Origin of the sequence: Pusillimonas sp. SM2304 (assembly GCF_031628915.1) — a bacterium.
In the GTDB taxonomy this organism is placed as follows: domain Bacteria; phylum Pseudomonadota; class Gammaproteobacteria; order Burkholderiales; family Burkholderiaceae_B; genus Pusillimonas_C.
This window is the reverse complement of sequence record NZ_JAVLUJ010000001.1, coordinates 1,776,412-1,832,448: the sequence shown is the minus strand read 5'-3', so window position 1 is coordinate 1,832,448 and position 56,037 is coordinate 1,776,412. Positions and strand designations below refer to the sequence as shown.

Below are 56,037 nucleotides of genomic sequence, written 5' to 3'. Positions count from 1 at the left end.
CGGCGCGATGGCGGCATCGCTGCTGATTGGGGTCGTGACCTCCATCGCGGTCGGCATCGATGCAACACTGGCCGACTTTTTTTCGCTCTTCGGCGCACGCGCCTGGGCCGAGCAGACAGGAGGCGTCTTCATGCTGAAGATCTCCAGCCTGTCCTCGACCATCCCCTTCGCGTTGATGCTGCTTGTGCTACTTGTGCGTCCGAATGGACTGATGGGCGGCAAGGGATAGACTCATGAAGATTCAATATCTGCTTGTTGGCGCCGGCATCGTATTGCTGGCAGCCGCCCCCTTTGTGCTGTCGCAGGGTCTGATCAATGCGGCCATACCCATGCTGATCGCCGCGCTGTTCGCATGCGCCTACAACCTGCTGTGCGGCCAGGCGGGCATGCTGTCGTTCGGGCACTGCGCCTATTTCGGCATCGGCGCATTTTCAACCATCCATGCGATGAACGCGCTGGACGGAACTGGCTTGCTGCCAACGCCGCTGATGCCGCTGGCGGGCGCGGCTGGGGGCCTGATTTTCGGCGCAATTGCGGGCTGGTTCGCCACACAGCGCACCGGCACCTATTTCGCCATGATCACCCTGGCCATTGCGGAACTGTTGCACGCCCTGTCGCCGCACCTGAAAGAAATCTTCGGCGGCGAAGCGGGGGTATCGGCCATGCGCATGCCGGCTTGGGGCTTTACGTTCGGGACCACGAATGAGGTCTACTATTTGACCCTCGCATGGGTGGTGCTTTGCCTGGGGCTGCTGTACCTGATCACGCTGACCCCGCTGGGACGCCTTGCCCTGGGCCTGCGTGAAAACGCCCACCGGCTGCGTTTCCTGGGCTATAACGTTCACCGCCTGAGCGTACTGATCTTTGCCATTTCGGGCATGTTCTCCGGTATTGCCGGCGGGTTGCAGATCGTCAGCAACGAAGCGGCCAACTATGTCCTCTTCGACCCCACCCTGTCCGCCGCGGTCGTGCTCAACACCTATATCGGCGGCGTCAATGTGTTCCTGGGGCCAGCCCTGGGCGCGGCGGCGATGACATTCTTCGGCTACGTGGTGTCCGATATGACGCAGTCCTGGCTGCTGTACCAAGGGCTGCTGTTCGTCCTGGTCATGATGTTCATGCCCACAGGCATGAGCGGGCTTGCCGTCCTGGCCTATGCGTTTGTAAAGCGACTTGGGATCAAGGCCGCTGCACCCGCCGTTCTTCTTTATCTGACCGCCTCCTCGTGCTTCATCGGGGCCTGCGTTTTCCTCGTCGAGCTTCTGCGGCGCGTCTTTTCGCATGACTATATCGCACTCGCCCGAGCGGCCGATGCCACCGGCCTTCCAGCCATCGTCCTGTTTGGCTGGAGCTGGTCGCCATCGAGCGTCCCGACATGGCTGCTACCGCTGGGGCTGACGGCCCTGGGCATCGCCTGCTGGAAACTCGCGAAGATCAGCATTGCCGCACAGGAAAGCCGCGCGGCGCATCCGCAACACACCACGATTCCGTCCCCGACCGAGCAGAGGTCCGCATGACACAACCCATACTGATGCTTCACGACCTGCGCAAATCGTTCGGCGCAAGCGAAATCATTCGCGGCGTGAGCCTGGCCGTTCTACCCAACGAGCGCCACGCCATCATCGGTCCCAATGGCGCCGGGAAATCAACGCTATTTCATCTGATCTCGGGCAATGTTCGCCCCGACTCGGGCGACATTATTCTGGATGGTCGGTCCATTACGGGGAAGGCGCCGCAATCGATCAACCGTCTTGGGCTTTCCCGGTCTTTCCAGATCACCAATATTTTCCCGCGGCTGACTGTGTACGAAAACATCAGGCTCGCCGTCATGCGCGCCCATGGCTTGCAGTACTGCTTCTGGCGTTTCGTCAACGTCAACAAACAGATTCGGCAACAATGCGACCAACTGCTCGAACGGGTGCGCCTGTCTGCCCGCGCGTCCACCATCGCGGGGGAAATGGCCTACTCGGAACAGCGCTCGCTGGAAATCGCCATGACCCTGGCCTCGGATCCGACCGTGATCCTGCTGGACGAACCCATGGCCGGCATGTCGAAAGACGAGACCAGCTATACGGTCGCGCTGATCAAAGAGGTCACCGCGGGCAGAGCGCTGCTGATCGTCGAGCATGATATGGAAGTGGTTTTTTCCCTGAGCGACAGGATCAGCGTGCTGGTCTACGGCGAACTGATCGCCACCGGCACGCCCGACGAGGTCCGGCACAATGCGAAAGTGAAGGAAGCCTATCTGGGCGAGGAGGTCGCGGCATGACGCCCGAAGAACCCTTGCTGTGCATCGACAACCTGCACGCGCATTATGGGAAGAGCCATGTGCTGCACGGCGTATCGTTCGACGTACACAACAACGAAGTGGTCAGTCTGATTGGCCGCAACGGCTCGGGACGATCCACCACGCTGAAGGCGATCATGGGTCTGCTTCCTCCTTCGTCGGGCAACATCACGCTGCAGGGGAAGCGCATCTCCGGACTGCGGTCCTACGAAATTTGCCGCGCGGGCGTTGCATACGTACCTGAAGAGCGCGACGTGTTCCCCAATCTGACGGTGGATGAAAACCTGCGGATGGGCGAGCAGCCCCCGGCAACGGATACCTGCCGCTGGACCATGGAGCAAATGTTCGATTACTTCCCCAGGCTGAAAGAAAGAAGGAATACGCTGGCGGGCAGTCTATCCGGGGGTGAACAGCAAATGCTCACGATTTGCCGGTCGCTGCTTGGTCACCCCCAAGTCATTCTGATCGATGAACCCACGGAAGGACTGGCCCCGAAAATCGTGGCTGCCGTCGGAGACTGCATTCGAGACATACACCGGAAAGGCGTGTCGGTCGTGCTGGTCGAACAGAAACTGGCCATTGCCCTGAAGGTGTCCACGCGCATGTGCGTCATGGGACATGGCCGCATCGTGTATGAAGGGACGCCGCAAGAGGTCACGGGCAATGACCAGCTTCTTGCGGACTGGCTTGCGGTTTAAGCGGCGCCGCATATCGCCACTACTGGATATCAAACCAACATGAAACACGCAAAAGACAAAGTCATTATCACCTGCGCAGTAACAGGGGGTGTACATACCCCGTCCATGTCTCCCTATCTTCCATTGACGCCCGAGCAGATTGCCGCCGACGCGATCGCCGCCAGCGAGGCAGGCGCGGCCATACTGCATCTGCACGCACGCGATCCGATAGATGGCAGCCCGACCCCGGACCCGAACGTTTTCCGGCAGTTCGTCCCGCAGATCAAGGCGGCCACCGATGCGGTGATCAACATCACGACCGGCGGCAGCACCCGGATGAGCCTGGAAGAACGTCTTGCCTATCCGCTTATGGCGCAGCCCGAGATGTGCTCATTGAACATGGGATCGATGAATTTTTCCATCCATCCGGCGGCGGAGAAAATCCAGCAATGGAAGCACGGCTGGGAAAAGCCCTATATTGAAGGCATGGAAGACCTGATCTTCCGCAACACCTTCAAAGACATCAAGCATATTCTGCGCGTGCTGGGCGACGAACACGGAACGCGCTTCGAGTTCGAGTGCTACGACCTGGGCCACCTGTACAACCTTGCCCACTTCGTCAATGAAGGACTGATCAAGGGCCCTTTGTTCATCCAGTGCATCTTCGGCATTCTTGGCGGCATGGGCCCGGACCCCGAAAATCTGGTGCATATGCGCACCACGGCCGACCGCTTGTTCGGCAGGGAAAACTATCGCTTTTCAGTATTGGGGGCCGGTAGGCATCAGATGCCGCTTTCAACGATGTCCGCCTTGCTGGGCGGCAATATACGGGTTGGGCTGGAAGACAGCCTCTTCCTGGGCAAAGGCCAGTTGGCAAGCTCAAGCGCCGATCAGGTGCTGAAGATGCGGCGCATACTGGAGGAGCTTTCGTTTGACATCGCCACGCCCGACGAGGCCCGGGCCATGCTGGGACTGAAAGGGCGTCACGCCGTCGGTTTCTGACAAACCAGGCATCGGGCGGCTCGCCGCCCTGCCCACCCTTCAAAGATACTCAACGTTGCCGTCGACGCTGATGGCCTGTCCGGTAATGTTGACGGCAGCCGGCGACGAAAGGAACAAAGTCATGGCCGCGATGTCCTCCATGGTGACCATGCGGCGCAGCGATATCTTGTCCATATACTGTTCATGCATGGCCTCTTCACTGATGCCCAGCGCTTCTGCCCGGGCAGACATGACACGGCTCATGCGTTCGCCGGCCACCACACCAGGCAATACCGCGTTTACCCGCACGTTATCGGGACCCAGCTCGCTGGCCAGGGATTTCATGAGCCCGACTATGGCCCATTTGGTCGCCGCATAAGGCGTGCGATAAGGATAGCCCAGGCGGCCCGCCACCGACGACATGACAACGATATGGGGGTTGTGTTCAGACTGCCTCAGGAATGGGACCGCCTTCCTCAGGAAATAGAACTGGCTGTTCAGATTGGTGGAAATCGTCTGCTGCCACGCCGCCACATCCAGTTGGTCGATGCCACCCGTGGGACCGGCAATGCCCGCATTGTTGATCAGGACGTCCAGTCCGCCCAGCGCAAGAATCGCCTCGTCCATGATGCGGTCAACGTCGGACTGAACGCCGACATCGACCACAGCGCCTTGCATGCCGGGATATTTTTCCTTCATGCGCTGGACGGCATGTGCGTCGATGTCGCAAATATAGACCTGCGCCCCCGCCTCGTGAAACGCCTGGGCCGCCGTGCCGCCTATTCCCGCAGCACCCCCGGTAATCAATACTTTCAGGCCCGTAGGGGGCAACAATCGATCAGCAATACTCATCATTCTCTCTGCTAAAAAAACGGCGGCGCCCGCCCCACGTGGGGCTACAGGGTCAAGCCGCCCGTGGCTTCGATCACCGCGCCATTGACGTAGCTTGCGTCGTCACTGGCCAGAAAAGCGTAAATACTGGCGATCTCCTCGGGCCTGCCCAGCCGCTTCAGCGGTACCTGTTCGCACATCTTGGTCAGCACGTTGTCAGGGACGCTGGAAAGCATGGATGTTTCTATAAAGCCGGGGGCCACGGCATTGACCCGGATACCCTTCGGGCCCAGCTCGCGCGCCCAGGTTTTGGTAAACCCGATCACGCCAAATTTGGCGGCTGCATAGTTCGTCTGCCCAAAGTTTCCGTAGATGCCCACCACAGAACTTGCATTCAGGATCACGCCGCTGCCTTGTGCGACCATGGTGTGAATGACCGACTGTGCAACGTTGAAGACGCCTTTCAAGTTGACGTCTATCACCGAATCGAACTCGTCTGCGCTCATCTTCTCGAGCCGGGCATCGCGGGTAATGCCCGCGTTGTTCACCAGAACGTCTATTCCCCCAAAACGCGCCACGGCGCCTGCGACCATCTGGTCCAGGGCTGCCCGGTCTGTCACGTTAAGCGAAAACCCAAGCGCTTCCACACCCGTTTCCTCGCATGCGGCCACCGTTTGCTGTACTGCGTCGTCATTCAGGTCGCACACGACGATGGCCGCTCCCTCTTGGGCAAATTTGAGTGCTGTCGCTTTTCCGATGCCCTGGCCTGCGCCAGTAACCATTGCGACTTTTCCTTTTAGCTTCATATACACGCCACTATTAAAATAATCATCCACAATTAATGAATGCGCCGAAACCGGCAAGGCCGCGGCACCCGGGTCATAGCAAGAGATTAACGATATTTCAAACTGGTGGTAAGATCAATAACGGACACAAGGGTGTCTTTATCGGCGCTATCGGGATCCACTATGCGAAATAGAGCACCACTGTTTAATGAGCGCATCTATGCGCCCTATAAAATCGCCGCGCTGGTCGAGGTTTTAAACGAACAAGGCATTACACCCGCCCAAAGCCTGAAGGACACCGGGGTCGATGAGCAGCGCATCTACGACGCTTCGGCACTCACGTCCGTTCGGCAATACGTGGCCGTGTGCGGCAATGCCATCGCGCTGTCCGCCAACGCTGAAACCCCCTTCAAGACAGGCTCCCGCCTGCACCTGTCGGCTTACGGGATGTATGGCTATGCGCTCATGTCCTGCCTGGAAATGCGGGATTACTTCCGCCTGGGGGTAAAGTATCATTCGCTGGCCACCCCCACCTTGGTCATTGAATGGTCGGAACGCGATGGCAAGGCAATCTGGACATTTCCCGACGCCCTGCTTTTTAACGAATCGCGGCAGATCAGGCAGTTCCTGATCGAACAGCAGTTCACCCAGCATGTGACGCAGCTTCAGGACGTGTTCGGCGGGCCATGCCCTCCGCTGAAAGCCTATTTTTCCTATTCCGCCCCCCCGCATGTCCATCTTTATTCCAAATACCTGGGCTGCCCCTGCGTCTTCGATCACGACCAGTGCGAGCTGCACTACGATAGCGCCATCCTGGACATCACCCCGCCGCTGGGCCACAAGCTCACCGCCACCGTGATGCAGCAGACATGCGAGCGGCTCATTGGCCAGGCCAAGGTCAGCTCCGGAATATCGGGCGAGGTGTACCAGCGATTATTAAGACGGCCCGGCGAGTTTCCCAGCATGCAGCTTATCGCCGAACAACTGGACATGACGCCCAGAAACCTCAGGCGGCTGCTTCAGGCGGAGAACACCTCGTTTACTGAAATTCTTGACGACGTGCGCTGCTCACTGGCGACCGAATACCTTAAAACGACCAAAATGAGCACGGATGACATCGCGCTTCTCTTAGGCTTTTCCGAGCCCACCAACTTCCGGCGTGCCTTCAAGCGATGGACAGGAAAGACCACCGGGGAATACCGCGGGGATTGACAAGGGCGCCGAATAAATATATCTTACGATCTATCTTTAGATAGGTTCTGCAGCCTATAAACGATATATTTCATTCACATGCCGAGGTCAATGGTGGACCATGATGAAAGAGATGCCGTGCGCCAGCGCGGCAGCCGCTTGACCAGAGGACGCAAGTTCAATGCCGAAGAGCTGCAGCTTATGCTGCTGTCATTCCTGAACACAGCGCCCGCTCACGGCTATGAGCTGATCAAGCGTTTCAACGATATATCGCATGGCTATTACAGCCCCAGTCCCGGCGTGCTGTACCCTGCGCTCGGCCAACTAGAGACCCTGGGCCTTGCACAGGTTGAACTCAGCGGGAAACGGAAAAACTACCAGATCACGCCCGTCGGGCGTGAGTATCTACAGAGGCATGCGGAACAAGCGCAGCCGCTATTTGCCATTCTGAAGCATGCGGCGAAGAAAATGCTGTGGATAAGCCAAGCCGGCGAAAGCGAGGCCGCCGCGGCGGATGCCACAGGCTGGCTGCCTGAATTCGTCCGGGCGCGCAAAGCATTCCAGGCCGCCTTGCTGGCGCAAAGCGAATCGGACCATGGCGCGCAACGCCGCATCATTGCGGTATTGCAGCGCGCCACCCAAGAGCTTCTGCGCCTGCAAAAAAAACAGTAACAGCGCTTCACCATTTTTTGAGAACAGCGATGACAACCGATTTGCTTACCGTACAGAAAGTGCAGCACCCCATCAAAACACGCATGCTGACCGTCAAGCGCGTGACCGAGCTTAGCCCGTCGATGCGGCGCATCACGTTGACGGGCGACGACTTGGCCGGGTTTATCTCGGCCTCGTTCGACGACCATGTCAAGTTGATGGTGCCCGAAGCCGTAGGCGGCAAGCCCAACGTGCCTGCGGTGGGGCCGAAAGGCCTGCTCTTCGACGAGGGCAGGCCCAGGCCTGCCATGCGCGATTACACTCCGCGCCGGTACGACCCGGCCGCCAACGAACTGGACATCGATTTCGTACTGCATCACGAAGGGCCGGCGACCGATTGGGCCAATCATGCCGAACCCGGGCATTTTGTGGGCATAGCCGGGCCGCGGGGCTCATTCGTCATCCCGACGGCTTTCGACTGGCACCTGTTGATCGGCGACGAGACCGCCATACCGGCCATTGGCCGCCGCCTGGAAGAACTGTCGGCCACCGCCAAAGCCATCGTCGTGATCAACATCACGGCGGATGACGCCAAAGTGGCATTGACCGGCCAATGCCCGCTTGATATCCATTGGGTCGGCGCCCCGGGAACCGCCTTCCCCGGCCTGGGCGCGCTTGAATTCGCCCTTCGCAGCATCACGCTGCCGGAAGGCGAGGGCTACGTCTGGGCGGCGGGTGAATACAGCGATATCAAAGCGGTGCGCCAGTACCTGGTGGATGAGCTGGGCATCGATAAAAGCCGTATCCGCGCCGCCAGCTACTGGCGCAAATCCGCGCCCGCCACGCACGAGCACTTCGACTAGCCCGCAGCAAGTTCCGCATCCTGCCGCCATGGACGCCCTGATCACCGCCGCTGCACGCGCGCTTGCCGTCGGCGACGCGCTGGGCGCGCTCAACCGGGTCGCCCTGCGCGACGATCCGCCCGCGCTGGCCTTGCGCGGCATCGCCCTGGCCCAATTGGGCGAGTACCCGCGCGCCCGTGAGTTGCTTGTACGCGCCGGCAAGGGCTTCGGCGCCCACGAGGCGCTGGCGCGTGCCCGCTGTGTCGTGGCCGAGGCCGAAGTCGCCCTGGCTGCACGCGACTTTCGCAGTTCGCCGCGTGCTTTGGCGGCGGCCTTGAAGACGCTTGAAGCGCATGCGGATCATGCCAACGCATTGCAGGCGCGGCTCACCGCCATGCGCAGGCTATTGCTGCTTGGCCGCATTGACGACGCCCAGGCAATGCAAATGCAGCTCGACACGCGCGGCATGCCCGCTACGCTGACGGCGGTGGCCGAGCTGACCATCGCTGAAGTGGCCCTGCGCTCGCTACGCGTTGAGCCGGCACGGGTGGCGCTCCTTCGCGCACATGAAGCGGCGCAGCGCGCACGCGTGCCCGCCCTGCTGGCCGAGGTGGCGCATGCACGCGCCGCGCTTGACCAGACCGCCGCAAGGCGCCTTTTCCCCGGTGGCGCCCAGGCCCTGCGCCTTGACGAAGTCGCCACGCTATTGGCTTCGGACGCGCTGGTGGTCGACGCCTGCCGCCACGTCCTGGGGGTCGGCCCCATGCGCCAGTCGCTGGCGCGCCGGCCGGTGCTGTTCGGGCTGGCCCGTCTCTTGGCCGAGGCGTGGCCAGGCGACATCGATCGGGAAACCTTAATCGCGTCCGTGTTCCGCACCCGCCATCCGAACGAGTCGCACAGGGCAAGACTCAGGGTCGAGATCAGCCGCCTGCGCGGGCTCGTCGGGGCGCTGGCGCACATTACCGCCACGGCGCAAGGCTTTGCCCTGAAGCCGCTCGGCGGCCGCCCTGTTGTGGTGCTGGCGCCGCCCGTTGATGATGTCGAGACATCGCTGACGGCGCTGCTTGCCGATGGCGCTGCGTGGTCGACCTCTGCCCTTGCGCTGGCCCTGGGCGCCAGTCAGCGCACCGTCCAGCGCGCGCTCGCCGAACTTGAGTCGGCCGGGCGCGTCCGTTCGATCGGGCACGCCCGGGCGCGCCGCTGGCTATCGCCGCCGCTGACGAATTTCACGACAATTTTGTTACTCCCTGCTGCGCCCCCCATGGAATAAAGTTGTCTTACGGCGCCTATCCAGGGCGCGTCACAAGGAGCCAGCGATGACACGGAAGACAAACCAAGACACCCCCCAGGCCATAAGGGGCACGGCGCAGATCGTCAGGGAATACGGCCCATTCCCTGATGCCGACTGCGTACATGGCGTGACCTGCGATGGCCGGCACGTATGGGCGGCCACGGGTGCGCGGCTGATCGCGTTCGAGCCCGAAAGCGGCGCGGTCACAGGCACGCTCGACCGGGCTTGCGATGCCGGGACCGCCTTCGACGGCACCTATCTATACCAGATCGCCGAAGAACGCATCGACAAGATCGATCCCGCCACCAACAAGGTGGTGGGATCGGTTCCCGCCCCCGGCCAGGGGTCCGATTCAGGGCTTGCGTGGGCCGAGGGAAGTTTGTGGGTGGGCCAGTACCGCAACCGGAAAATCCACCAGATCAATCCGGATACCGGCGCCATCCTGCGCAGCATCGAATCCAATCGCTTCGTCACCGGCGTGACGTGGGTCGACGGTGAACTATGGCACGGGACATGGGAAGGCGACGAGAGCGAACTTCGCCGAATCGATCCAGACACCGGCGCCCTGCTCGAACGACTGGACATGCCGGCCGGCATAGGCGTCAGCGGACTGGAGTCCGACGGGGCCGACCTCTTTTACTGCGGCGGTGGCGAAAGCGGAAAGGTCCGCGCCGTGCGGCGTCCCAAAACAGACACGCCGTGACCAGGCGCGCGGCCAAAGGACCCTGCACGCAATAACCGCACAGCGCCGGAGGACGGCGGGCTTACTTGCCGCGTGCCGTTTTCCTGCCCCGCCCTGCCTTGGGGGTCTCGGCCCCCCTGTTCGGGCTCAGGTCATGGGTGTCAATCTGTTCCATCCAGGACACCGCATCGACATACGACAGGAAGTGCTGCAGATAGCCGGGTGACACTTCACGCATCAAAGACAAGGAACGATGAACGAGACTGCTAGAGTTGATCGGACCCGCATTGTCAGGCACCTGCTCCTGCGACGCCCGCAATTGCCGTCTTGTACGCAGGCGCGCCCAGGTCCCTTGGAAATATTCGACCGCCGGCAGCTCTGGATAAGTGTCCGCCGGCAATACGGCGCCCTGCCGCAAAACATCTTGCTCGGCAGCGCGCTTCTGGCTAGTGATGTAGCGCGCCAATTCGGCAAGCGGGCCCGGGACGGATGGGCGCGCGCCATCCGCGACCGCGGCTTCCCGCGCCTGGCCGGCTGGCGCAGCCGTCTTGTCAATCTTCATGGCTGGCCTGCATGGAAGGCCTGGGCACGGGCGCGATCTCGACACGCCGGTTCCTGGCCCGTCCCGCCTCGTCCGCATTCGACGAGACCGGCTGCTCGGCGCCGAAGGCCGCCGCAAACACCCGGGAAGACGGCACGCCCTCGTCAATCAGCGCCCGCGTCACCGTCAACGCGCGCTGGGCCGAAAGCTCCCAGTTGTCGGCAAAACGAAGATTCCCCTCGTGCACCTGCTGATCGTCGGTAAAACCGCTGACCATCAGCGCCTGGTCCTGCGCCTGCAAATAGTCCTTGAGCGGGCCGACCAGGCTGTTCAGCACCTCGCGGCCCTCGGCCTGCAGTTCGGCCGAATTCAGGGCAAACAATACGCTGCCGCTGATCCCTATGCGTCCGTTGACCAGCGTTACGCTTCCTTCGGCCAGCGGCCGGGCCAGTGCCTCTTCCAGAGACTTGCGGCGCTGCGTTTCTTCCTGCCGATGCCGGATTTCGTCTTCGAGCCGGACCGAGAGCTCCAGCTGCACGCCGATCACGCCCACCAGCACCAGCACGAAAGCGCCCAGCAACACAGACATCAGGTCGCCAAAAACAGCCCAGACCGACCCGAAGGACTCTACGTCCGTACCCAGGTCCTCTTTCATGCGGCGTCGGCCCCGGTAGGCGCGCCCCGATCGGCCAGTTGCTGGAGTTCTTCGATGATCTGTTTTTGAGACAGTATGCTCAAGTCGACGACTTCCCTGGCCTGCGCGACGTAATAGGCCAGTTGCTCATCGCTGCGCGTCATGGATTTGTCGAAGGCGGCCTCGATGCGTTCCAGCCGCTCTTGCAAGGACACGCTCGATTGACTGAACTGCTGAACCGCCACGCCGAAGGCATCGCCCAGGCGCGCGACATCGGCGGCGCCGTTTGCAACCTGCGCGGCCACCTGAGTCAGCTTGCCGGTTTCGGCTTCGATGTGGCCGGTGAACTGCGTGCTGACCCGATTCAGCACATCGGCCGATGTGTTCACCAGCCCGTCGACGGCGGCACGCTGCTCGGACGAGGCGTGATTGATCGTGTCCAGCAGCGTGCCCACGGTTTCCAGCAGGCGGCTGCGTTCTTCCAGCATGCTGTTGTCGCGCGCCAGGCTGTCGGACAGTTTCTGGCGCAATTCGCCGATCACTTCGGCAGCCGCCTTGGGCGCCTCGGAAGCCGTCTGCAGCAACTTCGCGATCTCGGCGATCGTCGCCTTGGCATTGGCCTGGGTTTCAGATGAAATATCCCGCGCGGTCTGCGCCAGCGCGTCGCAGATCTCTTGCTGACGGCTTGCCGCATGGGCGCCGGCCTGCTCCCAGTCGCTGCGCTGGGCGGCCGCCATGCCGGACAACGTATCGGTCCAGGCGGCCAGCCGCTGCGCGTCCTGCGAGGCCAGCCGGGCCTGCAGGTCGTCCTGCGAGCGCCCCACGGCTTGCACGAGCGACACCGCATGCTGTTCCATGGCGGCCACGGCGGCCGTCAATGCCTGCTGGTTGTCATCGGCCAGTTTCTGGCTGCTGCGCTCATGCTGCGCCAGGCCTGCTTGCCACGCTTGCGCCAGGGCATCGGCCACCGCGGCCGCCGCGCTTTGGGCATGGCTGGACACCCCATCCAATTGCTGCTGCACGGCATCCCTGACCGTGTCATGCAGGGCCGCGCTCTCGCGGGCAAGACGGCTCATCGTCGCTTCAGCGACAGGTTGAATGGCCGTGCCGGCCGCGCGCGCGCCCTCGGCAATGCCTTCTTTCAACGACTGCTCCACCGACGCGGCCAAGCGCGTGTAGGCGGCTTCGGTCCTGGCCTGGAAGGACTCCTGGCCAGCCGCCAGCCGCTCATTCATGGCCTGGTGGTGCCGGTCCATGGCCGCCATGAGCGCTGCCAGCTTGTCAACCACGGCCGGCAGGACTTCCGTCTGGCGCTGCAATAGCCTAAGGCGCTCTTCACGCTGATGCGCCAGCGAATAAGACCGCAGCGTTGTCGCGATTTTTGTGTCTAGCCATTGGGCCGCCCCGATACGTTCACGGCGGCACAAGGCGGAAAGCAGCCCCAGCATCGCGGAAGTGGCCACACCGGCCACCGACGTGCCGAACGCAAACCCCAGGCCTTTGACCGGCTCGGCCATCGATGCGCGAATGGCATGCAGGTCGGTCGCGCTTTCCAGGGCAAGCCCGGTCCCGCGCAAGGTAGCCACCATGCCCAGGAAAGTGCCCAGCATCCCGAGCAGCACCAGCAACCCCACCAGATACGGCGTCAGCGCCGGCCCGGGCAGGCTTGCGCGCTCGCCCTCGATACGCAGGCGCACCGCATTGCGCAAACCGGGCGCAAGCCGCCGCAGCCATTCGTCCAGGTCGGACAGCGGTTCGGACAGGCCGTCCAGTGCTCGCGTCAAGGTGCTGGTTGCCTGCTGGTAACGGTAAAGCTCGAACGCGCCCACCAGATACACGGCGACAATCAGCACCGTCACCGCCAACGCCAGCGGATTCGTCGTGACATAGCGGGCGCCTATCCAGCACGCCACAGCCAGTCCCAGGATGAAAATAAAAAGATGAAGGAATCGGTTCATTATGTTCATGTGTTAACCGCCACGCAGGGCGGCCAGCAGCCCTTGCACCGGTTGTAAACGAAAATCCAGTTCGGCCAGCAATACGCGCTGCATGTCTTGGCGAAATACCGGCAGCCATGCAGCCGGCCCCTGCAGGGCGGCCGGCTCGTCGGCTTCCCCGGCTTTGCGCAGCCGCTCGAAATGCCCCTCAAGCAGGCCAGGCACACGCATGAGCAGGCTCAACTCTTGCTCGGCCAGTGCCTGCTCCATGGCGGCATCGACCGCCGCAAGGCGCGCGCCCTCCGGCGACCTGGAGACCAGCATGGCGCGCAAACCGCCGCGCAAAGCGCCAATGCTGCTTTCCATAGACTGCTGCAGCCCGACATAGCGCCGTCGATAGCTGTCGTACTCGACAAGCGGCGGCGGCGCGTTGGGCGCGCGCGGGGCTTTAGGCCGCATCCGGTTGCGCTGACGGGCAGCCGGCGCAAGGTCATCGCCCGCAATGGCGCTCTCGAGCGCGGCACGCACCCGGGCATATTCGCGCTCCCCCGCCTCGCCCGGCGCCGGCGCGCCCGCCGGTACCGATGGCGGGCTTCCTTTCAGGGCTGCGGACAAGGCAATGGCATCGGCCCACCCCAACCGCTGGCTGAGCCAAGCGGGAGCAGCCAGCAAAGGTTCCGAAAAACGGGCGTCTGTCAGGCGAGCAAGCAGGCGGACCAGCGTCGGGCCGCTGATCCCTGTGCGCCGTGGCGGATCTTGCACCATACCGTCAAGGTCAAAAACCTATGAGTTTACACGGCAGCCGCTTGTTACGGACGCCGGGACAGCCTAACGGCCCGGGAAGCGGCTCTCGAGCGCCCCCACTCTTTCATTATGCGACCAGGCTGCGGCGATGGCCCTTGGGTTGCGCCGCCGCAGCGACCTGTCCAGCCAGCGCAGCAAGCCCGTGATGCCGGCCAATATCCAGGCCAAGGGGACCAGCACCAGGCGCAACAGCAGCAAAAGGGGAAGCAGCACGAGCGTCCAGCCCACCACCTGCGTCAGACCGACCGGCAGGCCGAGTTTTTCCGCTACGGACCCGAGCATGGAGTTGATGACGCTGGGGTGCCGGATGGCGACATAGGCCAGCACCGCCGGCGCCCCGTACTTCACCAATCTGGCGCCGATCACGCTTGTGCGCCACAAACCGGACCCCAGTGCCGCCGAGCGTTCGGAAAACGTCAGGGAGCGGCCGCCCACGGCGCCCGCCCTGCCCATACGCAATAGCTTGAATGCGCTGACGCCGACGGCGACATCCACCGCCGCCCAGCCCACATCAGCCAGAGCGACCGCCTCGTCCCGGCGCAGTTTAGTTTCCAATCCCTTTATGCCGGCCGCAAAAAAGCTGTTGATACCCTCAAGCACGCGTTCGGTCTGGACCCAGCCTACTTGCCCGTCCGGGCTCAACACGAACTGCCCAAGGAAATCGTAGCCTTCCGCCTTGATGAACTGGATCGCATACCTGCCTCGTTCTTCTCCGGAGAGCGCGCCATGGGCGGCCTCGTGAACAGGTGCGCCCTCGTTCCACAGCTGCCGAATCGCGCTCAGCGCCGACCGGGCTGTTTCGCTTACGCCCCGCATGAATTCCAGGGTAAAGATTTCGTGCTTGATGAAATAATCGATAGGCAGGATGACATCTTCGCCGTAGCGGCGCAGCACATCCTGAAATTCCTGGCCTTCTCCGAACATCAGGAAGACGGGCCTTGCCATATCGGGATAGCGCAGCAGCGCCAGCCTTGCTTTGGCAAGCAGCACCGGATCGTCCGCATAGGCCAGAAAAAGCGCCTGAAGCTCGGCAGGCTCGGCCGCCAGCTCATCCGCCAGCGCCGGCATGGCCTGCTCGACCTGCAAATGCACCAACTGCGTCTCTAGCGGCACAGGCTCATACAGGCGGGCGATCAGCAGCGCGCTCAGGAAGGCAAGCAGGATGGCCGCAAACAGCGTTTTCATAAGCCATGCCCGATGGCCGGCGCGCGGAAACGTTCGCGGCGGCAGTTGAAACGGCCCGGCCCAGGCGCTCGCATCACGAGCCCGCCTGGCCGTGCCTGCGCCATTGGGCCAGCGGCTTCAGGACTTGGGGCTCCCTGGGGCGCTGCAACAAGGCTTCAAGCCGGGACTCGTAAGCGACCCGATAAGGCTTCATCTGATTCTTCAAGAAGGCCTCGACGCTGGGTTCGGCCCACCGCTCATAGAGCGTGAACAGGTGCGCGTCGTGGGCATCCTGGTGCAGGTCGCATGAAATGAAAGCGTCCTCTTTGGACATCGCTTCAATCACCGCATGCACGGCCTCCTTCCATTCGTCGACACGGTCGGGCCGAACGTAGAGCTTGACGTAGAAAACCAGATCCTCGTTTGGCATGGGGGCTTCTCCTTTCATGCGCTGGCGCCGTCGAAATGCTGAAGCTCCAGCGAATCCAGGTCTATCGAGGGGACACAGCGCAGATTGACCGCACAAACGGCTGAGCCATCCGGGTTCGCCCCCAGGGCAAAGGGTTCGGTGCCGCACTGCCGGCAAAAACGGTGGTCGATCTTGTGCGTGTTGAATTTATACGAGCCAAGCGCTTCCTGGCCCTGCTTCAAGGCGAACTGCCCTGCCGGAAAAAAGGACAGTAAAAAACCCTTGCTTCTGCAGTGCGAACAGTTACAGCTGATCGCCGCGGTGGGGGGTTGGGCATCGATCTCAAACTTGACGGTACCGCAGTGGCAGCTTCCTTCAAATGACATAGCAGCTCCTGATCCTGGCACGAAAACACCTTATAGAACGCGGCAACCCTTCTTTCGCGTTCCAAGGCAGGAATCAATTAGTTTACTGTCATTTCGGCGGTGTAACGGCCGTGGTCCTTAATCGGGACCGGATGCCGGACGCTTCCAGGTGAATTTCAGCTCCGTCGCCTTACCCGGCGTGATCGTCACGTCGCTTGACTGTGTTTCGCCCGCATACGTCACGGCAAGCTTATAGCTTCCCGGATCCGGATTCGCCAGAAAATAAGGACCTGTCGACGTTGCATCCAGAACGGTTTCTCCTTGTGCGCCGCGTAGCTGCACGTGTACGTTGCCGGCGTAGGGCGAGGAAGCGCTTCCCGGAGCAGAAACCGCAAATGTAAGCGCCAGTGCGTAGTGTGATCGTGCTTGCTTGAGCGCCGTGGATTCTTCCTGCCCGAAGCCGCCTGTTACATACGGGATGCCGTTGGCGGTCTGGGTTGGCGGAAGCTGCGCTTGCGCGGCACCCCCCAGGACGGCGCCACCCAGTATGAGTGGCGCCAAGGCTGGCGACAAGCGCCTGATCATCATATTGTGCTTAGCCACCATTGCGCTCCGGATCGGGGGGAGTATAGGCAAGCCCGGCTTCGCTTTCGGACACAACCCTGTCGGGCTCCACATCGTCCTCTAACGGTGCTTCGCCCGTATTTTCAACCTGCGGCCGCTCTCCGGTGTTATGCCGATCGCTGTCCGTGTCGGGCTGATTGGCCGGTAAATCGTTACCCGAATCGGACGAGTCGCTAGGGCCCAGCGCGGGCTCCGTCAGTCCGGTCTTCAACACATTGGCCTCTTCTTCATCCTTGTCTTGCCGTGCCAGTTCCAAATCTTTATCTGTCACCATGATGATCTCCGTTTATGGCGTATCCAGCCCCAGCCGCTCGTGCCACTGGGCAATGGACTCTTCCGGGTAAGCCTTGAACAATTTGTCTGCGGGATGCGCTTCGATCTCAGCCCATGATGCCTTGTCATCCAGAAACAGGTGGGTGTGTTCGGGCGGCACCGGCAGGGCGGTGTCTATGGCCGAGGCGAAGGGATGGATGAGGTCGGGCCATTCCGGACTGAACAGCCACAGCGCGCTGCCGCAGCGGCTGCAGAAGTGGCGCTCGGCGCTGCTTTCCTGCCGCTCGTCGCTGCCGGGCTGCGCAAGCAGCGCATGATAAACAGAAATGTGCTGGGCGCCGGTCAACTTCATCGTGCGCGCATCGGCGCTGAGATTGATGGCGTACCCGCCCCCGCCCTGCGTTTTGCGGCAAATGGAGCAATAGCAGCGCTGATAAGGATAGGGATTGATGCTTTGGACCGCGAACTTTACAGCGGCACAATGACATGATCCTTCCAATTGCATGATGTCCTCCTTCAAGCTGGTTCTTCCTGCCTGGAACGGCTTGCTTTTCAGGCCGCCGCCCTGACTTCCGGCAACAGTCCCGATTGGAGGCTTGCCAGCAAAAGCCGTACCCGCCTATCCGGCCGGCGCCCGGATCCCGACCTGCGCAGGCCGTATGCCGTAGCGGCGCCGGAAGGCGGTGGAGAAATTGGCCGGGTTGGAATAGCCTGCCAGCCAAGCGGCATACGCCACGCTGACGCCATCCCGTTCAAGCGCCTGGCGGGCGCGGGCCAGGCGCGATTCACGCAGATAAGCAACCACCGTCGTGCCCCACACTGCGCTGAAGTGGCGTTGCAGCGTATTGACGCTGACGCACACATGCCTGGCGATCTCCTCCAGGCTGAGCGCATCGGCCTGCCCGCTGTCCAGCAGATCGCGCAATTGTTCCATTCGCTCCCGGTCGCGCTTGCGCAAGCCCGGCGCGGCGGGCTCGGGTGCAGCGCCCGCCAGGTTGGCGAGGGCTTCAACCGCCAAACCGAGCGCGCGCGATTCCTGATACAAACGCCACAAGGACGGAGCCAAGACGGGCGGACGCAGCATTTCCTCGACGACAGCCACGGCATTCGCTGAGATATTCCATGGCCGCACCGACAAATGGCGCTGCGCGAACGCCATGCAGGCTGCCGATTCCGCGCCCAGGCGGGCCTGCAACCAGCCCGCGTCCATGGTCAGGCTGACGGTGCGCTCGACATCGCCGCGGCTTGAACGCCGCAAGAAGGTGGCGGGCTCGGTCACAGACATCAGGGCGCCGCGCAAACCGCCGGCGGCTTGCGGCCCCATCAGCAATCGGCGCCCTCCGATGACGACCTCGACCTTGCCGCCCACCACCAAGGCAATCCGCAGGCCCGGTTTCACAACACCCTGAATCACCGCCCCTTGCAGGTCTCGTGCATCGACACGATGCAGGATAAGGCCCTGGGCGAGCTCCACCGTCTCGACCATGCCATCGAACATGGCGCAACCTGCCGCCGGAGGCGGATAGTATTGGGGCGCGGCGGGGCGCGCCTGCCCGTGCGCCCCAAGGGGGGCGTCAGCATTCTGGCGGAAAGTCGAAGCGAACGTCGGCACGGCGGGCGTCAAGAGAGAAATGGGGATTTAGCAAAGGTTTTCGATGATGTGGCAATACATGCGCCTAGAAGGACCTGAGATAATTCCGTGGCTTTAATGCTATTAGAAATCATTCTCAATAAACTGGCAAATACGCTCCGGAAGTCATCCTATGTCCCACACTCCTTTTTTCCCCTTGCAGTACGCCGCCGTCGCGGTCGCCTTGGCCCTGTCCGGCACCGCCCTGGCCCAAACCGGCACACAAGCGCAAAACGCGTCCCAGGTTCAGGAAATGGAAGCGGTTCAAGTGCTTGGCACGGCAGAACAGGAAATCAAGGAATCGCTGGGGGTCTCGGTCATTACCGCCGAAGAAATCATGCGCCGCCCGGCCACCAATGATCTTGCAGACATCATTCGCCGCGAGCCGGGTGTGAACCTGACCGGCAACAGCGCCAGCGGCGCGCGCGGCAACAGCCGCCAGATCGACATACGCGGCATGGGGCCGGAAAACACCTTGATCCTTATCGACGGCAAGCCCACGACATCGCGCAATGCGGTGCGCTATGGATGGAACGGCGACCGCGATACCCGCGGCGACTCCAACTGGGTGCCGGCCGAAGAAGTCGAACGCATTGAAGTCATACGAGGCCCCGCGGCCGCCCGCTATGGGTCGGGCGCAATGGGCGGCGTGGTCAATATCATTACCAAGCGCCCTGGCGACAAGGCAAGCGGGTCCGTGACCTACTATCACAATCAGCCGGAAGACAGCAAAGAAGGCCATACCAACCGCGTCAACTTCCATGTGTCCAGTCCCATTACGGATACCCTCAGCATGCGGGTATACGGCAACTACAACAAGACACAACCCGACGCGCGCGATATCAACGCCGGCCGGGCGACCACCGACGACACGGGCATTCCCGACACGGCAGGCCGCGAGGGCGTCGTCAACAAGGATATGAACGCGCTCTTTTCGTGGCGGCCCGACCGCAGCAATACCGTGGACCTGGATCTCGGTTTCAGCCGCCAGGGCAATCTGTTTGCAGGCGACACGATGAACAATGTCAATAGCGAGTTCTCCGACAGCCTGTACGGAAGCGAAACCAATGCCATGTACCGCGAGAATTACGCGCTGACGCACCGGGGCGACTATGATTGGGGCACATCGCGCGCATCGATCGGCTACGACTACACGCGCAATGCACGGCAGGCGGAAGGCCTGGCGGGCGGTCCCGAAGGCGCGCCGGTCGACCAGGGATGGAGCACAGCCAGGCTAAGAAACCTGCGTGCGAGCGGGGAAGTCAACGTCCCCTTCAATCTGGGCTTCGAACAGGTCGCCACCGTGGGGGTGGAATGGCTGCGCGAATCCCTGGACGACCCTTCGGGCACGCGGCAAACCTATTCCAGCGGCAGCATCGGCAACATAGGCTACGAAAACCGCGACTCTAAAAGCAAACAGAGCAGCTATGCGATCTTCCTGGAAGACAATATCGAAGTCAATGACCGCACAATTTTGACGCCCGGCGTGCGGATGGACCACAGCAACGAATTCGGCAGCAACTGGAGCCCCAGCCTGAACGCCTCGTACGACGTCACGGACGCCCTGCGGCTCAAGGGCGGCATTGCGCGCGCCTACAAAGCACCCAATCTGTATCAGTCCAACCCCAACTACCTGCTCTACAGCAGGGGCAATGGCTGCCTGGCTTCCGAGACCAACTCCGGGGGCTGCTATCTGGTCGGCAACGAAAACCTGTCGCCCGAGACCAGCGTCAACAAGGAAATCGGGTTTGAGTACGACCCCGGAACCTGGCGCGTCAGCGCGGCCTATTTCCGCAATGACTACAAGAACAAGATCGTGGCCGACACCACCATGCTGTACCGCCTGCCCAATGGCGCGCGCGTGCTGCAATGGAGCAACAGCGGCAAAGCCGTGGTCGAAGGCCTGGAAGGCAATCTGTTCGTTCCGCTGACGCCCGACCTGGACTGGAATACCAATTTCACCTACATGATCCAATCCAAGAACAAGACCACGGGCGAGCCGCTCAGCATCATCCCTGAATACACGATCAACAGCACGCTGGACTGGTTCTATAACGAGCAACTGTCATTCCAGGCCAATGTCACGTACTACGGCAAGCAGACGGGCCCGTCATTCAATGCCCGGACAGGCGAAGCATTGAGCGGCGACGGCCTGAACACCGTCAGCCCCTATGCGCTTGTCGGCCTGAGCGCAGGCTATGAAGTCAGCAAGAACCTGCGCTTCCGCATCGGCGTGGCCAACCTGTTCGACAAGAGACTGTACCGGGAAGGCAACGCCACCTCGGCAGGGGCGTACACCTATAACGAACCCGGACGCGCCTACTACGCCACCATGACGGCTTCGTTCTAGCTGGATAAAAAGCAAGCTGGTAAAGTGCTGGACACCACCCACGTCCACAGCCGAAAACCGCCGCCATGACATCAGCCGCCTCCGCCGGGGCCGAAACGCCCCGCAGCCCGTGCATATTCTGCGCCATTGCGAACAAGGAAATCCCTGCGCGCATCATTCACGAAGACGATGACTTCGTGGCCTTCCTGGATATCAATCCCATACGGCCCGGGCATGTGCTGATCGTCTCGCGCGCGCATCATGCCTATTTCGACGACCTGCCCTCTGACGTGGCCGCCCGCATGGTGCAACTGGGCCAACGGCTTTCCAAAGCCATGAAGCGCATCCATGGCGTGGAACGCGTCGGTTTCCTGTTCACCGGCACCGATATCGCCCATGTGCATGCGCATGTGGTGCCTTTATGGGGCCCCACCGATATCACTTCCTCGGCTTATATCGAGCAGCAAGACCTCAGCTTCCGGCCCGCGCCGCGCGCATCCGATGAGGAATTGGCGAAGCAATCGCAACGGTTGCGGCAGGCGCTGGACGGCGCCCATTCGATACCCGAGTAACAATCAGCTTCCGTAGCGCCCACCCTCTGCCCGTAGGGACCCGCGGGCTATCTGTCGTGTTTTTCCGGCACAGTTTCGCAGCGTCCAACCATGTAGCCCAACCCTGTAGTATTGCGACAATGAATGAAAACAATTACCATTACGCGCTGAACTTAATTGTTATTAATTGCAAGGTTGGATAATGAATATGACCGGGCCGCACACGCCACACTCCATCGATGCCTTTAAACCCGGCATGCCCAAGCGGCTTTCAAGCCGCGCCGTCGTTGCTGCGCTCGGTACTGCTTCGCTGATCGGATTTCCGCTGGCTGTACACGCCCAGCAGAGCGGCACCGTCGAGTTGGCGCCCATCACGGTGACGGGTGCGGCCGAGGGCGACCTTCCGGCGCCCTACGCCGGCGGCCAGGTCGCACGTGGCGGCGGGCTGGGCGTGCTGGGGTCGGCGGACGTCATGGACACCCCCTTCAGCACCACCAACTATACGTCGCAGATGCTCGAGGACCAGCAAGCCCGCAGCCTGGCCGATGTGGTCGTCAACGAGTCGTCGGTACGCATCATGACCTCCACCGGCAGCTTCAGCGAAGACTTTCAGATCCGGGGCTTTAATGTCAACAGCGGGGATGTTGGCCTGAACGGCCTGTATGGCCTGACCTCGTCCAACCGCATGCCGGCCGCCCTTATGGAGCGCGTTGAGGTCCTCAAGGGCCCCGGCACGCTGATGTACGGCATCAGCCCCAGCGGCGCGGTCGGCGGCAACATCAATGTCATCACCAAACGTGCCGGCGATGTCCCCCTGACCCGCCTGACCACGACTTACGAAAGCAAGTCGGTCCTGGGCACGCACCTGGACATGGGCCGCCGCTTCGGCGACGACAACCAATGGGGCATACGCGTCAACGGCGTCTATAAAAATGGCAAAACCAGCCTGGACGATGGCCGGCAAAAGTTCGGCCTGGGCGCGCTGGCGCTGGACTACCGCTCGCCTGACCTGCGGTGGTCGCTGGATGCCTACTCGCAGCGCGAGAACATCGACAACTTCCGCTCGCAGAACGGATTCCGGCCGGGCATCACGCGCATTCCCTCGGCGCCTTCGGGACACCGCGCCATCTATCATGGCGCCGACTTGACGGTTTTTGATTCGACCATCGCCTCGCGCCTTGAGTACGACATCTCCGATAATCTTATGGTGTACGCGGCGGGCGGCTATCGATACGGCGGCAGCGACCAGGATTTTCCCTCTGCGCGCACCATCAACGGCGTCGATGAGCAGGGCAACTTCCATGTGATCAATTCCTGGTACGACGCCTATTCGCGCAACAAAACCGGCGAGATCGGCGCGCGCGCGAACTTCGACACGTTCGGGGTCAAACACCTGCTTACTCTGTCCGGCTCGATGCTCAGGTCGGAAGCGGGCAGCTTTTACCTGTCGGCGCCTGCGGGTCAGTCGATCGACTCCAATATCTACGATCCGGTACCGATCATCCCCATGACGGGCGACCGCCATGCGCCGGCGAAAGCCTCGGAAACCACCCTGTCCAGCCTGTCACTGACCGATACGCTGTCGTTCGCCAACGACAGGGTCCTGATCACCGGCGGTTTGCGCCATCAGCAAGTCAAGTCGGATAACTTCGGCGCCACAGGCCAGGTCACCTCATCGTATGACGAAAGCGCTGTCTCGCCGCTTGTCGGTATCGTCGTGCGCCCCCTGGAAAACGTCTCGGTGTACGGCAACTTCACATCGGGCCTGACCCAAGGCAGCACGGCCCCCATCGGCACCGCCAATGCCGGTGAAGTCTTCGCCCCGTACAAGTCCAAGCAGTACGAAGCAGGCGTGAAAGTGGATTGGGATCGCGTCATCACCACGATTTCGGTCTTCCAGATCGACCGCCCGAACGCCATTACCGACCCGATCACCAACGTCTATAGCTTCAACGGCGAGCAACGCAACCGCGGTCTGGAACTGTCGGCGGTCGGCGAAGTCGTGCCCGGCCTGCGCCTGATGGCCAGCGCCACCTTCTACGATGCCAAGCTGCAGCGCACCGCGGGTGGGGTGAACCAGGGCAACAAGGCCAGCGGCGTGCCCAAGCACACGTTCAACCTGGGCGCCGATTGGGATGTGCCGGGGGTTGCGGGCTTGAGCCTGAACGCGCGCGCCATCCACACTGCGGCAACGCCCTATGACGCGGAAAATACCCTGACGCTGCCGTCGTGGACCCGTTACGACCTGGGCGCACGCTACCGCACCAAGGTCATGGGCAAACCGGTGACGTTCCGCGCCAACATCGAAAACCTGCTGAACGAGAAATACTGGCTGTCCAGCAGTTCGCGGCTCACCGTGGCGACGGTCGCCGCGCCGCGCACCGTCCTGCTTTCGGCCGAAATCGAGTTCTAAGTTCCAGACGCTTCACCGAAGGGTTTCGTCCATGCCCATGCCGCAGCCACAGGTGGCGGCATGGGTTTTTCAATGATGGGCGGCAAGTTCACAGGGCCAAGTCGACAATGACCCGCCCCTTGACCTGCCCGCTGAGCAGCTGATGGGCGACATCGATGCTGTCTTCCAGGCCGATGGTATCCGCGATTTCATCCAGCAGATTCCTGTCGGTTTCTTGAGCCAGGCAGCTCCATGCCTTGTTTCGCGCCTCTTCATTCGCGTAGACGCTGTCAATCCCGGCCAGCGTGATACCGCGCAAGATGAAGGGAGCCACGGTTGCAGAAAAATCCATCCCTTGCGCCAAGCCGCAGGCCGTCACAACCCCGCCATAGCGGGTTTGAGCGCATACGTTGGCAAGCGTATGGCTGCCGACACAATCCACCGCCCCGCCCCACCGCTCTTTCTGCAAGGGCTTCCCGGCCTCGGACAGTTCGGCCCGGTCGATAACGGCTGCCGCGCCAAGCGCCTGCAAGCGCTCCGCCTCGGCGGGCCGTCCCGTTGATGCGTGCACCTCGTAGCCGCGCCTGGCAAGCAGGGCAACGGCAAAGCTGCCCACCCCGCCGTTAGCGCCCGTCACCAGAATCGGGCCATCGCCGGCCTTGACGCCATGGCGCTCCAGTGCCAGCACGCTCAGCATTGCCGTGTATCCGGCGGTGCCTATGCTCATGGCGTCTTTGGCGCTCAAGGAAGCCGGCTTGTGGGTCAACCACTCGGCAGGGACCCGCGCGACCTGCGCCAAGCCGCCCCAGTGCACCTCTCCCATGCCATGCCCGTTCACGATGACTTCACTGCCCTCGGAGAAATCGGCACGGCTGCTTCGGGTCACGATGCCGGCCAGATCAATGCCGGGCACCATGGGCCACTTTCTGACGACCGGGCCGCGCCCCGTTATTGCCAGGCCGTCTTTATAGTTCAAGGTAGAGAACGACACCTGCACCTCCACGTCGCCTTCCGGCAGTGCAGCAGGATCCACCTGCTCTACGCTTGCCTGGGTCGACCCATCCTCTGCCTTGCGCAACATCAATGCCTTGAACATGTCTAGCTCCTTAAAAATAGACCAGTCGGCTCTGGACCGGAAAAAAAATTCAGCGAATCCTGAGAAAAGAGAAGAATCCTTCCGCAAACACCCTCATGGGCCTAGTCGAGCGCGTCAGTTTTGACCTCAAAATGGCGCCCTCCCATCCGATCCAGAAGAATTCCGCCAGCTCGTCCACGTCCAGCGAAACATCCAGTTCTCCGGCCTCTTGCGCCTGGCGAAGGCAGTGGCTCGTCTGCGATTCCCACTGTTTCAGGACCATCTCAAGACGCTCCCGGAAATCCTCGTCAAGGCCGGCCATTTCCTGCGCCAGGTTGCCGACCAGGCAGCCCCGCTGAAAGCCGTACTTTTCCATGCCCCGCTCGGCTTCTTGCACAAAAAGCGTCAGGCGTTCCAGGGCGGGCGTTTCGTCGCACGTGAGCACGCGCTGCAGCTTCCGGTGAAAGTAGTCGGCATAGGCATCGATCACCGCCAGTCCGAAGTCTTTTTTGCTGCTGAAGTAATGATAAAAAGACCCCTTGGGCACGCCTGCGGCGCGCAGGATCTGGTCGAGCCCGGTGGACTGGAAGCCGGCCTGCGTGCATAGCTCCACACCGACGCGGACCAAGATATCGCGAGCAGAGTCTCGGCCGGCTTTCTGACTGGGTACGCGCATATTTGCTATTCTCTATCAAACACGCCTTAATACTAGACCAGTCTATTAGAAGCAGGCATTAATGGTTTACCCCTACATTTACCCGGCTCTGCCGCCGCAAGCGATGATCGTGTCTTGCCTTAGTGAAGGCAGGATCTGCTGGCGGCCCGTTCGGGGAGAAGGGTAATATGCCCTCTCACGAAAACAATCATGGAGACTACGGTGAACACGCCGCTTACCGATCCACCAGACACGCCGGCACTGCCCTGAATGGCGGTGGCTCCGATGAAATTCAGCCTCAAGAACCTGGAACTTGTTTTACTGGTTGCGGAACACGGTTCGGTCACCCGCGCCGCGCAGCTTCTGGACACCACGCAATCCTTCGTCAGCAAGCAGATTGTCCGGCTGGAGGAAGACTGGGGCGACCGCCTGTTTGAACGCACGGGCCGGGGCATGCGGCTGACCAGCTTCGGCGAGACCATCTTGCCCCAGGTCAAGACCCTGATCGCGCAAGCGCAGCAGCTGGACCATTCCATTACCGATAACGCAGGCATCCCCGCCGGAAACGTACGGGTGGGCGTGGTGCCGTCCATGTCCCGGCAACTGCTGCCCAGGCTGGTCGCCGACATCCAGGAGCGCGCGCCCGCCGTGCGGCTGATGGTGCTCGAGAGCTTTACCGGTGTACTGGAAGAAAAACTCATCACCGGCGAGTTGGACGTGGCCGTGATGAACCGCTACCAAGCCAAACGGGATCACGAAGATGCTTTGGGCTATGTGGACACCATGCTCATCGGCAAGCCGGGGTCGCCGGTACTGGCGGAAGCAGACGTCGACTATGAACGCATCCACCGCTTGCCGCTGGTGGTGCCGCCTCTGCCGGACGGCATGCGCGCATTCTTGAATCGCGAAGCCCATGCACGGCAGATTCAAATCAATATCCGCCTGGAGGTCAACACCATCTCGGCCTTGACGCGTATCGCGGCCAGCGGACAAGCCTTCACCTTCCTGCCCCTGCTGGCCGTGAGCGATGAAGTGCGCAGCGGCAAGCTGGCCGCCTCGCGCATCGTGAACCCGGTCATGGTGCGCACCATTTCCCTGGGCTTGAACCAGCACCAGCCCCTGTCGCGGGCGGCGCGCCTGGTGGCGCATCGCGTGCGCACGCTGATGAGCGAGCTATTGGAATAACTGGTATGACCGATTAGTCCATTGTTGCGGACGCGTCGTGTTTCTAGAATGGATCGAGCTCCCTGTTTGGGGACGCGCATATAACAACATCCAGGAGACACTTCATGAAAACAATGGCTAAACTGCCTTTCTTGCTATCGATGGCGATTGCCGCCACCGCCCTGTCGCCGGCGCACGCCGACACCGACTACCCCAAGAAACCCATACAGATCATTGTGCCTTTTTCGGCCGGCGGCGCCACCGACATGCTGGCGCGCACCATCGGGCAGAAGCTCACAGAACGTTGGGGACAGACTGTGATTGTCGAGAACCGCCCGGGCGCGGGCGGCAATATCGGCGCCGCGGCCGGCGCTCGTGCCGCGCCCGATGGCTACACGCTGACGCTGACCGCGGCGGGCATTTCCGCCGTCAACCCCCATGTCTATAAAGACCTCCCTTACGACTCCATCACCAGCTTCGCGCCGGTGACGCAGTTGGTTGCCGCCCCCTTACTGCTTGCCGTACATCCTTCCGTCGACATCGACACCCCGCAAAAATGGCTGGAAGAGGTACGGGCCAATCCGGAAAAATATACCGTGGCCAACGGTGGGGTCGGCACGGCCCAGCACCTGGGCGCCGAATACCTGGACATGGAAGCGAAGATGAAATCTTTGCACGTGCCCTATAGCGGCAGCGCGCCCGCCACGTCTGACGTCCTGGGCGGGCAAACCAATGCGATTCTGGACAATATGGTGACACTCGTTCCGCATATCGAAAGCGGCAAGCTGAAGCCACTGGCCGTGACCTCCACAGAGCGCGCCGAGAACCTGCCGGATGTTCCCACGTTCTCGGAATCGGGCCTGCCCGGTTTTCAAACGGGCACCTGGTATGGCGTGGTGGCTCCTGCCGGGACCCCGCCCGAGATCGTCAAGAAACTGCAAGTCGAGATCGCCGATATTCTTAAAGCGCCCGAATTGCGCCAATCTCTTATCAAGCAGGGCCTGGTGCCCGTGGGCAATACCCCTGAAGAGTTCGCCGAGCACATTCGCAGCGAGCGCGAAAAAATGGGCAAGATCGTCAAGGCCGCCAATATTCAGATGAACTGATCGGGCAGGCTGCTCTTTCAATGCGTGGGCGCGGCCCACGCGCTTTCCCCTTTCAAGGAGTATCGATGTCGACGGCATCAACGCAAACCGGCAGCATAGTGCATGGCGGCCTGACAATCACGCATATCGAAGCCTTTCCCGTTTCCTACCCTCTGCCCGAGGGGGACAGCGTGACATTGGGAATCGGCCGCACGGTGAAACGCGATGCGGTCGTGGTTAAAGTGACGACCGCCGATGGCATCGTCGGCTACGGCGAATCGCATCATGGCCGCTCGGTCATCGCCATTGCCACGCTTGTCAACACCACCTTGCGGCATTTGGTATGCGGCATGGATGCCAGCGACGTCGTAGGCGTGTGGGCACGCGTCTATAAGATGCAACTGGGCAGCCACGGCATGGGCGCCGCCACCAGCATGGCCATGAGCGGCATAGACATGGCGCTTTGGGATATACGCGGCAAGGCGACAGGCTGGCCTTTATGGAAATTATTGGGCGGCCGGCGCAAAGGCATCCGCGCATACGCCGGCGGAGTGGCTTTAGGCTACCAGGCGCCGGACGCCTTGGTGGAAGAAGCGCGCCCCTTGGTGGAACAAGGCTACCAGGCACTGAAAGTACGCGTGGGCGATACCGTGCAGCGCGACATTGAACGTGTTTGCGCCGTACGCAAAGCCTTTGGCGAACAACTCACCATCCTGACCGACGCCAACTGCGGGTACACCGTGCAGAATGCCCTGGATGTCATGCCCGCCCTGGATGCGAACCGGGTGCAATGGCTGGAAGAACCCTTTCCCGCGCACGACTACCGCAGCTACCAAGAAGCCCGCGGGTTTGGCCGCGTGCGTTTCGCGGCAGGCGAAAACCACTACACCCGATTTGAATTCAATCATCTCCTGAGCGAAGGGGCCGTGAGCTATTGGCAGCCCGATCTGTCCAAGTGCGGGGGCATTACGGAAGGCCTGCGCATCGCCGCCATGGCCTCCGCGCACAAGATCACGATCAATCCGCACAGCGCCATGTCCGGCATCAATATGGCGGCTACGATCCATTTTCTGTCGGCCATTGAAAATCACGGCTACTTCGAGGCCGACGTCGCGAAAACCAATTTCCTGCGGGACCGCCTGGTGGAAATGCCTTACCAGGTCGACGCCAACGGCGAGGTGTGGGCGCTGGACCGCCCCGGCTTAGGCGTAGAGGTCGACGAGGATTTCATCAAGGCTTACCCGGCCACCGACGGGCCGGCCTATATCTGATCACCACAATACATATGCGGGGCTGCGGCCGACACCGCCGCCGCCTGCGCAGACGAGGTAAACCATGAGCGACGATGTAGTGAAAGTGTGCCGGGAAGGCAGTGTGGCCGTCATTACGCTGAACCGGCCCGAGCGTATGAATGCCGTCAACCAAGCGCTGCGCAGCGCGCTGATCGCGGCGATGAAAGCGGCCGAAGCGGACACCGCCGTGCGGGCCGTGGTGCTGGCCGGCGCAGGGGGCAAGGCATTTTGCGCCGGCCAGGACCTGGCGGAATCCGCCGCCATGCAATGGCAAGACCTCGTGCCCTGGCTGAACGCCCAGCGGGACATGTACCAGTCCGTCCGCGACTTGAACAAACCCTGCGTCGCCGCGATGAATGGCGTGGCTGCCGGCGCCGGCTTTCAGGTCGCCCTGTGCGCGGATGTACGCATCATTGCGCCCTCTACCCGCATCGGGCAGCCGGAAGTCAAAGCCGGCCTGGCAAGTATCGTGGGCTCTTATCTCATGACCCTGCACGTGAGCCACACACACAATATCGCGATGTCGCTTGGCGGGGAATTGATTACCGGCGAACGCGCCCACGAGATCGGCCTGGTCACCGAACTGGCTGAGCCCGATGCCGTACTGGGCCGGGCCATCGAGGTTGCGGCAGGCTACGCGCAGCTACCCGCCACCGCGCTGCGGGTATCCAAACAACGCTTCCGCGACATGACGCAAGCCGGCTTTGACGACGCCGTCCTGGCAGGCATACGCGCGCAGCTGGAATGCTATGCCCATGGCGACCCGCAGCGCGCGGCCGACGCCTTCCTTAAGCGCAAACCTGCCTGAAAGGCGCCCTCAACCTTCTTCGTCCTGATATCCGCTGCCATGACCGCAACACAAAAAAGCTTATTGACGCTACTGACCCAGCCGGCATCCGTTGCCATTATCGGGGCCTCCGACGACAAGAACAAGGTCGGAGGACGGCCGGTGGATTATCTGCGGCGCTTCGGCTACCCCGGCAAGATCTACCCCATCAACCCCAGCCGCGAATGCGTGCAAGGCTTGCCCGCCTACGCCAGCCTGGCGCAACTGCCCGAAACGCCCGATATGGCCATCATCGCCCTGGCCGGCCCCGCTGTGTCGGCCAGCATTCAAGCCTGCGCGGAGCAAGGCGTGGGGGTAGCGGTGATCATGAGTTCGGGCTTCGCCGAAGCCGGCGACGAAGGGAAAGAAGCGCAGCGGCGCCTAATGGAAACCGCGGCACGCGCAGGCATGCGGCTGATCGGGCCAAACTCCCAGGGCACGGCGGATTTCCATCGCGGCACGGTGGCCAACTTCAGCACCATGTTCAAGCAGCTTCCGCCCCAGGACGGCCCTGTGGCCGTGATTAGCCAGAGCGGGGCCACCAGCGCCGCTTTATATACCCTGCTGCGTGAACAGGACATCGGCGTGCGCTACGTAATGGCCACCGGGAATGAAGCCGATGTCACCGTGTCCGAGCTGGCCTACGCAGCGCTGGAAGACCCCGCTTTGAAAGTGCTGGTGCTGTATATGGAAAGCATCAAAGATCCGGAGATGCTGATCAAGGCAGCGGCACTGGCCCGTGAACGCGGCGTTCCCATCATTGCCATCAAGGCGGGCCGCAGCAAAAAAGGCGCCATGGCGGCGCAATCGCATACCGGCGCGCTCTCCGGGGAAGACGATGTCATCGACGCTTTCCTGCGCCAGCATGGCATCTGGCGCGCCTCGGATCTGCACGAAATCGCGCAGACCCTGCCCTTGTACCTGAAGCAGGCGGCGCACATCGGACGCAAGCTGGTGGTGATCAGCAACAGCGGTTCATCCTGCGTGATGTCCGCCGACCTGGCCGATACCCTTGCCCTGCCGCTGGCAGAGTTAAGCGCCTCGACCCAAAGCGGCGTGGCCGCCGCGTTGGCCAGCTACGCCACCAGCACGAACCCCATCGACCTGACGGCGACGCTGATGAGCAACAGCGCCCTATTGAAGGACGTGTTCGACACGCTGAAACAAGACGATGAAGCCCAGACGCTGCTGGTCAGCCTGCCCGTCGCGGGGGAAGGATACGACCTGGATCTCATGGCCGAGCATATCGCCGCGTTCGAAAGGGAATCCCGGCGGATGGTGATGGTATCCAGCACATTGGAATCCATCCTGGCGCCCTTTCGCCGCCTGGGTATCGTCACCTTCAAAGGTGAACCGCAAGCCTTGCGCGCCATAGATCAGGTCACCCGCCATCATGCGCTGCTGCAGCGTGTGCCCGCCCGCACGCAAGAAGCCCCCTTGATCATCCTGCCCGCTGGCGGCGGGACCTTCCTGAGCGAAGCCGACAGCCTGACCGCCCTGGCTGCGGCCGGACTGCCGGTGGTTTCCCATACGGTCTGCCATACGGTCCAGGATGCCATCGCGGCCTGGAAAACCACCGGCGGCCCGGTCGTCTTGAAAGCCTGCTCAGACAAACTGCCGCACAAAAGCGAGTATGGCCTGGTCTTTCTGAACTTGAACACCGAGGCCGGCATCCAGGCGGCGGCCAAACAGTGTGAAGAGACGATGCAAGCGATGGACATAAGGCCTGGCTACGTGGTCTCGCCGATGGAAACCGGCCGCTGGGAGATGGCGCTAGGCGCCAGGAACGACCCCAACTACGGACCCGTCGTCATGCTGAGCGATGGCGGAAAATACATAGAAAGCATGCCCGACTACTGCCTGCTCATGCCGCCCTTCAGTGTAGAGGACGTCAGGCAGGCCATTGCCGGCTTGCGCATCGCCCCTGTTTTTGCAGGCGCCAGGGGTGAACCACCCATCGCGATCGAACCCCTGGCGGACATGGCCGTGCGCTTATCCAACCTGATGCTGCGCAACGAGGATGTCATCGCATCGGTTGACCTCAACCCCGTCCTGCTAAGTTCCGACAAGCTCGTCGTGCTCGACGCCCTGATCGAACGGCGGCACGGACTCAAGCCTGACACGCAAGCCGCGCGCCAGGCCGCAACGGCGCTGCTGACGGATTAAGGCCAGCTTACGCATTCTTTTGGTTCAACCCCTTGCCGCCTGCGGTCCATCTTCTTACACTGCCCTATGAAAATCAAAAGCATCCACGCCGTTTGGCTACACGTACCCATCCCTTATGAGAAGCAGCATGTCTCCGACTTTGGACGTGTCGCTTCCTTCGACGCCGTCCTGGTCCGGATAGAAACCGTATCCGGCCTGGTCGGATGGGGCGAAGCGAAAGAAGAAGTGGGCAGCGAAGCAAACTGCCGCGGCCTGGTCGCGATGATCAACGGCAAGTTCGGCCCCCTGCTTGTTGGCGAAGACGCCCGCGACATCAATCGCCTATGGGAATTGATGTACAACGGCTCCCGGGCCCACTATGCCGTCTCGCAAGGCCATGTCTTTCCCATCATGGGCCGCCGCGGGGTCTCGATCGCGGCCATCAGCGGCATCGATATGGCGTTATGGGACCTGCTCGGCAAATCCCTGGACGCGCCGGTATGGCGCCTGCTGGGCGGCAGGAAATCCGAACGCATGGCCGCCTATGCATCAGGCGGATGGGCCGACGCCGAGCATATAGGCGCACAATTGCAAGGCTATATCGACATCGGCGGCTTCAAGGCCGTCAAAATGCGGGTGGGCGTCATAGACGGCAACCCCATCAACTCGGCTCGCCGCGTCAAGGCCGCGCGCGAAGCCCTTGGGCCGGACGTGGCCCTGGCCTGCGACGCCCATGGCACCTACACCGTGGCCGAGGCCAAGCGGTTTTGCCAACTGGTGGAAGACTGCAACCTATTGTGGTTTGAAGAGCCGGTGACCGCCGACGATAAACGGGGGCTGGCCGAAGTGCGCGCCGCCACTGCCATCCCCATCGCGACCGGGGAAAGCGAGTTCAACCGCTTCGATTTCCGCGACCTGGCAGAGCTGCATGCGGCCGACGTGTTCCAGCCCGACCTCGCCATCTGCGGCGGCATATCCGAAGCGATGCGCATCGGGGCGATTGCCAGCGCGTGGAATATCAAGCTGGCCCCCCATCTTTGGACAGGCGCCCTGGCTTTTGCCGCCGGCATGCATGTCGCCGCCGCATCGCCCGCCGGGTGGATACTGGAGTATTCCGTCGGCGCCAATCCCATGCTGCAGGACCTTGCGGAAGAACAATTCACGGTACAGGACGGCACCATAGAAATTCCGGAAAGGCCGGGCTTGGGCATCACCATCCAGCAAGACTTCCTGGATCGCTACACCGTCGCTTGACGCCCATCACGCCAAGGGGCGGCGGCGTATAAGCTCATGGCGCCGGACGCTACGTAGGCACGTGATGTGCCGCGCAGGACATCACGTTGAAAACCGCTTGGCCCCCGCGACGCAGGCCACGGCCCCGAACGTGACGATCAGCATCAGCCAGCTCACCGTTTCGTGAAGCAGCAGCGCCGCAAGCCCGAGCCCCATGAACGGCTGGAGCAATTGAAGCTGTCCGACCGCTGCAATCCCCCCCTGCGCCAGGCCCCGATACCAGAATACGAAACCGATCAGCATGCTGAAAACCGATACGTAAACAAAGCCGATCCACGCCGGCGCGCTGACATGCCCGAACGACGCGGGCAGGGTCAGCAAACCCAGCGGCAGCATGATCGGCAGCGACAGCACCAGCGCCCAGCTGATGACCTGCCAGCCTCCCAGCTTGCGGGAAAGGCCTGCGCCTTCCACATACCCCAGCCCGCACACGACAATGGCGGCCAGCATCAGCAAATCGCCTTGCAGCGAAGCCTGGATACCGTCCAGCGCCGCATAGCCGATCACGAAAGCGCTTCCCAGTATCGAGAACAGCCAAAAGACGGCCCGGGGCCGTTCGCCGCCGCGCAGCACGGCGAAGACGGCGGTGCAGATGGGCAACAGGCCAATGAAGACGATGGAATGGGCGGAGGTGATATGTTGCAGGGCCAAGGCGGTGAATAGCGGAAAACCGACAACACAACCCAAAGCGGTCAGCGCCAAGGGACGCAGATCCGCACGTTCCGGACGGCGCTGCCGGAGCCCGATCAACAGCGCCAGGCCCAGCAAGGCGGCGATGGTCGCCCGCGCGCAGGTCAGGAACGTCGGGTCGAAATCAGCAACGGCCGCGCGTGTCGCGGGCAGCGAGCCCGCAAAAATGGCCACCCCAATAAACCCATTGATCCAACCGCTGGTCGTTTTTTCCATTGCATCATCCTTGTTGCCCAGCCTCCAGTGGAACATCGGGCGCTGAATCCGGCAAGGAACAATCCAGTACAATTAAAAATAACTGTAGTGCAAAACCAAGCAGTACAGATCAGGCCAATAGCGTGAAGCAAAATCACACACGAATCCATGCCGTGAAGGCTGAAATCCTGTCCCGGATTACATCCCGCACGTACTTGCCAGGCACACGCCTGCCGTCCGTTCGCGCGCAGGCGCGGACCATGAAGCTCTCGGTTTCAACGGTGGTGGAAGCCTATGAACGGCTGGCGGCGGAAGGCCTTATCAGCGCCCGTCCCGGGTCGGGTTTCTATGTGACGGGGCCTACCGCCCCGCTTGCGCTGGCGGAGATCGGCCCCAAGCTCGACCGGGAGGTCGATCCGCTATGGGTTTCCCGCCAGTCGCTGGATGCGGACGACACCGTGCTCAAGCCAGGCTGCGGCTGGCTGCCGCCCTCGATGATGTACGAAACCGGCATGCGCCGCGCCCTGCGCGCGCTGGCCAGGAGCAGCGCTTCAGACCTGGCCGAATACGCCACGCCGTTGGGCCACCCGGGCTTGCGCCAGTTTCTTGCCCGGCGCATGGCAAGCACCGGCGTCGAAGCGTCGCCCGAGCAAATCATGCTGACTGAATCGGGGACGCAGGCCATCGACCTGATCTGCCGTTTTCTTCTGGAGCCCGGCGACACCGTGCTGGTGGACGACCCCTGTTATTTTAATTTCCATGCCTTGCTCAAGGCGCATCGCGTGCGGGCTGTGGGCGTCCCCTACACCCCGGCCGGGCCGGATATAGAAGCGTTCGGCGCCGCCTTGCGGGACCATGCGCCCAGGCTCTATATCACCAACTCGGGCATCCACAATCCCACCGGCGCCGTGCTGTCTCCCGTTATTGCGCACCGGCTGCTGAAACTTGCCGATGCCGCCGACCTGGTGATCGTCGAGGACGACATCTTTGCCGACTTCGAGATCGATCCCGCACCCAGGCTCGCCGCCTTCGACGGCCTGTCACGGGTCATCCAGATCAGCAGCTTCTCCAAGACCATCTCGGCCTCGCTGCGCTGCGGCTACATCGCTGCGCGGGCCGACTGGATCGAAGACCTGATCGACCTGAAAATCGCAACCAGCTTTGGAGGGGGCCGGCTGGCCGCCAACATTGTGCTCACGGCGCTGACCGACAGCGGCTATCGCAAGCATATGGAAGCCGTGCGGCTTAGGCTGACCGAAGCCAGGGAAAAAATCCTTCCCCGGCTTGAAGCGATCGGCGTGCGGCCCTGGTTCGTTCCCCGGGCCGGCATGTTTCTTTGGTGCCGACTGCCGGAAGGCATGGACGCGGCCACCATTGCCCGATTGTGCCTGAAAGACAACGTCGTGCTGGCGCCCGGCAATGCATTCAGCCAGTCATTGAGCGCGGGCGACTTTTTGCGCTTTAATGTCGCACAATCCATGGACGACCAAGTCTTCCATGTTCTGGAAAAGGCGCTGTCTGAACCCGCCAGTTGAAAAACAACGGACTGGATCTGATGAGCGTCAGCATCGGCTCCGTGCGCATGGCACCCGTTATACTGTGCAGGACGAGCTCAGGCTGGAAGCGGCTTGAAATACCCCGCACCGCAGCTCTGCATCCTTTGGCTGTCCCTTGCCCCACATGACAACACTTGGCCTACCCCTTACCCGCGAGAACGGTGATCAAATAAAGCCGGGTGACACCTTTGGGCGCAAGCCCAGCAATATGGATCTGCAACAGCTGCGCGCCATCATTGCGATTGCGGAAACGGGCAGCGTGACGAAAGCGGCCGAGCGACTCAACATCGTTCAGCCCGCTCTGTCGCGCCGTGTCCGCTTGCTTGAAGACGCACTGGGAAAAAGAATCTTCGACCGGACGCACGCCGGCATGCGCTTGACTGAAGAAGGCGAGCGCCTGGTGCAGGTGGCCAAGCAAGCGCTTTTCCTTCTGGACCAGGCCGTAGCCGATATCAGCCAGACCGAGCATTCCATTGGCGGCGTCGTGACTGTCGGGCTATTACCCAGCACATGCGAGTTGCTCGCAGGCGACCTGGTGCATGTCGTCAAGGACCGATTTCCGAACGTTCGCTTACGCTTATGCAGCGGCTACGCGGGCGAACTGCAAGAGTGGGTCGAGAACGGCGTTGCGGATATCGCCCTGTTGTACGACCCCAAGGAATCCGCAAGCGTTCAAGTGCGGCCGCTACTCGACGAGCCCTTGTTCCTGGTGGGGTTGCGAGGTTCAGAGGTAGAGTGGCGGGATTATGCGCCGCTGTCTATTTTGGCGCGCTTATCGCTCATTGTTCCCACCGGCAACCATAGCATCAGGGGCTTGATCGAGCGCGCATGCGCCGCCTCGCAAATTCCGCTCAATATCGTGGCCGAAGCCGATGACTCGCCGCTCACGAAGGCGCTTCTGATGGCCGGCGTAGGCTACACGGTCTTAGCGGGCATTGCGGTAGCAGAAGACTTGCAAAGAAATCGCATTGCGGCCGTCCCCATAGGCAAGCCGCCTTTACAGCGACGCGTGGCGCTGGTGATTGCGTCCGGGAATCGATTGACCGAATCGGCCGCCTGCGTAGCTCAGCTATTTGAAGCGCGCGTAAAAGAAATTGTGCGCCAGAACCGTTGGCCCGGCGCACGCTGGATCGACTTCGACTAAGGCTGACGAGGCAGGCCCATAAAGATGGGTGTAGCCTTATGCATTGGCCAGCGCCGCATCGGTTGCCTCGCGCGCAAAATCGGCCAGCACCTGGTTGTAGCGCTGCATTTCTTCTACGTGCGGCATATGGGCGCTGTTTTCAAAAGTATGCAAGCGGGCGCCAGGGATCAAGCCTTGCAAGTGTACCGCACCGCTGTAACGCTGCTTGCGGTCATGACGGCCCTGCAAGATCAGCGTTGGGGTCTGAATGCGGCCTGCCCGCTGGCGATGATCAATACCGGCGAAACTTGCGCGATAGCGGTTCATCACATACAGGGGCGTCTGGATCGCGCACGCAATCGCGGCATGCAGGTCGGCGGGTTGCGCGGGACTGTGAAACAACCAGTTTTCGAACAAAGCCGCATAGCCAGCGGCACTGCTCATGCCCGCGCTGCCCATGTTCTCGCCCTGCCATTGAATGAACTCAGTTGAAAGCCCGCCTTCGACGCCATCATAGTCGCCCCTGTTCCACGGCGCCGCACTCGTCAATGCCAAACCGGCGATCTTGGAGCGAAACCGCTCTTCGGCAAGGATAGCGATATGCGCGCCCAGGCCATGCCCAACCACGATGACTCGCTCTAACCCCAAGCCATCAATGAGTGCGCCCAAGTCGCCCACCACCGTGTCGACATCGTAGCCGTCCGAAGGCTTATCCGACAGGCCCACGCCGCGCCAGTCCCATGTGATGGTGCGAAAACTATGCGCCAGCGTATCGACCTGGCTTTCCCACATGTCGTGTGTACTGCTGCCTGCGTGAACAAATAGGATGGGGATGCCTTTACCAAAATCTTCGTAGTAAATATTGGCATTTTCAGCTGCATTCAAATAGGGCATTTGTGTTGATCCTGTTCAATTTAAAAACCAGAAAGCGTCCTGTGGCTTATTGCGGCGTCAATTTGGCAACCGCGGCATACTTTTCCCAGCGCTCATTTTCTTTATTGATGAAATCCAATAGCTCGGGCGCAGAAAATGTTTGCGGCGTAATGCCTGTTGTATTCAACACAGTCAGGAATCTGCTGTCATGCGCTGCGTTGACGATTGCCGCATTGAGTTTTTCCACAATGGCCTGGGGCGTGCCCGCGGGGGCCGAAACGGTGATGTAGCCTGTAAATTCAAAGCCCGGATAAAGCTCGCTCATCGCCGGCAAGTCGGGCCTGTCGCTCATGCGCGCAGGCGAGGTCACGGCAATAGGCAGAAGCTTGCCGGACTTCAAGAAGCCCGTAGCCGCTGCCGTGTCCATGAACATAAATTGAATCTGGCCGGAAGCCAGGTCCGTAAAGGCCTGGCTCGGGTCTTTGTAGGCCACGCCCGTCATTTCAATGCCCGCTTCTTTATTGAGCATTTCAGCAGGCACTTGCGAGGATGTGTTCGTGTAGCCAAAGAACATCTGGCTTGGGTTCTCTTTGCTGTATTCCACCAACTGTTCAATTGTCTTGAACGGTGCGCCGGGCGAAACCAGCGCAAGCGAGTTGTACGAACCCACCATGCCGATGTGCGAAAAGTCCCGCATGGGATCGTAAACCAGGTTCTTGAAGATATGCTTGGCGGCCGAGACGGTCGTATTCGACGTCATCACTAGCGTATAGCCGTCCGGCTTGGCATTTTTTACACTATTCATTGCAATGAGGCCGGATGCACCGGGCCTGTTCTCTACCACAACGGGCTGGTCGAACACGCCATCCAAGTACTGGGACAACGCCCGGGCAGTGATGTCCCCAATGCCGCCAGCGCCATACGGCACCACAATGCGGATCGGCTGGGCCGGAAAATCCGCATTCTGCGCAAGGGCCATTTTGGGGGCGAGTAGTATCGCCGCTGCAAGTCCTATTGCCGTGCTGAGCGTGCGGCGAATGTTTGCTGCCATGTGTTTATCTCCTCGTTGTGATGCCTTGAAAGCATTGATGGTAAGTGGCGAGGATTTTGTTGGCCAATAGAATTTTTCACGCCTCCAGCCATCAAAAAATGGCATAGCCAAGCGGAAAGCGAAGGCGCCTGGGCCCATCAGCCTGGCCGGAACGTGCAAGCCAGCTCGGAACCGAAGGGGAATCCGGTACGCTGAACGGCAACGCCGGCAAAATCAGGTGACTGCGTGCGCCAGCCGCTGTCTGCGCGCTTCAGCAGACATGACGTGTCTGTGCGCTGAACCGGTAAGACGGCATCAATTTTTTCGCCCCCGGTTGAATGAGATCAACATCGACGCAAAGGTCCGTGCCGCCGGTGCAAGCGGTACGGCTCTGCGTTGCACCAGACAAATATCGGCGGCAGGAATCTTTTCCTGTATCGGAATGGCGGCCAGTGATTTCTCAAAACCACCGTCCTGAACCACAAAGGCGGGCCCGAGGAATAGGTAATCGCTTTCAGCCACAAGCTTGAGCGTATCCAGAAGGGAATCCACTGTGACCGCCAGCACGGGTTCGGGGAGCTTGTGCTGACTGAACCAGTCGCCCAATCGATTCGAAGGGGTATGCGGCTGGCCTAAGGGCTTGGTGTTGATCCACTCCGCCCCGACAAGTTCTTCCAGAGAAGTAGCCTGCGCCAGCGGATGGCCGCGCCGGCAGAGGATACAAGGTTGCGAGACGGTCAATCGAGCACTGGTCAAGTCCGCCATATCGCTGCGCGGAGACACTAGCGTTACCGCAAAATCCAGCTTGCCTTCGCGTATTCCCGACAGCAGCGTAGAAGAGGGACCGCTGCTGATGTGGATACGCACATTGGGATGGCGCGTTCGCAGTTGCGCAAGCGGCACAGGAAGTAGGCGTGCGCAGGCCTCGGCAGAGGCGCCCAGGTGGATGTTGCCGCTCAGCTCGCGTTTATGGTGGTTGAACTCTTGCTCTACGCGCGCGCACTCACCCAGAATGATGTGCGCCCTGGTCAACAGGGTATTGCCATCGGGCGTCAAGATGACACCGCTATTGCCCCGCACGAACAAAGTCGTATTCAGTGAACGCTCAAGACGGCGTATCTGCTGGGTCAATCCGCTTTGAGCGATACCGAGCGCACGGCTTGCAGCGCGTATGCTGCCTTGCTCCACGACGGTGACGAAAGCACGTAATTGGTCGAGTGTCATAGTGTCATTACCGATATCATTAAGTGATCATGATAATGATTTTTTCATCTTACGTGATCTATTCGCCATGTCTAGACTGTTTCCAACGGAGGTTAAAGCTCCAACATCGAATCAAAGGAAAGCAATGTCGAAGGATCTGTTCAAGCGCGGCGAGGAAATCCGCCGGGAAGTATTGGGCGAAGCTTATGTCAACAACTCGAAGGCCGTCACGGACGCATTCAGTGAGCCCATGCGCGAGTTCGCGATCAAAAACCTGTGGGGTGACATATGGGATCGCCCCGGGCTGGACCGCCGGGCTCGAAGCATTGTCAATCTGGCGCTGCTTTCGGCGGCGGACCGCCCCGCCGAATTGAAGGTGCATCTGCGAGGCGCTCTGAACAACGGTGTAACACGCGAGGAGATTGCCGAAATTTTCTTGCAAGTGGCGCTGTATTGCGGCGTGCCTACCGGCAGCGATGCAACGCGAATAGCACGGACCTTCTTCGCGGAGTACGACGCGGAAGAGCAAGCAAAATGAATACCGGTCTTGACCCCAGCCTTGATCCGGCGCCGCTTGCATGGCTGCGCTCGATACTTGAAGTGGCGCCTGATGCCAAGCTCGGTTCCTATATCGGCGGGTATAGCATCGCTGGACAAGGCCAGGAGATTACGCTGACCAATCCCGCCGATGGGACACCGTCATTATCGTATTCCGATATGGGCCACGAACAGGTAGCGCAAGCGCTGGACAGCGCAATCACCGGCTGGCGCGCCTGGGCGGCCTTGTCGGCGCAAGCGCGCGGTGTTGCGCTCGCCAGGCTGTCGGAATTGGTGATGGCGCATTCCGAGGCGCTTGCCCGGCTCGAGTCATGGTCCAGCGGCAAAGCCATTAAAGCCAGTCGTGCGCAAATGGCGGCTGTGGCCGAGATATTTCGCTACTATGCCGGCTGGACGGATAAGTTCACCGGCAGAACCATCCCGGTCCCAACGGGACAGCTGAACTACACGCTTAGAGAGCCTTTGGGCGTCGTATTTCAAATCATGCCGTGGAATTCCCCCTTGTATCTCGCCGCATGGAACGCCGCCCCTGCACTGGCCATGGGCAATGCTGTGTTGCTGAAGCCCTCCGAATTGACACCGCTATCCGCGCTGGCGCTCGCAAAGCTGGCTGTACAAGCCGGTTTGCCTGCAGGAACCTTGAATGTGGCCAATGGATTGGGCCAGACTATAGGCCCCGTCGCAATCGAGCATTCCGCCATCAAGAAGGTCGTTTTCGTGGGCTCGACACAGACGGGCAGGCGTGTCAATAGCGCGGCCGGCGCCCGCCCGATTCCCTGTCTGTTGGAGCTGGGAGGCAAATCGGCCAATATCGTATTCGAGGATGCCGACCTGGAGCAGGCGGCACACGCTGCCGTGGTGGCGGCGTTCAGCAATACAGGCCAAAACTGCGCGGCCGGATCGCGGCTACTGGTTCAGAAAGGCATCCATGACGCATTCGTCGAAAAACTGATGGCTGCGTCATCCCGGTACAAAGTGGGCGCACCGCTGGACGAGGACGCAGATTGCGGACCCATCAATAATGCGGCGCAATATAAGCGAACCTGGGACATGATCGCCATGGGCCTGAGCGAAGGCGCCAGCCTGATGCTGGGCGATGCCCAGCCTCCCGCGCAGTCTGGCTACTATATCGCCCCCACCATCTTGACGGGGGTTCACAACCAGATGCGCATTGCACGGGAGGAAGTCTTTGGCCCAGTCGTCGTCGTGATTCCTTTCGACACCGAAGAAGAGGCGGTATCGATTGCCAATGACTCCGAGTTCGGCCTGGCCGGAGCCGTATGGACACGGGATATCGCCCGCGCTCATCGCGTGGCGGCGCGGGTTCGCGCAGGCATCTTCTGGATCAATATGTACCGCGATATGCACGTGGCGACGCCGTTTGGCGGCTACGACAATAGCGGTTACGGACGAGGCAGCGGCGAAGAGGCGCTTTATGAGTACACCCAGGTAAAGAGTGTTTGGGTTCCCCATGCTGCGGGCCAGTAGTGTCCGGCGGCTTCTATTTTCATGAATGGCGAAACAATGAATGAATCAAAATTGATCGGTGTAGTGGGCTTGGGAAAGATGGGCTTGGGCATGGCGAATACTTTAGTACGCGCCGGCTTTGCAGTTCGAGGCCTGGACCTGTCACCCGAAGCGTGCCAGGTTGCGCGTGCCAACGGCATAGACGTTGCAGAAGATTTGAGCGAACTCCTGTCTGGCGCATCCCTGGTTGTGCTGTCATTGCCCAACTCGAAAAACGTACTGGCTTTGGTAGAGGGAGATCAAGGGCTGGCCAAGTTGGCTGGCAAGAATACCCTTGTGGTGGATACGACGACCGGCGACCCAAAGCTCACCCAGCAGATCGCTGAGATCTTGTCCAAGGCAGGAATGCGCTATATCGATGCGCCAGTCAGCGGAGGCCCCCGTGGCGCCGCAAGCGGCCAGCTCACCATGTTCATCGGCGGAGACGCTGATGACGTTCAACAGGCCGAGCCGGTATTGGCGGCCTTGGGGACCAAGCGTTTCCACGTCGGCCATGTCACCGCAGGTCAAATTGCAAAGTTGGTGAACAACCTGCTTGTCGCATCCCATTTATTGACGGCGAGCGAGGCATTCAAAATGGCGGCGTCGGCCGGCGTTGCCGTCGAGCAGCTCATCGACGCGGTCAACGCAGGCTCGGGCCGCAGCGGCGTGACGCTTTACAACTATCCAAGCCGCATCATGAATGAGGCCTTCGACTCGGGCTTCACCATGGGATTGATGCGCAAGGATGTCAGCCTGGCTGTGGATTTGATCAAGCAGTCGGGTTTGCAACTGCCAATCTCTTCAAAGGTTGGCGACATATGGAAAGCGAGTGCGGCGACGCTCTCGGACGGAGAGGATTTCAACCGCATTGTCACGCTTGAAGATACTGCGCATTAGTTTCACAAAACAAGGTAGTCGTCCCATTATAAGGAGGAGAAAAAATGAAACCCATCATGAAGTACATGTCTTGCCTATTTGCAGCAGCGGTCACGGGCCTGGCCGCACAACCCGCCATGGCCGCCTATCCAGACCGTCCCATCAAGCTGATTGTGCCGTTCCCGGCCGGCGGTACGACAGACTCGGTTGCCCGCTTTATCGCGCAAGAACTCAGCGACAAGCTTTCACAACAGGTGGTGGTGGACTACAAGGCTGGCGCCGCCACCATCATCGGCGCGGAGCACACGGCCAAATCAGAGCCTGACGGCTACACCTTGATGCTCGGCACCGCAACGACGTTCACCGTCAATCCGATTCTTTATCCGGATTTATCGTACGACCCGATCAAAAGCTTCACGCCTATAGGCATTGTGGGAACAACCAGCCTGGCGCTGCTGGCCAACAAGACAGAACCGGCCAATGACCTGAAAACACTGCTGGATGAAATGCGAAAGACGCCTGGTGAATACTCCTACGGCTCGCATGGCAATGGCACCACCGTGCACTTTGCCGCCGAAATGCTCTGGTCCGCGGCCAAAGTGGACGTCGTCCATATTCCTTTCAAAGGCGCGTCACCCGCATTGACGAATCTGATGGGCGGCCAGATTCCCATTAGCTTTGATGCGGTTCCCGCCGCCGCGACAGCCCTGAAGTCCGGACGAATCAAGGCAATCGCCGTAACCGGCCCGGAACGCTCCCCTGCCCTGCCAGACGTACCCACCGTGGCGGAAAGCGGTTTTCCGGGCTTCGCGATGCAATCCTGGTTTGCCTTGGTCGCCCCCAAGGGTTTGCCAGAACAAGTACAGGCCACCTTGGAAAACGCACTGGAAAGCGCCATGAGCGAACCATCGCTTGTAGAAAAACTGACCAATGCGGGGCTTGAGCCAAAGTTCGAAGGCTCGGCTGACTACGTGACGAGAGTCAAGGCGGATATCGCCAAGCTTGAGCCGATCGCAAAGGCAAACAACATTACGCGTAACTGATGCCCTGATTCGATATTCATGCACGCCACCTTCGCACCCTCTTCACCCGCCGACCCTCATTCCCGCAAGGGATGCATCAGCCATGCGATCGCATATTTTGAGCAAGGCGGACTGCTTCGGGACCTTCGCCGCCGAATCGCCTATCAAAGCGAAAGCGACCAGGGCGAGCTGCCGCCCGCCTTGGCCGCCTATCTGCAAGATGAAATGGGCCCTTATCTGACGGCGATGGGGTTCAGCGTCCAGATGCTACCCAACCCGATTGACGGCGGAGGCCCATTCCTGGTCGCCCGGCGAATCGAAGATGTATCTCTGCCCACCGTGCTGCTGTATGGGCATGGCGATGTCGTCAGCGGAGCGCCTTCGTCGTGGCGCGCCGGCCTCGATCCATGGCGCGTGGTGGTAGAAGGCGAGCGCTGGTATGGCCGTGGCACAGCCGACAATAAAGGCCAGCACAGCATCAGCCTGGCCTCGCTTCAGGCAGCCATCAATGCGCGCGGTGGCAGCCTGGGCTACAACGTGACTGTGCTCTTGGAAAGCGGAGAAGAGGCCGGGTCGCCAGGCTTATTGGAGTTTTGCGACAAACATCGCGATTTACTGAGCGCGGATCTATTCATCGGCTGCGATGGGCCTCGTATCAGCATTGACCAACCCACGCTCTTCCTGGGCTCACGCGGCATGGTGAATTTCACCCTGTCACTGGACTGCCGCGAAGGGGCCTTCCATTCAGGCAACTGGGGCGGCGTGCTGCGCAACCCCGCAACCGTCCTGGCCAACGCGATAGCCACCATGATCAATGCGCAGGGGGTCATGCTGGTTGACGGCCTGCACGCGCCGGCTATTTCACCAGAGATCCGAAACGCCGTGTCGAACCTGCCTATTGCGGGCGGCAGCAATGACCCTGCGCTTGATGAAGGCTGGGGTGAACCAGGCCTAACACCGCCAGAGCGGCTGATCGCCTGGAACACCATGGAGGTGTTGGCCCTGGCCTCTGGCAATGGTACGCGACCGGTCAATGCCATTCCTCCGCGGGCCGTTGCGCACTGCCAGTTGCGTTTCGTCGTCGGTACACAATGGGAACGCTTGGAAGAACTCATCAGAGACCATTTGCAGCTTCATGGCTTTCAAGACGTGAAAATAAAGGTAAGCATGGCCACAGCCGCGACCCGCCTTGACCTTTCCAATCCGTGGGTACCGTGGTGTGTCAACTCTTTGCGTTTGACGACAAGCCAACCCATCGCAGTCATGCCTAATTTGGCGGGCTCCATCCCCAACGCCGCCTTTAGCGAAGTTTTGGGGCTGCCCACCCTTTGGATTCCACACTCTTACCCTGCTTGCGGGCAGCACGGCCCCAATGAGCACTTGCTGGCTCCCATAGCCCGCCAAGGCTTGGAGATGATGGCGGGGCTATATTGGGATCTGGGAGAGCCAGGGTCGCCTTGGTAACGTGCAATGCGCGACGGCACACAAATCGGCTTGTCTTGCAAAAGGATTTGGTGGGCGGTACTGGGTTCGAACCAGTGACCCCTGCCGTGTGAAGGCAGTGCTCTACCACTGAGCTAACCGCCCCGAAGCACCCAGAAAAGGGGCTTAGGAGAATAGAGGCGGCTAGTTTAGCACAACCATCAGTTAATATGGCACGATCACCACACGGAGCGAGCCTGCATGTACTTCACCAGCCTTATCCTTGCCGCTGCACTGACGCTGACGCTACTGCCTGGCGCCGCCAGCGCAGAGAAAAACACTTCTCTTGCCGGCCAAACGGTGGTCAAGGATCTTCCGGGCGGTGAGCACCGCAAGGAATACGCACGGAACGGACAGCTTATCTACGAGGTCATTGAACAACGCAGCAGCGCCGGGCTGGAGGCCACCGAACGGGAATGGTCGCAAGAAGGAACGCCGTTGCGCGAGCAGATTTTCCTGGACGGCGCGCAGATGCGGGCGACCTTCTGGTACATGAATGGCCAGGTACGTGAAAAACATGTGAACCAGGCCCTGCACGACCCCAAAGGGCCGCCCGGAAATTATGTGGAACACTTCTCCGACCTGGGCTTGCCGCAATCCTCGGGCGTGATGCAGGGGCAATTCCGGCGCGTAGGCCTGCATCGCTTCTATGACGAGCAAGGGAAACTGAAATCGGAAGTGATGTACGACGCCGGCGGCAATCCGGTGTCCGAGAAAAAGTTCGACGCCGCTGGCGCTGCCGGAAAGGTACAGGAATACTATCCCGACGGCTCCCGCCGTTTACCTTGAGTATCCGGCACGCTGCGCAAACGGCCATAGGCCGTCACGCGTCCTGCAATGCCCGCCATATGGCAGGCTTGCCCGCTGCCTTATCCAGGCCAAGCAAGTAGTCATTGTGCGCCTGCAGTTCAGCCTCTGATGCCAAAACCACATTGAGCGTCGACGCGTCGAATTGCTCCAGCCTGATGCCGTTGGCGCCGTTGCCGTCTTCCTCTTGGAAGTCCATCAGCAAGGCATCCTGGCCGCGCGTCATGGCCAGCCACACATCGGCCAGCAGCTCCGAGTCGAGCAATGCGCCGTGCAAGGTGCGATGGGCGTTCGATATGCCGTAGCGCTCGCACAAGGCATCCAGGGAATTGCGCTTGCCGGGATGCAGTTCGCGCGCGTGCAGCAGCGAGTCGGTAATCTTGGCGCACATGCTGTCGAATTTCTGCAGTCCGATACGCGTCAGTTCGGCATTCAGGAATTTGACGTCGAAGGCGGCGTTATGGATGATGACTTCGGCGCCGTTCACGTACTCGACCAGTTGCTGGGCGACTTCTTCGAACCGCGGGTGGCCGGACAGGAACTCGGTGGTCAGGCCGTGTACGGCCAAGGCTTCGGGGTCGCTGTCGCGGTCGGGGTTCAGGTACAGGTGCAAATGCCGGCCGGTCAGGCTGCGGTTTTCCATTTCGACGCAAGCCAGTTCGACGATCCGGTGACCCTGCGCGGGGTCCAGGCCGGTGGTTTCTGTATCTAGCACTATCTGACGCATAAAAAATCCTGTTATTCAAAAATCCGCGCAAGGACGCTGGTGTCAATGGACGGGAGGCTCTGGCTGCGGTTCGACGGCTGGCTCGGCCACGGTAACGGTAGCCTTGGACTTGACCGGTCCGGCAATCAGCGTGTAGGCCACCGGCACCACGAACAAGGTCAGTATCGTCCCCAGGCTCAGCCCGCCTACCAGCACCCAGCCGATCTGCTGGCGCGATTCGGCGCCCGCGCCGGCGGCAAATGCCAGGGGCAGTACGCCCAGCACCATGGCGCCGGTAGTCATCAGTATAGGCCGCAGCCTCATGACGCTGGCTTCGGCAACGGCTTCGAACATCTCCATGCCTTCCGCCCTGAGCTGGTTGGTGAACTCCACGATCAGGATACCGTGCTTGGTGATCAGGCCGACCAGGGTGATCAGCCCGATCTGGCTGTAAATGGACAGCGTCCCGCCCGACATCCACAAAGCCAGCAAGGCGCCGGTCATGGACAGGGGCACGGAAAGCATGATGATCAGCGGGTTGCGCCAGCTTTCGAACTGGGCCGCCAATACCAGGTAGATAAAGGCCAGCGCCATCATGAAAACCAGGTAAATGCCGCCAGCCGAATCGCGGAATTCACGCGACTGGCCATCCAAGTCCAGTTGCACCGTAGGCGGCAGGGTATCGCGCGCCACCTGGTTCATGTGTTCGAGCACTTCGCCCAGCGCATAACCCGGGGCGATCGAGGCCTGCACCTTGACCGCACGAAGCCGGTTGAAGTGGTTCAGGGATTGCGGCGATACGCTTTCATAGACGTTCAGGAAGTTGGACATCTGCACCATGCCGCCTTGCGCCGTACGGACATAGATGTCGGAGATGTCGGCCGGATCGGCCCGGTCCTGCTTCTTGACCTGGACAATGACATCGTACTGCTCGCCGCTATCGCGATAACGGGTAACCTGACGCCCGCCCAGCATGGACTCCAGCGTCCGGCCCACATCGCCCACATCGACACCCACGTCGGCCAGTTTGTCGCGCTGGACTTCGACCCGCAGCTCGGGCGTGTTCAGGCGCAGGTCGGTATCAATATTCTGCAGGCCGGGATAGCCGCGCAAGGCGTCGACAAAGCCGTTGACCAGCTTGTCCATCTCGGGGTAGGACACCTGGCTCATGATCACGAACTCGACCGGCTTGGATGTGGAGCGCTGCCCCAGCGATGGCGGATTGACCGGATAGGCCTTGACACCCGACATGGCTGCCAGCTCCGGCTGCAATTCGCTGGCGATGCTCTGCTGCGACCGCTCGCGCTGATCCCAGGGCTTGAGGCGCAGGATGGCAATGCCGTCCGTGACCGTCGGAAAACCGATGAAAGCCTGGTTGGCTTCCATCTCGGGCACCGTCTGATACAAGCGTTCGGCGCGCTGAACGCTTTGCAGCATGTAGTCGATGGTGGCGCCCTCAGGCCCGTTCAGCATGCCGTAGATCACGCCGCGATCCTCGATGGGCGCCAGCTCGCTCTTGACCGTCTTGAACAGCACGCCGCTGCACATGGCCACCGCCAGCCCCAGCAGCACCACAATCAAGCGATGGCGCAAGGCCATGGCCAGCCCGCTGCGATATCGGGTGGTCAGCCCCACCAGCAGTTTTTCGATCAACAGATACAGCCGGCCATGGTTTGCCTGATGGCGCAGCATGGTGGAGCACATCATAGGCGTCAGCGTCAGCGCAACAAAGCCCGACACCAGCACGGCGCCCGCCAAGGTCAGCGCAAACTCAATGAACAAGCGGCCCGTGCGCCCGGTGGCAAACGCCAGCGGCGCGTATACCGTGACCAGCGTCAGCGTCATGGCAATGATCGCGAAACCGATTTCCTTGGCGCCTATGAAAGCGGCTTCGATCCGCGTCTTGCCCTCTTCAATATGCCGGAAGATGTTCTCCAGCACGACGATGGCATCATCGACCACCAGCCCGATGGCCAGCACCATGGCCAACAGCGTCAAGGTGTTGATGGAAAAGCCCATGAAGTACATGATGCCGAACGCGCCGATCAGCGACACCGGAATGGTGACGATGGGGATCAGGCTGGCGCGCAGGCTGCGCAGGAAGAAGAAAATGACCAGCACCACCAGCACAATGGCCTCGGCCACGGTGTGGTACACCGACTTGATGGATTCCTGAATGAACACCGATGAATCGTATGTCAGGGCCAGCTGCATGCCGGCCGGCAGATTCTGGTTGATGTCTTCGACTTCCTGGCGCACGTAGTTGGATAACTCCAGCGGGTTGGCCGTGGCCTGCTTGGTGATGCCTATGGTCAGGCTGGGCTGGCCGTTGAAGCGCGCCAGCACGCGGTCGTCCAGCGGCCCAATCTGCACATCGGCCACATCCGACAATCGCACGGGATAGCCGCTGACCGTGGCCACGATGACATTGCGAAACTGCTCGACCGACTGCAGGTCGGTCGACGATGTGACGGTGAATTCCCGCTGGCTCGACTCGATCCGCCCCGCCGGGATCAACACGTTCTGCTGCTGCAGCGCCGACTCTACATCTTGCACGATCAGGCCGTATGCCGCCAGCTTGGCCCGGTCAATATAAATTCGCATCGAGGGCAGGCGTTCGCCGTACACCCGCACTTCAGCGGCGCCAGGCAGGACCGACAGACGTGTATTGATATAGCGCTTCAGGTAATCAGACGCCTCGAGCTGCGAATAGGTGCCCGGATTGACCCCCACATAAAGAATAGGGGTCGAATCGGCTTCGACCTTGCTGATGATCGGTTCGTCGATTTCATCGGGCAGATAGCGCCGCGCCCGCGACACCTTGTCGCGCACGTCGGCCGCCGCCGCATCCGGATCGCGCGACAGGTTGAACTTGATGTTGATGAAGCTGCGCTCTGACCGGCTGCGCGAGGTCATGACATCCACGCCTTCTATCCCGGCCAGTTGGTCTTCCAGCGGCTTGGTGACCTGCGACTCGACCACCTCGGGCGACGCGCCCTTGTAGTCCGTGCGCACCGACACCACCGGCTCGTCGATAGCCGGGTACTCCCGCACCGTCAGCCTGTCGTAAGAGATCAGGCCGACCAGCACGATCACCAACGACAGCACCGACGCAAAGACCGGGCGCTTGATGCAGATTTCGGAAAGAACCATAGTGCTATACCGCCGATCAGGAGGGAGAGCGCGCTTCGGGCGCGGCAATGACTCGCACGCGATCACCGTCGAGGACTTTTTGCAGGCCGGTCGTCAGGACCTGGTCTCCGGCCTGGAGCCCTTCCAATATCTCGACCTTGCCCCCGCGCCGCAAGCCCAGCTTCACGACAACGCGTTTGGCGATGCCGTCTTCAATACGATATACATACTGCTCTTCGCCCGCCGGCACAAGCGCTGTTTCAGGCACCACCAACCCCTGGGCATCGGCGAACTGCAGGCGCACGCGGGCAAACATGCCCGGCCGCAAGGTACCGTCGGCGTTGGGCACATTGGCGCGCAGCAATATCGAGCGCCCGCCCACATCGACCAGTGGGCTGATGGCCCCTACCTCGCCTTCCCGCAGTTGCCCGGGCAGCGCGTCAAAGCCCAGTGCCAGCTTGATGCCCACCTGCACCTGCCCCAGGAACTGCTCGGGAATCCTGAAGTCGACCTTGAGCGGGTCGATGGACTCGATGGGCACCAGGTCGATGCCCGGGCTGACGTAGTCGCCCACCGACACATTGCGCAGGCCGATCAAACCGTCGAACGGCGCCAGAATGGCCGTCTTTTCAAGCTGTGCCTTGGCCAGCGCGGCCGCCGCCTGCTGAACCTTGAGCTGGCTGGCCGACTCGTCGCGCGCCTGCTGGCTGATGAAACCCTGCTTACTGAGCTCTTGCGCGCGCCGGTACTGGCTGCTGGCCAGGCTCAGGTTGGCCTGCGCCTGTTGCAGTTGCGCTTTGGCCACACTGTCGTCCAGGCGCACCAACACTTGCCCCTTGGTGACTTTGCCGCCCTCTTCGAAATTGATTTCCGCAATGCGCCCGGTGATTTCGGGGCGCAGCATGACGGAATTCTCGGACCGCAGGCTGCCCACGGCGGACACGCCGCGCGCCAGCGGCACTTGTTCGACAACGGCCGCCTCGACCTCGATGGCTTCGTCAGCGGGAGCACGACCAGGGGTGCCCGGCATACTGTTTTCCGGGGCCTGGGCGGCGCGATCGGCATACCAACGGGCGCCCCCGACGCCCACCGCGATCCCCAAGGCAAGCACCAGGACTAGACCAGCAATGGAATTCTTCATCAGCTTATAAATTCAGTAGCGACAGACACAATTTGTCGACTTTAGCATTGCTTTGCCCTGTATTGAGTGGTTTTTTTATGATGTTTTGCCTGATTGCTGCGCCCGGGCATGCTCAACCCCCTGGTTTGCCAGTTGATCGGCACGCTCATTGCCCGGATCGCCGGCATGCCCGCGCACCCAGCGCCACGTCAGGGTATGCTGTTCAACCAGCGCATCCAGCGTCTGCCAGAGATCGGCGTTCTTGACCGGCTTTTTATCGGCGGTGCGCCAGCCGCGCCGCTTCCAGTTCGCCAGCCATTCGCTCATGCCTTTCTGTACATACTGGGAATCGGTGTGCACGATGACGGCGCAGGGGCGTTTCAGGGCCTTCAAGGCCTGGATGACCGCCATGAGTTCCATGCGATTGTTGGTGGTGTCGGGCTCGCCCCCGTACAGGGCTTTTTCATGGCGCCCCTGACGCAGCAGCGCGCCCCACCCCCCCATGCCGGGATTGCCCTTGCAGGCGCCATCGGTCCAGATTTCTACTTGACTATCGTTCATTACTTGCATACTGCCCGCGGCAACCCTGGCCAGGCCGGCCTTGAACATCCCTTAAACCAGGAGAATTAAAAATGACGGCTGGTGACCACCGCCTGGCGCCGGACCCGTTTCCTGGCCGTTTTCCATTTGGGGCCGACCAAGCGGATACCGGCGACGCGTTTTACCGCGGACACCACATACACCGCCCCGCATACGGGCCACCAGCGATCGCCGGCCTTTTCCATGAATGCCCAGCGATCGAGCCAGATCTGGCTCGTGCATGGCGGCGCATAACAGCCAAAGCGCCCCCGGTCCAGATCAAAGGACAGAAGCTTGAACCAGTCTTTCAGGCGCGGCAACGATACCTGCTGATGCGCCGGAATCGGCAGCAAGGGATCCAGCCCCGGAATGCGGTCGCTGGCGCCCCACAGGCTCCAGGGATTAAAGCCTGAAATCACCACACGCCCTTCCGGGACCAGCACACGCTCGGCCTCGCGCAGAATCTGATGTGAATCCGAGGAGCATTCAAGCACATGGGGCAGGACCAGCAGATCGATGCTTTGCGAGTCGAATGGCAGGCATTCGGGATCGGTGACCACCACCGCGCCCTGCTCGGCCGCCCGCTCGAAAAGAACACGGGTGCGGCCCCTGAACGGAATGCGGTTGGCTTGCAGCAAGTCCCAATGCGGCAGGCCGATTTGTATGGCATGATAGCCGAATACATTGCTGACCATTGCATCAATCTGCTTCTGCTCCCAGCCTCGCACATAGCGGCCGGGCGGCGTTTCCAGCCACTCGGCCAATTCCAGAATAAGAGGTTGGTCCACCGACACATTGACTCCCGTAGCGTTATGGTAATTGCTGAACTTATCCCTGTACCCGCTTTCACCGACAACTATATATGGCTGATAGGCAAAAACGGACACGCCGTGGTGGTGGATCCGGGCCAGTCCGCCCCCATTGAAGCGGCCCTGGCCGAACGCAATCTTGCGCTGGACGCCATTTTACTGACTCACCACCATGCAGACCACGTGGGCGGTGTGCTGGCATTACAACAGCGAACCGGTGCCGCCGTCTACGGCCCCGCTTCGGAAAAGCTGCCCGCCTGTGACTACCCCCTGGCGGAAGGCGATACGGTACAATTGCCCACCGTCGGATTGCAGTTGCAAGTGCTCGATGTACCCGGCCATACGGCGGGGCACATTGCCTATTACGGCACCCTCGATACGGGTAAACCCGTATTATTTTGCGGCGATACCTTGTTTGCGGCCGGTTGCGGCCGGCTTTTTGAAGGCACACCGACACAAATGGTGAATTCTCTGGGTAAACTAGGGGCTTTGCCGCCAGATACGCTCGTGTGCTGCGCTCACGAGTATACGCTGGCAAACTTGCGGTGGGCCCTGCAGGTAGAGCCTGACAACATCGCACTGCAACAACGGTGGGAAGCCGATTCGCGGCTCAGGTCTGAAGGCATGCCGACGCTGCCGTCAACCATCGCGGCCGAGCTGAACACCAACCCTTTTTTAAGAGTATCGCAAACAACCGTGGCACATGCCGCTGCCGGCTACGCCGACGCTGCGCTGGAAACACCTGTAGACATTTTTACCAGCTTGCGCGAATGGAAGAACAACTTTAAATGACTTGCCAATGAGCTGCTTACGACTATTCATTCTGCTTCTCGTAGCAGTATTGGCCGGCTGCGCCACCCAAACCCCGCAAAACCCCTATGCTCCGGCAAAAAAGCACTACACCGCTGAAGAAACGTCGCGCACCATTGACCTGACCCACCCCCCGCGCGATATGTGGGACCGCATCCGGCGGGGCTTCGCCATCCCGAACCTGGACAGCGAACTGACCGAGCAGTGGACCACTTACTACGCATCGCACCCCCAGTCGGTGCTGCTCATGAGCCAGCGCGCCAGCAAGTACCTGTACTACATTGTCGACGAGCTCGACCGCCGCGGCCTGCCCACCGAACTGGCTCTGCTGCCTTTTGTGGAAAGCGCCTACAACCCCACCGCCCTCTCGCGCGCTAAGGCATCCGGGCTGTGGCAATTCATTCCAAGCACCGGGCGGCATTACAACCTGGCGCAAGACTGGTGGCGCGACCAGCGCCGCGACCCCATCGCGTCGACCCATGCCGCGCTGGACTATCTGTCTTATCTGTATGACTTCCAGGGCGACTGGTACCTGGCGCTGGCTTCGTACAATTGGGGCGAGGGCTCCGTAAAACGGGCGATGGAAAAAAACGTCAAGGCGGGCGGCGTTGCCGACTACGCGTCCATCAACATGCCCGACGAAACGCGCAATTACGTACCCAAGCTGCAGGCGATCAAGAACATCATTGCCGACCCCGAAAGATTCGGCATCACGCTGCCTCCCGTCAGCAACACGCCGTATTTCACCACGGTGCAGAAGAAGCAGGACATCGATATTGAAGTGGCCGCCAGGCTGGCCGAAATGCCGGTCGAAGAATTCAAGGCCCTGAACGCCTCGTTCAACCGCCCCATCATTCTGGCCGAACACGACGCCACGCTGTTGCTGCCCACCAATCGGGTCGATATTTTCAATGCCAACCTGGAAGCCTACCAAGGCCGGCTCAGCTCCTGGGACACCTATAAAAGCAAGAAGGGCGAGTCGTATGCGGCCATTGCCAAGCGCCATGGCATCAGCCTGGGCACGCTGCGCGCGGTCAACGGCCTGAGCAAAAAGCAAAGCACCGCCGTTGCCCAGACGCTGCTGGTGCCGGCCGCCGATGCCCCGCGGGGCGCCATCCAGCTGGCCTCGCTCGAGCTTGCTCCCGATAGCGGCGCGGCAAGCCGGGGCAGTCAGCCCCGGGGCAACAAAGACATCGTCGTCCTGCAACGCAGGGCCAATGTACGCACGCATACCATCAAAAGCGGCGACACGCTGTTTTCACTGGCCAAGCGCTACAACACATCCGTCACCGAACTGCGCAAGCTGAACAACCTGAAGGGCAACACGCTGTCCAAAGGCAAGCAGCTGCGCGTTCCGGGCACAGGCATCCGCGGCTAACACTCTTATACAAAAAAAGGATCATCACATGGGTTTCCTGAGCGGCAAACGCATTCTGGTTACAGGCGTCCTGTCGAACCGTTCGATTGCTTACGGCATTGCACGCGCCTGCAAAGAGCAAGGCGCCGAACTGGCCTTCACATATGTAGGCGAACGCTTCAAGCAGCGCGTGGAAGAATACGCCAGCGAGCTGGGCAGCAAGATCGTCATTTCCTGTGACGTGTCTGAAGACGAGCAGATCGACAACGCCTTCAAAGAACTGCAGTCCCACTGGGACGGGCTCGATGGCCTGGTCCACTCCATTGGCTTTGCCCCGCGCGAAGCCATTTCAGGCGACTTCCTCGACGGCATGAGCCGCGAAGGGTTCCGCATCGCCCACGACATCTCGGCCTACAGCTTCCCGGCCATGACCAAGGCAGCCCTGCCCTTGCTCAAGGGCCGCAACAGCTCGGTCCTGACACTGACCTACCTGGGCGCCGAAAAGGCCATCCCCAACTACAACACCATGGGTTTGGCGAAAGCCTCGCTAGAAGCCAGCGTCCGTTATATGGCGGCCTCGCTGGGCCCCCTGGGCATCCGAGCCAACGGCATTTCCGCCGGTCCCATCAAAACCCTGGCGGCCAGCGGCATCAAGGACTTTTCCACCATACTGAAGTACGTGGAAACCCACGCGCCCCTGCGCCGCAACATCACCATCGAAGACGTAGGCAATGTCGCCGCCTTCATGATGTCCGACCTTGCCGCCGGCATCACCGGCGAAATCACCCACGTTGACGGCGGCTTCTCGACCGTCGTGCCAGGCATGGAATAAAGGCGGGCGAAGCCGGTGGCCTTGCCGCCGGCAAAGCGCAAGCCTGATATCGCAAAGCAATCAGGGGAAGGGCTCGCCCGGCTCCCCTTCCCGCCAAGGCGGGTACTTCTGCATGACCCGCCCAAACAGTTCGCCTTGCATCCAGCGCTGCAGCCACTGCATGAGCCTTGGCCAGGGCTGCGCCTGGAACCAGGCCATGTCCGTATGCGCGAACTGCCGGATAAATGGCGCAATGGCCATATCGGCCAGCGCCGCCCGGCTTCCGAACAGGAAATCCGACGGCGCCAGCCGGGCGTCCAGATCGACCAGCCACGCCACCGCCTGGTCCCTGTGTTCCCGACCGTCCGGATCTCCATAGCGCT

At 61.1% G+C, this 56,037-nt stretch carries 55 protein-coding genes and 1 tRNA gene (2 of these 56 cut by a window edge); 30 read left to right on the top strand and 26 right to left on the bottom strand.

Annotation, left to right across the window (positions count from 1 at the left end; translation table 11 throughout):
• The 5 genes in view from RE432_RS08550 to RE432_RS08530 are tightly spaced (at most 39 nt apart) and all read left to right on the top strand, a layout consistent with a single transcriptional unit that may run on beyond the window.
• Positions 1-229: the 3' portion of a branched-chain amino acid ABC transporter permease gene (locus RE432_RS08550; RefSeq protein ID WP_310932900.1), read on the top strand. It extends 713 nt beyond the left edge of the window; 229 of the gene's 942 nt are visible here — the last part of the coding sequence; its start codon lies beyond the left edge, outside the window; it ends in the stop codon at positions 227-229.
• A gap of 4 nt (positions 230-233) precedes the next feature.
• Complete coding sequence (locus tag RE432_RS08545) at positions 234-1,517, top strand: branched-chain amino acid ABC transporter permease (RefSeq protein ID WP_310932898.1); 1,284 nt, start codon at positions 234-236, stop codon at positions 1,515-1,517.
• Positions 1,514-2,269 carry an ABC transporter ATP-binding protein gene (locus RE432_RS08540; RefSeq protein WP_310932896.1) on the top strand — a complete coding sequence of 252 codons (756 nt, stop codon included), beginning with the start codon at positions 1,514-1,516 and terminating at the stop codon, positions 2,267-2,269. The genes RE432_RS08545 and RE432_RS08540 overlap by 4 nt, the downstream gene beginning before the upstream one ends.
• Complete coding sequence (locus RE432_RS08535; protein ID WP_310932895.1) at positions 2,266-2,985, top strand: ABC transporter ATP-binding protein; 720 nt, start codon at positions 2,266-2,268, stop codon at positions 2,983-2,985. Before RE432_RS08540 ends, RE432_RS08535 begins: the two co-directional genes overlap by 4 nt.
• A gap of 39 nt (positions 2,986-3,024) precedes the next feature.
• Positions 3,025-3,966 (top strand): 3-keto-5-aminohexanoate cleavage protein, encoded by a 942-nt coding sequence (locus RE432_RS08530; protein ID WP_310932894.1) that lies wholly within the window; start codon positions 3,025-3,027, stop codon positions 3,964-3,966.
• A 39-nt stretch (positions 3,967-4,005) separates the two neighbouring features.
• On the opposite strand, the gene RE432_RS08525 is transcribed toward RE432_RS08530, so the two are convergent.
• Both RE432_RS08525 and fabG read right to left on the bottom strand, forming a co-directional pair.
• On the bottom strand, positions 4,006-4,797 hold the full coding sequence (locus RE432_RS08525) for an SDR family oxidoreductase (RefSeq protein WP_310933070.1): 792 nt from the start codon (positions 4,795-4,797) through the stop codon (positions 4,006-4,008).
• A gap of 44 nt (positions 4,798-4,841) precedes the next feature.
• Positions 4,842-5,582 (bottom strand): 3-oxoacyl-ACP reductase FabG, encoded by a 741-nt coding sequence (gene fabG, locus RE432_RS08520; protein WP_310932893.1) that lies wholly within the window; start codon positions 5,580-5,582, stop codon positions 4,842-4,844.
• Positions 5,583-5,744: 162 nt separating this feature from the next.
• On the opposite strand from fabG, the gene RE432_RS08515 reads away from it, so the two are divergent.
• The 5 genes from RE432_RS08515 to RE432_RS08495 all read left to right on the top strand — a co-directional run bounded on the left by RE432_RS08515 (position 5,745) and on the right by RE432_RS08495 (position 10,239).
• Positions 5,745-6,773, top strand: a complete 1,029-nt coding sequence (locus RE432_RS08515; protein WP_310932891.1) for an AraC family transcriptional regulator — start codon at positions 5,745-5,747, stop codon at positions 6,771-6,773.
• A 90-nt stretch (positions 6,774-6,863) separates the two neighbouring features.
• Entirely contained in the window at positions 6,864-7,424 is a 561-nt protein-coding gene (locus RE432_RS08510; protein WP_310932890.1) for a PadR family transcriptional regulator, read from the top strand.
• 29 nt (positions 7,425-7,453) lie between these two features.
• Positions 7,454-8,266: a siderophore-interacting protein gene (locus RE432_RS08505; protein ID WP_310932889.1), complete on the top strand. Its 813-nt coding sequence runs from the start codon at positions 7,454-7,456 to the stop codon at positions 8,264-8,266.
• Positions 8,267-8,294: 28 nt separating this feature from the next.
• Positions 8,295-9,515: a helix-turn-helix domain-containing protein gene (locus RE432_RS08500; RefSeq protein WP_310932888.1), complete on the top strand. Its 1,221-nt coding sequence runs from the start codon at positions 8,295-8,297 to the stop codon at positions 9,513-9,515.
• A gap of 46 nt (positions 9,516-9,561) precedes the next feature.
• Entirely contained in the window at positions 9,562-10,239 is a 678-nt protein-coding gene (locus RE432_RS08495) for a hypothetical protein (protein WP_310932887.1), read from the top strand.
• Between the two features lie 61 nt (positions 10,240-10,300).
• On the opposite strand, the gene RE432_RS08490 is transcribed toward RE432_RS08495, so the two are convergent.
• From RE432_RS08490 to RE432_RS08440, 11 genes are all read right to left on the bottom strand, one after another.
• Positions 10,301-10,780: a DUF2894 domain-containing protein gene (locus RE432_RS08490; RefSeq protein ID WP_310932886.1), complete on the bottom strand. Its 480-nt coding sequence runs from the start codon at positions 10,778-10,780 to the stop codon at positions 10,301-10,303.
• Positions 10,770-11,414: an OmpA family protein gene (locus RE432_RS08485; protein ID WP_310932885.1), complete on the bottom strand. Its 645-nt coding sequence runs from the start codon at positions 11,412-11,414 to the stop codon at positions 10,770-10,772. Before RE432_RS08485 ends, RE432_RS08490 begins: the two co-directional genes overlap by 11 nt.
• Positions 11,411-13,351, bottom strand: coding sequence for a DUF802 domain-containing protein (locus RE432_RS08480; protein WP_310932883.1), 1,941 nt, complete (start codon positions 13,349-13,351; stop codon positions 11,411-11,413). The genes RE432_RS08485 and RE432_RS08480 overlap by 4 nt, the downstream gene beginning before the upstream one ends.
• A 12-nt stretch (positions 13,352-13,363) precedes the next feature.
• The gene (locus tag RE432_RS08475) at positions 13,364-14,095 is read right to left on the bottom strand and encodes a DUF3348 domain-containing protein (protein ID WP_310932882.1); all 732 of its coding nucleotides are present in this window, start codon (positions 14,093-14,095) and stop codon (positions 13,364-13,366) included.
• A gap of 63 nt (positions 14,096-14,158) precedes the next feature.
• A complete protein-coding gene (locus RE432_RS08470) occupies positions 14,159-15,319 on the bottom strand; it encodes a hypothetical protein (RefSeq protein WP_310932881.1) in 1,161 nt (386 codons plus the stop codon).
• Positions 15,320-15,392: 73 nt separating this feature from the next.
• Positions 15,393-15,728 carry an antibiotic biosynthesis monooxygenase gene (locus RE432_RS08465; RefSeq protein ID WP_310932880.1) on the bottom strand — a complete coding sequence of 112 codons (336 nt, stop codon included), beginning with the start codon at positions 15,726-15,728 and terminating at the stop codon, positions 15,393-15,395.
• A 14-nt stretch (positions 15,729-15,742) separates the two neighbouring features.
• Positions 15,743-16,093 (bottom strand): GFA family protein, encoded by a 351-nt coding sequence (locus RE432_RS08460; RefSeq protein ID WP_310932878.1) that lies wholly within the window; start codon positions 16,091-16,093, stop codon positions 15,743-15,745.
• Positions 16,094-16,210: 117 nt separating this feature from the next.
• Positions 16,211-16,678: a carboxypeptidase-like regulatory domain-containing protein gene (locus RE432_RS08455; protein ID WP_310932877.1), complete on the bottom strand. Its 468-nt coding sequence runs from the start codon at positions 16,676-16,678 to the stop codon at positions 16,211-16,213.
• The gene (locus tag RE432_RS08450) at positions 16,668-16,970 is read right to left on the bottom strand and encodes a MatE family transporter (protein WP_310932876.1); all 303 of its coding nucleotides are present in this window, start codon (positions 16,968-16,970) and stop codon (positions 16,668-16,670) included. The genes RE432_RS08455 and RE432_RS08450 overlap by 11 nt, the downstream gene beginning before the upstream one ends.
• Before the next feature lie 12 nt (positions 16,971-16,982).
• Entirely contained in the window at positions 16,983-17,474 is a 492-nt protein-coding gene (locus RE432_RS08445) for a GFA family protein (RefSeq protein WP_310932875.1), read from the bottom strand.
• 114 nt (positions 17,475-17,588) lie between these two features.
• Positions 17,589-18,581, bottom strand: a complete 993-nt coding sequence (locus tag RE432_RS08440) for an AraC family transcriptional regulator (RefSeq protein WP_310932874.1) — start codon at positions 18,579-18,581, stop codon at positions 17,589-17,591.
• A gap of 151 nt (positions 18,582-18,732) precedes the next feature.
• On the opposite strand from RE432_RS08440, the gene RE432_RS08435 reads away from it, so the two are divergent.
• The 3 genes from RE432_RS08435 to RE432_RS08425 all read left to right on the top strand — a co-directional run bounded on the left by RE432_RS08435 (position 18,733) and on the right by RE432_RS08425 (position 23,892).
• Positions 18,733-20,949, top strand: a complete 2,217-nt coding sequence (locus RE432_RS08435) for a TonB-dependent siderophore receptor (RefSeq protein WP_310932873.1) — start codon at positions 18,733-18,735, stop codon at positions 20,947-20,949.
• A 65-nt stretch (positions 20,950-21,014) separates the two neighbouring features.
• A complete protein-coding gene (locus tag RE432_RS08430; RefSeq protein WP_310932872.1) occupies positions 21,015-21,500 on the top strand; it encodes an HIT family protein in 486 nt (161 codons plus the stop codon).
• A 187-nt stretch (positions 21,501-21,687) separates the two neighbouring features.
• On the top strand, positions 21,688-23,892 hold the full coding sequence (locus RE432_RS08425; RefSeq protein WP_310932871.1) for a TonB-dependent receptor: 2,205 nt from the start codon (positions 21,688-21,690) through the stop codon (positions 23,890-23,892).
• 88 nt (positions 23,893-23,980) lie between these two features.
• On the opposite strand, the gene RE432_RS08420 is transcribed toward RE432_RS08425, so the two are convergent.
• Positions 23,981-24,967: an MDR family oxidoreductase gene (locus tag RE432_RS08420; protein WP_310932870.1), complete on the bottom strand. Its 987-nt coding sequence runs from the start codon at positions 24,965-24,967 to the stop codon at positions 23,981-23,983.
• 49 nt (positions 24,968-25,016) lie between these two features.
• A complete protein-coding gene (locus tag RE432_RS08415) occupies positions 25,017-25,622 on the bottom strand; it encodes a TetR/AcrR family transcriptional regulator (RefSeq protein WP_310932869.1) in 606 nt (201 codons plus the stop codon).
• Positions 25,623-25,886: 264 nt separating this feature from the next.
• Here RE432_RS08415 and RE432_RS08410 point away from each other — a divergent pair, with 264 nt between their 5' ends.
• The 6 genes from RE432_RS08410 to RE432_RS08385 all read left to right on the top strand — a co-directional run bounded on the left by RE432_RS08410 (position 25,887) and on the right by RE432_RS08385 (position 33,367).
• On the top strand, positions 25,887-26,786 hold the full coding sequence (locus RE432_RS08410; RefSeq protein WP_310932868.1) for a LysR family transcriptional regulator: 900 nt from the start codon (positions 25,887-25,889) through the stop codon (positions 26,784-26,786).
• A gap of 104 nt (positions 26,787-26,890) precedes the next feature.
• Positions 26,891-27,871, top strand: coding sequence for a tripartite tricarboxylate transporter substrate binding protein (locus RE432_RS08405; RefSeq protein WP_310932867.1), 981 nt, complete (start codon positions 26,891-26,893; stop codon positions 27,869-27,871).
• 65 nt (positions 27,872-27,936) lie between these two features.
• Entirely contained in the window at positions 27,937-29,121 is a 1,185-nt protein-coding gene (locus RE432_RS08400; RefSeq protein WP_310932866.1) for a mandelate racemase/muconate lactonizing enzyme family protein, read from the top strand.
• A 64-nt stretch (positions 29,122-29,185) separates the two neighbouring features.
• Positions 29,186-29,950, top strand: coding sequence for an enoyl-CoA hydratase/isomerase family protein (locus tag RE432_RS08395; RefSeq protein WP_310932865.1), 765 nt, complete (start codon positions 29,186-29,188; stop codon positions 29,948-29,950).
• A 39-nt stretch (positions 29,951-29,989) separates the two neighbouring features.
• On the top strand, positions 29,990-32,134 hold the full coding sequence (locus RE432_RS08390; RefSeq protein ID WP_310932864.1) for an acetate--CoA ligase family protein: 2,145 nt from the start codon (positions 29,990-29,992) through the stop codon (positions 32,132-32,134).
• A gap of 66 nt (positions 32,135-32,200) precedes the next feature.
• The gene (locus tag RE432_RS08385) at positions 32,201-33,367 is read left to right on the top strand and encodes a mandelate racemase/muconate lactonizing enzyme family protein (RefSeq protein ID WP_310932863.1); all 1,167 of its coding nucleotides are present in this window, start codon (positions 32,201-32,203) and stop codon (positions 33,365-33,367) included.
• Positions 33,368-33,448: 81 nt separating this feature from the next.
• Here the strand turns inward: RE432_RS08385 and RE432_RS08380 are convergent, their stop codons facing one another.
• Positions 33,449-34,312, bottom strand: coding sequence for a DMT family transporter (locus RE432_RS08380; protein ID WP_310932862.1), 864 nt, complete (start codon positions 34,310-34,312; stop codon positions 33,449-33,451).
• 122 nt (positions 34,313-34,434) lie between these two features.
• Here RE432_RS08380 and RE432_RS08375 point away from each other — a divergent pair, with 122 nt between their 5' ends.
• Positions 34,435-35,826: a PLP-dependent aminotransferase family protein gene (locus RE432_RS08375; RefSeq protein WP_310932861.1), complete on the top strand. Its 1,392-nt coding sequence runs from the start codon at positions 34,435-34,437 to the stop codon at positions 35,824-35,826.
• 229 nt (positions 35,827-36,055) lie between these two features.
• Positions 36,056-36,991: a LysR family transcriptional regulator gene (locus RE432_RS08370; RefSeq protein ID WP_310932860.1), complete on the top strand. Its 936-nt coding sequence runs from the start codon at positions 36,056-36,058 to the stop codon at positions 36,989-36,991.
• Positions 36,992-37,027: 36 nt separating this feature from the next.
• Here the strand turns inward: RE432_RS08370 and RE432_RS08365 are convergent, their stop codons facing one another.
• The 3 genes from RE432_RS08365 to RE432_RS08355 form a co-directional block, all read right to left on the bottom strand.
• Positions 37,028-37,864, bottom strand: a complete 837-nt coding sequence (locus RE432_RS08365) for an alpha/beta hydrolase (protein ID WP_310932859.1) — start codon at positions 37,862-37,864, stop codon at positions 37,028-37,030.
• A gap of 46 nt (positions 37,865-37,910) precedes the next feature.
• Positions 37,911-39,032: a tripartite tricarboxylate transporter substrate binding protein gene (locus RE432_RS08360; RefSeq protein WP_310932858.1), complete on the bottom strand. Its 1,122-nt coding sequence runs from the start codon at positions 39,030-39,032 to the stop codon at positions 37,911-37,913.
• 156 nt (positions 39,033-39,188) lie between these two features.
• Positions 39,189-40,097, bottom strand: coding sequence for a LysR substrate-binding domain-containing protein (locus tag RE432_RS08355; RefSeq protein ID WP_310932857.1), 909 nt, complete (start codon positions 40,095-40,097; stop codon positions 39,189-39,191).
• Positions 40,098-40,221: 124 nt separating this feature from the next.
• On the opposite strand from RE432_RS08355, the gene RE432_RS08350 reads away from it, so the two are divergent.
• The 5 genes from RE432_RS08350 to RE432_RS08330 are packed head-to-tail and all read left to right on the top strand — an operon-like array spanning position 40,222 to position 45,505.
• The gene (locus tag RE432_RS08350) at positions 40,222-40,614 is read left to right on the top strand and encodes a carboxymuconolactone decarboxylase family protein (RefSeq protein WP_310932856.1); all 393 of its coding nucleotides are present in this window, start codon (positions 40,222-40,224) and stop codon (positions 40,612-40,614) included.
• On the top strand, positions 40,611-42,122 hold the full coding sequence (locus tag RE432_RS08345; RefSeq protein ID WP_310932855.1) for an aldehyde dehydrogenase family protein: 1,512 nt from the start codon (positions 40,611-40,613) through the stop codon (positions 42,120-42,122). Before RE432_RS08350 ends, RE432_RS08345 begins: the two co-directional genes overlap by 4 nt.
• Before the next feature lie 36 nt (positions 42,123-42,158).
• The gene (locus RE432_RS08340; protein ID WP_310932854.1) at positions 42,159-43,040 is read left to right on the top strand and encodes an NAD(P)-dependent oxidoreductase; all 882 of its coding nucleotides are present in this window, start codon (positions 42,159-42,161) and stop codon (positions 43,038-43,040) included.
• A gap of 44 nt (positions 43,041-43,084) precedes the next feature.
• Entirely contained in the window at positions 43,085-44,062 is a 978-nt protein-coding gene (locus RE432_RS08335) for a tripartite tricarboxylate transporter substrate binding protein (protein ID WP_310932853.1), read from the top strand.
• A gap of 18 nt (positions 44,063-44,080) precedes the next feature.
• Positions 44,081-45,505 (top strand): M20 family metallopeptidase, encoded by a 1,425-nt coding sequence (locus RE432_RS08330; protein ID WP_310932851.1) that lies wholly within the window; start codon positions 44,081-44,083, stop codon positions 45,503-45,505.
• Positions 45,506-45,553: 48 nt separating this feature from the next.
• Here RE432_RS08330 and RE432_RS08325 read toward each other — a convergent pair.
• Positions 45,554-45,628: transfer RNA gene (locus RE432_RS08325), tRNA-Val, on the bottom strand.
• A gap of 96 nt (positions 45,629-45,724) precedes the next feature.
• Here RE432_RS08325 and RE432_RS08320 point away from each other — a divergent pair.
• Entirely contained in the window at positions 45,725-46,312 is a 588-nt protein-coding gene (locus RE432_RS08320; protein ID WP_310932850.1) for a hypothetical protein, read from the top strand.
• A 34-nt stretch (positions 46,313-46,346) separates the two neighbouring features.
• Here RE432_RS08320 and dnaQ read toward each other — a convergent pair whose 3' ends face one another.
• The 5 genes from dnaQ to RE432_RS08295 form a co-directional block, all read right to left on the bottom strand.
• Positions 46,347-47,057 carry a DNA polymerase III subunit epsilon gene (gene dnaQ / locus RE432_RS08315; RefSeq protein WP_310932849.1) on the bottom strand — a complete coding sequence of 237 codons (711 nt, stop codon included), beginning with the start codon at positions 47,055-47,057 and terminating at the stop codon, positions 46,347-46,349.
• A gap of 42 nt (positions 47,058-47,099) precedes the next feature.
• On the bottom strand, positions 47,100-50,189 hold the full coding sequence (locus tag RE432_RS08310; protein WP_310932848.1) for an efflux RND transporter permease subunit: 3,090 nt from the start codon (positions 50,187-50,189) through the stop codon (positions 47,100-47,102).
• Between the two features lie 16 nt (positions 50,190-50,205).
• A complete protein-coding gene (locus RE432_RS08305) occupies positions 50,206-51,309 on the bottom strand; it encodes an efflux RND transporter periplasmic adaptor subunit (protein WP_310932847.1) in 1,104 nt (367 codons plus the stop codon).
• A 75-nt stretch (positions 51,310-51,384) separates the two neighbouring features.
• Positions 51,385-51,849, bottom strand: a complete 465-nt coding sequence (gene rnhA / locus RE432_RS08300) for a ribonuclease HI (protein ID WP_310932846.1) — start codon at positions 51,847-51,849, stop codon at positions 51,385-51,387.
• A 65-nt stretch (positions 51,850-51,914) separates the two neighbouring features.
• Positions 51,915-52,661 carry a methyltransferase domain-containing protein gene (locus RE432_RS08295; protein WP_310932845.1) on the bottom strand — a complete coding sequence of 249 codons (747 nt, stop codon included), beginning with the start codon at positions 52,659-52,661 and terminating at the stop codon, positions 51,915-51,917.
• 18 nt (positions 52,662-52,679) lie between these two features.
• On the opposite strand from RE432_RS08295, the gene gloB reads away from it, so the two are divergent.
• The 3 genes from gloB to fabI are packed head-to-tail and all read left to right on the top strand — an operon-like array spanning position 52,680 to position 55,675.
• Positions 52,680-53,468, top strand: coding sequence for a hydroxyacylglutathione hydrolase (gene gloB, locus RE432_RS08290; RefSeq protein WP_310932844.1), 789 nt, complete (start codon positions 52,680-52,682; stop codon positions 53,466-53,468).
• Between the two features lie 7 nt (positions 53,469-53,475).
• Complete coding sequence (locus RE432_RS08285) at positions 53,476-54,864, top strand: transglycosylase SLT domain-containing protein (protein WP_310932843.1); 1,389 nt, start codon at positions 53,476-53,478, stop codon at positions 54,862-54,864.
• Between the two features lie 28 nt (positions 54,865-54,892).
• Positions 54,893-55,675 carry an enoyl-ACP reductase FabI gene (gene fabI / locus RE432_RS08280; protein ID WP_310932842.1) on the top strand — a complete coding sequence of 261 codons (783 nt, stop codon included), beginning with the start codon at positions 54,893-54,895 and terminating at the stop codon, positions 55,673-55,675.
• A gap of 60 nt (positions 55,676-55,735) precedes the next feature.
• On the opposite strand, the gene RE432_RS08275 is transcribed toward fabI, so the two are convergent.
• On the bottom strand, positions 55,736-56,037 hold the 3' portion of the coding sequence (locus RE432_RS08275) for a glutathione S-transferase (RefSeq protein ID WP_310932841.1). It continues 361 nt past the right edge of the window; only the last 302 of its 663 coding nucleotides appear in the window; its start codon lies off the right edge, out of view; it ends in the stop codon at positions 55,736-55,738.

What these genes read in the sequence shown, in the direction of transcription:
- RE432_RS08545 (WP_310932898.1), top strand. Translation starts at nt 234, where the DNA reads ATGAAGATTCAATATCTGCTTGTTGGCGCCGGCATCGTATTGCTGGCA.
- RE432_RS08540 (WP_310932896.1), top strand. Translation starts at nt 1,514, where the DNA reads ATGACACAACCCATACTGATGCTTCACGACCTGCGCAAATCGTTCGGC.
- RE432_RS08535 (WP_310932895.1), top strand. Translation starts at nt 2,266, where the DNA reads ATGACGCCCGAAGAACCCTTGCTGTGCATCGACAACCTGCACGCGCAT.
- RE432_RS08530 (WP_310932894.1), top strand. Translation starts at nt 3,025, where the DNA reads ATGAAACACGCAAAAGACAAAGTCATTATCACCTGCGCAGTAACAGGG.
- RE432_RS08525 (WP_310933070.1), bottom strand. Translation starts at nt 4,797, where the DNA reads ATGAGTATTGCTGATCGATTGTTGCCCCCTACGGGCCTGAAAGTATTG.
- fabG (WP_310932893.1), bottom strand. Translation starts at nt 5,582, where the DNA reads ATGAAGCTAAAAGGAAAAGTCGCAATGGTTACTGGCGCAGGCCAGGGC.
- RE432_RS08515 (WP_310932891.1), top strand. Translation starts at nt 5,745, where the DNA reads ATGCGAAATAGAGCACCACTGTTTAATGAGCGCATCTATGCGCCCTAT.
- RE432_RS08510 (WP_310932890.1), top strand. Translation starts at nt 6,864, where the DNA reads ATGGTGGACCATGATGAAAGAGATGCCGTGCGCCAGCGCGGCAGCCGC.
- RE432_RS08505 (WP_310932889.1), top strand. Translation starts at nt 7,454, where the DNA reads ATGACAACCGATTTGCTTACCGTACAGAAAGTGCAGCACCCCATCAAA.
- RE432_RS08500 (WP_310932888.1), top strand. Translation starts at nt 8,295, where the DNA reads ATGGACGCCCTGATCACCGCCGCTGCACGCGCGCTTGCCGTCGGCGAC.
- RE432_RS08495 (WP_310932887.1), top strand. Translation starts at nt 9,562, where the DNA reads ATGACACGGAAGACAAACCAAGACACCCCCCAGGCCATAAGGGGCACG.
- RE432_RS08490 (WP_310932886.1), bottom strand. Translation starts at nt 10,780, where the DNA reads ATGAAGATTGACAAGACGGCTGCGCCAGCCGGCCAGGCGCGGGAAGCC.
- RE432_RS08485 (WP_310932885.1), bottom strand. Translation starts at nt 11,414, where the DNA reads ATGAAAGAGGACCTGGGTACGGACGTAGAGTCCTTCGGGTCGGTCTGG.
- RE432_RS08480 (WP_310932883.1), bottom strand. Translation starts at nt 13,351, where the DNA reads ATGAACCGATTCCTTCATCTTTTTATTTTCATCCTGGGACTGGCTGTG.
- RE432_RS08475 (WP_310932882.1), bottom strand. Translation starts at nt 14,095, where the DNA reads ATGGTGCAAGATCCGCCACGGCGCACAGGGATCAGCGGCCCGACGCTG.
- RE432_RS08470 (WP_310932881.1), bottom strand. Translation starts at nt 15,319, where the DNA reads ATGAAAACGCTGTTTGCGGCCATCCTGCTTGCCTTCCTGAGCGCGCTG.
- RE432_RS08465 (WP_310932880.1), bottom strand. Translation starts at nt 15,728, where the DNA reads ATGCCAAACGAGGATCTGGTTTTCTACGTCAAGCTCTACGTTCGGCCC.
- RE432_RS08460 (WP_310932878.1), bottom strand. Translation starts at nt 16,093, where the DNA reads ATGTCATTTGAAGGAAGCTGCCACTGCGGTACCGTCAAGTTTGAGATC.
- RE432_RS08455 (WP_310932877.1), bottom strand. Translation starts at nt 16,678, where the DNA reads ATGGTGGCTAAGCACAATATGATGATCAGGCGCTTGTCGCCAGCCTTG.
- RE432_RS08450 (WP_310932876.1), bottom strand. Translation starts at nt 16,970, where the DNA reads ATGGTGACAGATAAAGATTTGGAACTGGCACGGCAAGACAAGGATGAA.
- RE432_RS08445 (WP_310932875.1), bottom strand. Translation starts at nt 17,474, where the DNA reads ATGCAATTGGAAGGATCATGTCATTGTGCCGCTGTAAAGTTCGCGGTC.
- RE432_RS08435 (WP_310932873.1), top strand. Translation starts at nt 18,733, where the DNA reads ATGTCCCACACTCCTTTTTTCCCCTTGCAGTACGCCGCCGTCGCGGTC.
- RE432_RS08430 (WP_310932872.1), top strand. Translation starts at nt 21,015, where the DNA reads ATGACATCAGCCGCCTCCGCCGGGGCCGAAACGCCCCGCAGCCCGTGC.
- RE432_RS08425 (WP_310932871.1), top strand. Translation starts at nt 21,688, where the DNA reads ATGACCGGGCCGCACACGCCACACTCCATCGATGCCTTTAAACCCGGC.
- RE432_RS08420 (WP_310932870.1), bottom strand. Translation starts at nt 24,967, where the DNA reads ATGTTCAAGGCATTGATGTTGCGCAAGGCAGAGGATGGGTCGACCCAG.
- RE432_RS08415 (WP_310932869.1), bottom strand. Translation starts at nt 25,622, where the DNA reads ATGCGCGTACCCAGTCAGAAAGCCGGCCGAGACTCTGCTCGCGATATC.
- RE432_RS08410 (WP_310932868.1), top strand. Translation starts at nt 25,887, where the DNA reads ATGAAATTCAGCCTCAAGAACCTGGAACTTGTTTTACTGGTTGCGGAA.
- RE432_RS08405 (WP_310932867.1), top strand. Translation starts at nt 26,891, where the DNA reads ATGAAAACAATGGCTAAACTGCCTTTCTTGCTATCGATGGCGATTGCC.
- RE432_RS08400 (WP_310932866.1), top strand. Translation starts at nt 27,937, where the DNA reads ATGTCGACGGCATCAACGCAAACCGGCAGCATAGTGCATGGCGGCCTG.
- RE432_RS08395 (WP_310932865.1), top strand. Translation starts at nt 29,186, where the DNA reads ATGAGCGACGATGTAGTGAAAGTGTGCCGGGAAGGCAGTGTGGCCGTC.
- RE432_RS08390 (WP_310932864.1), top strand. Translation starts at nt 29,990, where the DNA reads ATGACCGCAACACAAAAAAGCTTATTGACGCTACTGACCCAGCCGGCA.
- RE432_RS08385 (WP_310932863.1), top strand. Translation starts at nt 32,201, where the DNA reads ATGAAAATCAAAAGCATCCACGCCGTTTGGCTACACGTACCCATCCCT.
- RE432_RS08380 (WP_310932862.1), bottom strand. Translation starts at nt 34,312, where the DNA reads ATGGAAAAAACGACCAGCGGTTGGATCAATGGGTTTATTGGGGTGGCC.
- RE432_RS08370 (WP_310932860.1), top strand. Translation starts at nt 36,056, where the DNA reads ATGGATCTGCAACAGCTGCGCGCCATCATTGCGATTGCGGAAACGGGC.
- RE432_RS08365 (WP_310932859.1), bottom strand. Translation starts at nt 37,864, where the DNA reads ATGCCCTATTTGAATGCAGCTGAAAATGCCAATATTTACTACGAAGAT.
- RE432_RS08360 (WP_310932858.1), bottom strand. Translation starts at nt 39,032, where the DNA reads ATGGGCCCAGGCGCCTTCGCTTTCCGCTTGGCTATGCCATTTTTTGAT.
- RE432_RS08355 (WP_310932857.1), bottom strand. Translation starts at nt 40,097, where the DNA reads ATGACACTCGACCAATTACGTGCTTTCGTCACCGTCGTGGAGCAAGGC.
- RE432_RS08350 (WP_310932856.1), top strand. Translation starts at nt 40,222, where the DNA reads ATGTCGAAGGATCTGTTCAAGCGCGGCGAGGAAATCCGCCGGGAAGTA.
- RE432_RS08345 (WP_310932855.1), top strand. Translation starts at nt 40,611, where the DNA reads ATGAATACCGGTCTTGACCCCAGCCTTGATCCGGCGCCGCTTGCATGG.
- RE432_RS08340 (WP_310932854.1), top strand. Translation starts at nt 42,159, where the DNA reads ATGAATGAATCAAAATTGATCGGTGTAGTGGGCTTGGGAAAGATGGGC.
- RE432_RS08335 (WP_310932853.1), top strand. Translation starts at nt 43,085, where the DNA reads ATGAAACCCATCATGAAGTACATGTCTTGCCTATTTGCAGCAGCGGTC.
- RE432_RS08330 (WP_310932851.1), top strand. Translation starts at nt 44,081, where the DNA reads ATGCACGCCACCTTCGCACCCTCTTCACCCGCCGACCCTCATTCCCGC.
- RE432_RS08320 (WP_310932850.1), top strand. Translation starts at nt 45,725, where the DNA reads ATGTACTTCACCAGCCTTATCCTTGCCGCTGCACTGACGCTGACGCTA.
- dnaQ (WP_310932849.1), bottom strand. Translation starts at nt 47,057, where the DNA reads ATGCGTCAGATAGTGCTAGATACAGAAACCACCGGCCTGGACCCCGCG.
- RE432_RS08310 (WP_310932848.1), bottom strand. Translation starts at nt 50,189, where the DNA reads ATGGTTCTTTCCGAAATCTGCATCAAGCGCCCGGTCTTTGCGTCGGTG.
- RE432_RS08305 (WP_310932847.1), bottom strand. Translation starts at nt 51,309, where the DNA reads ATGAAGAATTCCATTGCTGGTCTAGTCCTGGTGCTTGCCTTGGGGATC.
- rnhA (WP_310932846.1), bottom strand. Translation starts at nt 51,849, where the DNA reads ATGAACGATAGTCAAGTAGAAATCTGGACCGATGGCGCCTGCAAGGGC.
- gloB (WP_310932844.1), top strand. Translation starts at nt 52,680, where the DNA reads ATGGTAATTGCTGAACTTATCCCTGTACCCGCTTTCACCGACAACTAT.
- RE432_RS08285 (WP_310932843.1), top strand. Translation starts at nt 53,476, where the DNA reads ATGAGCTGCTTACGACTATTCATTCTGCTTCTCGTAGCAGTATTGGCC.
- fabI (WP_310932842.1), top strand. Translation starts at nt 54,893, where the DNA reads ATGGGTTTCCTGAGCGGCAAACGCATTCTGGTTACAGGCGTCCTGTCG.